Source organism: Sphingopyxis sp. LC81, from assembly GCF_000756375.1.
Taxonomy (GTDB): domain Bacteria; phylum Pseudomonadota; class Alphaproteobacteria; order Sphingomonadales; family Sphingomonadaceae; genus Sphingopyxis.
In genome coordinates this window covers 113,264-169,527 of record NZ_JNFD01000009.1, presented here as the reverse complement: position 1 = coordinate 169,527, position 56,264 = coordinate 113,264, and the positions used below count along the sequence as shown (strand labels likewise).

Below are 56,264 nucleotides of genomic sequence, written 5' to 3'. Positions count from 1 at the left end.
TTACCTGCAATCGCGCGGCCTGCCGCCCGGCGAGGCGAAGAAGCTGATGCTGCAGGCGTTCGTCGCGGGCGTGTTCGATGGTGCTGAAGACGAAGTGCAGTTGCAGGAGCTGGCGCTGGCGAAGCTGGGGGAATTGGTGTGAGCACCACAACCGCCCTTCGCACTTTCCCCGACGTCCGTGCCGACTTCCCCGGCCTCACCCCCGGCTGGCACTATCTCGACACCGCCGCGACCGCGCAGAAGCCGCAGGCGGTGATCGACGCGACCGTCGCCGCGATGGGCCGCGATTATGCGACCGTGCACCGCGGCGTCTATGCGCGCTCGGCCGACATGACGCTCGCCTATGAGGCGGCGCGGCGGCGGATCGCGGCGTTTATCGGCGCGCGCGAGAATGAGATCGCCTTTGTGCGCGGCGCGACCGAGGCGATCAATCTTGTCGCTTATTCGCATCCGAAGAAGGGCCGCGTGCTGCTCTCGACGCTGGAGCATCACAGTAATATCGTGCCCTGGCAGCTTGCAGGCTGGCAGGTGGACGTCTGCCCGCTGACCGAAGACGGGCGCATCGATCTCGATGCCGCCGAAAAACTGCTCACCCCCGAACACACGATGGTCGCCTTCGCGCATGTCTCAAACGTGCTCGGTAGCCCGCTCGACGTTGCGCGCGCGGCGGACCTCGCGCACCGCGTCGGTGCCGAGCTGCTGATCGACGGCTGCCAGGCCGTGCCGCGCCTGCCGGTCGATGTCGCGGCGCTCGGCTGCGACTATTATGTCTTCTCGGGGCACAAGCTTTACGGCCCCACTGGCGTCGGCGTGCTGTGGAGCGACAAGCTCGACGCGCTGCCGCCGTGGCAGGGCGGCGGGTCGATGATCGATCGAGTGACCTTTGCGAAGACAACCTATGCCCCTGCTCCCACGCGCTTCGAGGCGGGCACCCCCGCGATTATCGAGGCGATCGGGCTCGCGGCGGCGGTCGATTATGTCGAAACAATCGGCATCGACGCGATCCACGCGCATGAATGCGCGCTGGTCGGCAGCTTGCGCGAAGCGCTCGCGCGCAAGAACAGCATCACGCTGTTCGGCCCTGAAAACAGCGCCGGAATCGTGAGTTTTGCGATGGCGGGGGTTCATCCGCACGACATCGGCACTATCTTGGACGAAAGCGGGGTCGCGATCCGCGCCGGGCACCATTGCGCACAGCCGCTGATGGAGCATCTGGGGGTCGCCGCGACCGCGCGCGCGAGTTTTGGCGTTTACAGCAATGACGACGATGTGGCGGCGCTGATTGATGGCCTCGCCCGCGTCGAGAGGATTTTCGGATGAGCGAGGACCGGATGATCAAGGTCGAGGAAGTGGAAAGCGTCGAAGCACCGCCAAAAGCGCGCGTCGCGGATGTCGAGACCGCGCCCGAGAAATTGGAACGCAAGCGCGACTATCTGGAAGGATTCCTCGCGGCCAAGCCTACGGCGGTCGATCCGCATGCGGTCGGCGGCGACCTTTACGAAGCCGTGATCAATGCGCTGAAGGACATTTACGATCCGGAAATCCCGGTGAATATCTATGATCTTGGCCTGATCTACAATGTCGAGATCGACGACGGCCATGCGCTCGTCACGATGACGCTGACGACGCCGCATTGCCCGGTCGCGGAATCGATGCCAGCCGAGGTCGAACTGCGCGTCGGCGCGGTCCCCGGCGTCGGCGATGCCGAAGTCAATCTTGTCTGGGATCCGCCGTGGTCGCCGCAGAATATGAGCGACGAAGCGCGGCTCGAACTGGGGATGCTGTGATGACCGAGACCAAGACCCGCGCACGCCCCGCCGCCGTCGCCCTGACCGCCGGCGCCGAAGCGCGTATCGCGAAGCTGATGGCGGCCGCGCCCGAAGGCGCGATCGGTGTGCGCCTGTCGACGCCGCGCCGCGGCTGTTCGGGGCTTGCCTACTCGGTCGATTATGTCACCGAAGAGGTGAAGTTCGACGAGAAGATCGAGACCCCCGGCGGCGTCTTCTACATCGACGGCGCGTCGGTGCTGTACCTGATCGGCAGCACGATGGACTGGGTCGAGGATGATTTCGCCGCGGGCTTCGTGTTCGAAAATCCGAACGCCAAGGGCGCGTGCGGCTGCGGCGAAAGCTTCACGGTCTAAAGCGCGATTTTCCGCGCAAAATCTGCTATAATGCCCCCTCTGAAGCAGGGGCAGCGCAATGGTTCGTGCCTTCTATCTGGCCTATGCGGCCATATGCTACGCGATATTCTTCGCGACATTCCTGTATCTTATCGCGTTCGTCGGCAATCTTCCCGTCGTCCAGCCGACGGTCGATTTCGCACGCGCGGCGGAGCCCGCGACGGCGGTCGCGATCGACATCGCGCTGATCGCGCTGTTCGGCATCCAGCATAGCGTGATGGCGCGGCCCACGTTCAAGGCAGCGTGGACACGCATCGTCCCTGCGCCGATCGAGCGCAGCACCTATGTGCTGTTCGCCAGCCTCGCGCTGATCATACTGATGCTGTTCTGGCACCAACTGACCGCCCCGGTCTGGACCGTCACCAATCCCCTGCGCGCCGCGATCCTGTGGGCGTTGTTCGGGCTCGGCTGGCTGATCGTCCTCGCCAGCACCTTCCTGATCAATCATTTCGAGCTGTTCGGGCTGCAGCAGGCGTGGTTCGCGCTGCGCGAAAAGGCGGCGGCACCGCCGGTGCTGCGTCAGCCGCTCTTCTACAAATTCGTCCGCCATCCGCTCTACGCGGGCTTCTTCCTCGCCTTTTGGGCGACGCCCGCGATGACCGCGGGGCATCTGCTGCTCGCCGTGGGCCTGTCGATCTATATGCTGATCGCGATCCGGCTGGAGGAGCGCAACCTGATCGACACCTTCGGCGCCGACTATGTCGCGTATCGCGAGACGACGCCGATGCTTGTGCCGGGCACCGGCGGGCGGCGGCGCGCCTAGCGGCAGACGGTCCAGCCCGCCGTCCGCGCCGCCATGTCGATATGGAAATGGTCGGCGTGCGCGCGATTATAGTCGGGCGACAGGATCGTGCTGAACAGCCCGCAGCTCTCATTGCGAACCTCGTGCAGAAACTCGCTGCGCTTGTCGCCAGGGGTCCAGTCGTTGATCAGCGAAATGCGCGTGCCGTCGGCGAGGACAAAGGCCGAAATGTCGATCGCATTGGCGGTCGAATGCTGGCTCTGGTTTGGCTGCCCCGCGATCTTGCGGCAATTATAGCTGCCAAGATTTTCGAGTTCGACGACCTTTTGCCCGAAATGCTTGCGCGCGAGCGGCTGAACGACGTCGCGGTTCCACAGCGCCATCGCCGCGGTCACCGCGCAGCCCGGCGCGACATTCGCGGGGCGCATCGTCGGCACGAAACGGTCGCCGGTCAGGATCATGCGCTGGCTCGCGCGGCACGCGCCGGTGCCGATCGCCGGCCGCCGGAGATAGCCCGCTTCCGCGCGGTCGAAGGCAGCGAAGCAGGCGCTGTCGTCACCCGCGAGCGCCACCAGCTTTCGGTTCGTCGCCCAGCCCTGTGGGTGCGACAGTTCGAAGGGCGTGCCGGGGATATGCTCGGGATGATCGCGCACCCACTGCATGCCGAGGATCGCGCCGATGGTCAGCAGCACCGCAACGGCGAACCAGATCAGATAGGGGCGGAGAGTCTTCATCGTGTCCGTTGTGCGTGCCGCAAATTACCGCTTGTTGAAAGCGCTTTGCGGCTCGATAGCGTTCCGGGTGGCAAAACGCTCGATCCTGATCGTCGGCGGCGGCACCGCGGGATGGCTCACCGCCGCCTATCTCGCGCGCTTTTTCGATCTGCCGCGCAATCCGCGGCTGTCGATCACCTTGCTGGCGTCGGACGAGATCGGCAGCATTGGGGTCGGCGAAGGCGCCTTTCCGACGATCCGCAATACGCTGCAATTCATCGGCATCGACGAAAGCGCGTTCGTGCGGGCGACCTCGGCGACGTTCAAGCAGGGCATCCGCTTCGACGACTGGGTGCGCACGCCCGCAGATGGCCGGTCGAGCCATTATCTGCACCCGTTCGAGGCGCCCTATCATGGAGACGGCTACAGCCTCGTCTCCTATTGGCTGCTCCAGAATGAGGCGACGCGGCGGCCGTTCGCCGAGGCGATGACGATCCAGAACCGCGTCGCCGAGGCGCAGCGCGCGCCGAAGCGCCCCGGCGAGGGCGAATTCACCGGCCCGCTGAACTATGCCTATCATTTCGACGCCGCGAGGCTCGCGGAGGTATTGTCGGCAGAGGCGCGCGCGATGGGCGTTACGCACCTCAGCGGCACGCTGACCGGGGTCGGGCTCGATGCAACGAGCGGCGCGATCGACCATGTCGTGACGGCCGAGCATGGGACGCTGGCCGCCGACCTCTATATCGACTGTTCGGGTTTCCGCGCCGAGCTGATCGGCGGCGCGTTGCAATCGCCGTTCAAGGGCGTGAAGCATCAGCTGTTCACCGACCGCGCGCTTGCGTGCAAGCTGCCCTATGAGCGCCCCGACGTGCCGATCGAAAGCTATACGATCGCGGCGGCGCACGAAGCGGGGTGGACGTGGGACATCGGGCTGGCCGGTGCGCGCGGCATCGGCTGCGTCTATTCGAGCGACCATATGGGCGACGACCGCGCCGCCGAAATCCTCGCCGCCTATACCGGCGGGCGGAGCCATGACGTCAATGTCCGCTCGATCCCGTTCGAGGCGGGCTATCGCCCCGCGTCATGGGTGAAGAATTGCGTCGCGGTAGGACTGTCGGGCGGCTTCCTCGAACCGCTCGAATCGACCGGCCTCGTGATGATCGAGACCGCGGCGGCGATGATCGCCGAGATGTTCCCGCTGGCCGGCCCCGTCGGCGCGCCCGCGCGGCGCTTCAACGATCTGATGGCGGCGCGCTACGACAACACGATCAATTTCCTGAAGCTTCATTATTGCCTGAGCCAGCGGAAGGAAGCCTTTTGGCGCGACAATGGCGACCCGGCGTCGATCCCCGACCGGTTGAAGGAATTGCTCGAGGAATGGCGCTATCGCCCGCCGGGGCGCTTCGACTTCATCCTCGACCTCGAAAGCTTCGCCTTCTTCAATTACCAGTATATCCTCTATGGCATGGAATATCGCACCGACCTGTCGCCGGTGCGCGAGGAATTTCCCGACACCGCCGAGGCCGAGCGCATCTTTGCGCGGATCAAAAGCTTTGGCGACCGCGCCGCGAGCGAGCTGCCCGCGCACCGCGCGATGATCGACCAGATCAACGCGGGTGCGGCCTACGCCTGACCTCAGACAGGCTTGGCGGCCAGCCGTTCGACAGGCTGCGCCCCGTCCGGCTCGTCGGTGCCGAGCTGGCCGAGTTCGCCCGTCTCGCGCGCCTTGCGGCCATAGACGAATTCGAACAAAGGCCCCGCCATCACCGTGGTGATGATCGCCATCAGCACCATCATCGAAAAGAGCGTCGGCCCGATGATGCCCTTCTGAAGCCCGATGTTGATGATGATCAGCTCCATCAGCCCGCGCGCATTCATCAGCGCGCCGATGCCGAGCGCGGTGCGATTGTCCTCACCCGCGAGCCGCGCCGCGAGCCAGCACGCGCCGAACTTCGCCGCGATCGAGACGAGCAATATGCCGAGCGCGAGCGCGAGCAGGGTCAGGCTGTTCACCGTGTCGAGCCGTGTGTTGAGCCCCGAATAGGTGAAGAAGACCGGGACGAGCAGGATGGTGATCGGGCTGATCTTGCGCTTGATCTCCTCGGTCAGCTTGCCGCGCGGCATGCAGACGCCGAGGATGAAGCCGCCGAACACCGCATGGATGCCCGCGGCGTCCATGACGAAGGCGCAGAGCGCGAAGAGCATCAGGACGACCGACAGCATTGTGTCGCTCATCTCGCCGCGTTCCTCGACGATGCGGCCGAGCGGGACGAGCAATTTGCGCCCGATGAAGAACATGAACAGCGCGAAGCTGAGCCCGCCGATAATCGCGATCAGCGCCACGCCGGGACCACCGCCGAAGGTCGCGAGCACGATCGCGAGCACGCACCACGACACCGCATCGTCGAACGCGCCCGCGGTGAGCGTGAGCGTGCCGAGCGCGGTGTTCGCGAGGCCGCGTTCGTTGATGATGCGCGCGAGCATCGGGAAGGCGGTCAGCGCGATGCACGCGCCCATGAACAAGGTCGCGCTGCCCTGGCTCAGCCCTTCGGTGAAGAGGCCCGGGACATCGAGCAGGAACGGCGTGATGAGCGCAGCGAACAGGAAGGGCGCGACGATGCCCGCCGCCGACACGCCCATCGCGCTCTTCGCCTTCGACTGGAAATGGTCGAGGCGGAGCGTGGTGCCGACGAGGAACATGTACAGGCCCACCCCGACCTGCGCGCAGACGTAGAGGATGCTCCGCGTTTCCTTGGGGAAGAGCGCCGCCTGAAATTCGGGGAAGAAGAGGCCGAACAGCGAGGGGCCGAGGAGGACGCCGGCGATCATTTCGCCAACGACCTGCGGCTGCCCCATGAATTTCTTCGCGGCCCAGCCGACGGCGCGGCAGACGATCAGGATCACCGCGATCTGGAGGAAGAAATGAATGCTGAAATCGGTCGGCGTATAGCTCGCCGCGGAATTGACCGCGGGGCCGTGCGCGCCGAGCACGTCGCCGACCGCGCGGAGCAGTTCATCGAACATATTGGATACCAATTTCCCTCTCCCACCGTGGCGCCCGCGATCTGTATGCCGCCGCGATCCGCCTGTTCCGGGCATCAGGAGACATGAAAGCGCAGCGCGCGCAATGCCGGCCCGCCATTGGGCGCGCCCGCCCCTGTCGATTTCCGGCGCGGAGATCATTTTTGTTGCGGGCCGGTCACAGTGTAGTAACATACCTACATGTGAACGATCACAATCTGCCATGATTTTGCATCAGCGAGGGGTGGTCATGAAGCGCGTCACGAGCCGCGAACTCAATCAGGATGTCAGCCGCGCGAAGCGATTCGCGCTTGTCGAACCGGTGTTCGTCACCGACCGTGGGCGGCCCACGCACGTGCTGATCAGCATCGACGCCTGGCGCCAACTCAGCGGCGAGCGCGAGAATATGGCGCAGTTGCTCGCCGCCCCGCCCGGTGACATCGCGCTTGATCGCGCGCTCCTGCGCAAGGCGCTGGACGGGCGCGGCTGATGTTCCTGCTCGACGCCGAAATATTGTTCGACCTGCGCCACGCCCGCGCCGACGGCGACGGCGCCGCGCTCGCCGGATGGGCGCAGCGCACCTCGCGGCAATCGATGTTCGTGTCGGCGCTCTCGCTCGTCGAGCTGGAAAATGCCGCCGCGCTCGCGGCGAAGCAAAGCAAGGCGGCGGGCGCCGCATGGCGCGACTGGATCGACGGGCAAGTGCTGCCCGCGTTCGAGGGCCGCGTCCTGCCGGTCGACGTGACCATCGCGCGCCGCCGCGCCGCACTCGCGCTTGACAGCGACCGCGACGCGCTCCTCGCCGCGACCGCGCTCGAACATGGGCTGGCCTTCGTCACCTATCGCGGCGCGGCGTTTCGCGGCGCACGGCTGAAGCTGCTCGACCCCAGCCGCATCGCCGCCGATGCGGGCGAAGATGGCGACTGGCGCGAAGCGACGCGCGCACGGTCGCCGTGGATCCGGAGCCTGTTTATTCGGGGGTGAGCGTCAGGGAGTGGCGGCTAACGACCAGTTGCAGACGTTTGCAGATAATTATGCTTGGGGTGGAGGGCTCCGCCGGAGCTCAGTCTGTCTGCAAGTTTTGACATATGCATCAAGCGTATCGCTGCCGAGTATTTCCCATATCGCAGGAACGTCGGAAGCTTCGAGCGCGGCGTCGATTCGCTTGCTCGGCACGTTTGAGAGCGTCTTCACGCCGCAAGTGACATAGTCTTCACGCCGTTCTTTGGAGACACCCGCCCCGCCTTCGTTTGCTAACCTGATCGCCAGCGTGGTCACGGCATCGCTATTTGACGAACAAGCGGTCAGGTAGGCCAGCATTGTTATCGTGAAATACCTGGTCATCATCGATCCCCGCCATGCATATCTAAAATACATGTAGGGGATGGGGTGTCCGCTCACTACCCCTAAGCTGACAAACACCGCCCCGTTACAACGGGACAAAGCTCACCGTCAGCCCGTCCTTCGGCCGCGGGATCGGCAGCACCTGCCATTCGGGCGCATAGCCGTCGGCGACGGTGATCCGGTGCGTCGTGATGACGTGGTGGAAGAAGATCTTCGCCTGCATGTACGCGAAGTGCAGCCCGAGGCACATATGCGCGCCGCCGCCGAAGGGCACCCACGCATATTTGTGCCGCTCGCGCGCGACTTCGGGCGAAAAGCGCATCGGGTCGAACTTTTGGGGCTCGGGCCAATGCTCCTCCATCATATGCGTGAAGGCGGGGCTGACGCCGACCGAGGTGCCCGCGGGAATGCGGTAGCCGCCATATTCGAAATCCTTGAGCGCGCGGCGCGGGAAGCTTGGCACCGGGGGCACGAGGCGGAGGGCTTCCTTGAACGCCCATTCGGTCATTTCGAGCTGGCCGAGGCTGTTGTGCCCGACGCCCTCGCCCGCCGGCGCGACCGCGAGCATTTCCTCGCGCAATTTGTCCTGCCATTCGGGGTTGCGCGCGAGTTCCCAGACGAGCGTCGTGATCGAGCTGGTGATCGTGTCGTGCGCCGCCATCATCAGGAAGTTCATATGGTCGACGATCGCCTCGACCGACATATATTCATCGTCGTCGTCGCGCGTGCGGCAGATCTGGCTGAACATGTCCTCGCCCGTGCCCTCGCGCCGTTCGGGCACCATCTTGCCGAAATAATCGACCAGATAGGCGCGCCCTTTCGCGCCGCGGCCCATCGCGGTGAAGGGCAAGGGCACGCGCACGACGCCGATCGACGCCTGCACCATGTCGACGAACGCCTTGTTGACCTTGTCGGCCTCGGGACCCCAGGGGATGCCGAGGAAGCTGGTCGCGGCGAGGTCGAGCGTCAGTTCCTTGATCGCCGGATAGAATTTGAAGGTCTTGCCGCTCCACTGGCCGATGCGATCGCGGATCCCTTCGTTCAGCGAATCGGCATAATGGCGCATCGGTTCGGGCTTGAAGGCGACCGACAATATCTTGCGGTCGGCGCGATGCTTTTCGAAATCCATCAGCATCAGCCCGCGCGGGAACAGCAGGTTGAGCACCGGTCCCCAGCCCTGTTCGGACGAGAAGATTTTCTCGCGATCGAACATCACGAGTTCGTTCGCCTCGGGCCCGTGGAGCGCGACGCTGCGCCCGCCGAAGCTGTTGTTGCGATAGACGCGGCCATATTTGGCGACCATGCGGCGGGTGAAGGCGGGATAATCGCCGAGCTGTTCGAGCGTGTTGCCGATGATCGGCATGCCGTCCTCGCCCGGAATATGATCGATCGCGCTGTCGGGATTGCGCGGCAGCCAGTGCCGCGTCTCGGGGCCGAAGCGCTTTTCGGACCAGTTTTTCGTCTGCTGAATATTCGCGGGCGCGTTCATCGGGTCGATCCTCGTCCATTCTGCTTTGTCCCGATGCGTAACGGACTACTGACACTGATGCAAGTAACGCTTTGGCGGGTGCGGGACAGCATTCACCGCAAATTCAACTCGACTCGTGCAATCCAGCGCCCAAGGTGACGGGTCGCAACCGTTGGACCCAAAGGACAAAGCTATGGCGAAGAGTTTGAAGCGCCCCCTCTCCATCGCGCTCGGCGTTCTCGCGACGACGACGCTTGGTGGTTGCTATTATGGCGATGTCTATGGAGCGAGCTATGCGTCGGGCGGCGATTGCTCGTCGCGCTATGGCAACGCCTATTATGATTATGACGGCTATGCCTATGACGATGGCTATGGTTACGACTGCTACGATGGCGCCGATTATGGCAGCGGCTTCGCGCAGATCGGCTTCGGCGGCGGCTGGTACGACGATTATTATTACCCCGGCTATGGCATGTGGATGTTCGACAATTACCGCAACCGCTACCCGCTGCGCGACCGCTATCTGAACTATTGGGGCGGGCGCCGCGCCTGGTGGAAGCATCATGGCGGGCGCGGTGACGGAAAGCCCGGCCGCCCAGGCTGGAATCGCGGCGATCACGACGGACGTCCGGGCGATGGTCGCCCGGGCCGACCCGGCGGCTGGAACCGGGGCGACCGTGACCATGACGGTCCGCGCGGCACGCGCCCGGGCCGAGGTCGCGGCGATGGCAACCCCGGCACGCCTCCCGGAGCCGACAATCCCGGACGCCCCGACTGGGGTGCAGGCCGCCCGCGCCCGCCGCGGAGCGAAGGAACCGCCGGTCGTCCGCGTCCGGTCCGCAACCTGCCCGCGACCGAGCCCGGCGAGATGTTTTCGACGCCGCGCGGCGATCGGGGGGGCGGACGCCCGCAACGGATGCGGCCCGCACCGTCGGCGATGCCCGACCGCGCCCCGCGCGCCGAACGGCCCGCGCCCGCCTATCGCCCGCCCGAGCCGCAGTCGGCCCCGGTGGTTCGCAGCGCACCCGAACCGAGACCTGCTCCGGCGGCGGGGCGCGCACGCAGCGACCGCGGCAACGACGCGCGGCCCGACTGACGCATCAGGCTGGCGGCGCGGCCTGCGTCGCCGGTCCGTCCTTCACCCCCGCCGACACCACCGTCGCGGCAACAAGATCGCCGATGACGTTCAGCGTCGTGCGGCACATATCGAGGAAGCGGTCGACGCCAAGGATCAGCCCGATGCCTTCGGGCGGCACCCCGACCGAGGCGAGGATCAGCGCGATCACGGGGAGCGATCCCGCGGGGACGCCCGCGGTGCCGATGCCGCCCAATATGCACACGAGCATTACGACGATCTGCTGCTGAAGCGTCAGGTCGATGCCGAAAAATTGCGCGAGGAAGATCACCGTCACACCCTCGAACATCGCGGTGCCATTCTGGTTCGCGGTGGCACCGATGGTGAGCACGAAGCGCGCGACCTTGTCGGGCAGGCGGAGCTGGTCGCGCGCGACGCGAAGCGCCGTCGGCAATGTCGCGTTCGACGAGGCGGTCGCGAACGCCATCACGAAGGCTTCCTGCGTCTGGTGGAAAAAGGCGACGGGTGATTTCCCCGCCAGCGTCTTCAACAGGATAGGGAAGACGATGAACATCTGGAGCGCGAGCGCGAGCAGCACGACGCCGACATAGGCCGACAGGCGGATGATGAGATCCCAGCCGAACTGCGCGGCGAGGTTGAACATGAAACAGAAGACCGCGATCGGCGCGAGCTGGATGACGAGTCCGATCAGCTTCATCACCACCTCGAACACCCCCTCGATCGCGGTCTTCAGCGCCTCGGTCCGCGGGGTGCGGACGAGCATCAGCCCGATGCCGAAGAAGAGCGCGAAGAACATCACCGCGAGCACGTCATTCTGGCCCATCGCGGCGAACAGATTGTCGGGGACGATCGCGACGACCGCGTCCATCCCGGTTTTCGCCTCGCCCGCGCGGTCGGCGATGGCCTTGGCGCCCTCCGCCCCCTCGGCGATCAGCGAGCGCGCGAGCGCGGGATCGACCCCCGCGCCGGGCTGGATCAGATTGACGACGGCAAGGCTGACGACGACCGCAATCGTCGACACCGCGATCGTATAGACGAGCGTGCGCACGCCGACCGATTTCAGCGCGCGCATCTCGCCCATTTCGGCGACCCCGACGATCAACGCCGATACGAGCAGCGGGATGACGAGCATGAACAGCAGGCGCAGGAAGATCTGCCCCAGCGGGCCGGTCACATAGGTTGTGACCGTCTCCACCCACGCCGCGTCCGGCGCGCCATAGTGGACCGCCAGCCCGATGATGAGGCCCGCGAGGAAGCCGACGAGCATGCGCCAGCGCAGCCGCCGGGCGCGGGCATCGTCGCGCTCCGCTCGGTCGATCGCCGCTGCTTCGGCCATGGCTCAGCTCCTTGCTCGCCCCGCGGGGAGCGGCCCGAAGCGCGCGGGTTACGCGTTATCGGCCGCTGGCTTGTTTTCACCCTCCGCTATGTCATCACGAAGATCGAGCCCGCGGGTTCCATGATGCGGCGTATGAGCCGGAGCATGCGGCCGTTCGAGATCGGCCGGTTCGGGCACTTCGAGCATGCCCTCCCACTTGGTGATCACGCTCGTCGCCACCGCGTTGCCGACGACATTGGTCGCGGTGCGGCCCATGTCGAGGAACTGGTCGATCGCGAAAATCAGCGCGACGCCCTCGACCGGCAGGTCGAACATCGCAAGCGTCGCGGTGATCACGACGAGGCTGGCGCGCGGCACCGCGGCGATCCCCTTCGACGACACCATCAAGGTCAGCAGGATCAGGATCTGCTGCGTAATCGACAGCTCGATCCCGTAAGCCTGCGCGATGAAGAGCGTCGCGAAGCTCGCATACATCATCGATCCGTCCAGATTGAAGCTGTAGCCCAGCGGCAGCACGAAGCCCGAGATGCGGCGCGGCACGCCGAACCGATCGAGCTGTTCGAACAGCTTGGGCATCGCGGCCTCGGACGAAGCCGTCGAGAAAGCGATCAGCAGCGGCTGGCGGATATAGCGGATCAGCGAGAAGATCCGGCGGCCGAGGAAGATCGCGCCCGCGCCGAGCAGGAGGACCCACAGCACGACGAGCGACAGATAGAATTCGGTGACGAGCTCGGCATAGGTGCCGAGGATACCGAGGCCATATTTCGCAACCACGCCCGCGAGCGCACCAAACACCGCGATCGGTGCGAGGCGCATCACATAGCCGGTGATCTGGAGCATCAGTTCGGCGAGCGCCTCGGCGCCGCGGACCAGCGGCTTGCCCTTGTCGCCGATGGCCGTGAGGCCGACGCCCGCGAACAGCGCGAAGACGAGGATCTGGAGGACATTGTTGTCCGCCATCGCCTGGAAGATATTCTTCGGGAAGACATGCTCGATAAACTCGAACAGGTCGAGCTTCTTGACCTCGCCCACCTCGGCGATCGAATGCGCCCCGACGGTCAGATTGAGCCCCGCGCCGGGTTCGAAGAAATTGACCATGATCAGACCGAGGCTGATCGAAATCAGGCTGGCGAGGATGAACCACGCGATCGCGCGGGTGCCGATGCGGCCGAGCGCCGAGCTGTCGCCCATATGCGCGATCCCCGCAACGAGCGTGCCGAGAATCAGCGGCGCGACGACCAGCTTGATCAGGTTGAGGAAGATCGTCGACAGCGTGCTGAAACTGCGTAGCCAATAGGTGAAGGCTTCGCTGTCGGCAGGGACATAGACCCGCACCAGATAGCCGGTGATGACCCCCAGGATCATACCGATCAGAATATAAAACGTCAGGCGATGCCCCATAAATTACTCCCTGTTCCGCCCTGGGCGGATCTTTATGCGAGCGGAGGTAACAGGGTGATGCGCCGCGGGCAATCGCTGGCGGGCCTATCGCGCGGTCAGGGTGTCCAAAAGGCGAGCGCGGCACAGCCCGCCACGCCGGTGAGGATGTTGAGTGGGACGCCGATGCGCACGAAATCCATGAAACGATAGTCACCCGCGGCATAGACGAGCGTGTTCGTCTGGTAACCCACCGGGGTCGCGAAACAGGCCGAGGCGCCGAGCATCAGCGCGATCAGCAGCGGCTGCGGCGCGACGCCCGTCGCCTCGGCGATGCCGATCACCAGCGGCCCCATCAGCGCCGCGACCGCATTGTTGCTGAGCAGTTCGGACAGCAATAGCGCGGAGAAATAGACGATCGCGATCACTGCCCATTGCGGTGCGCCCGCCAGGATCGGGTCGAGCGCGCCGACCATCAGCGCGACCGACCCCGATTGTTCGAGCGCCGCGCCGACGGCGAGCATCGCGAAGATCAGGATCAGCACATCGCCGTCGATGCTGCCCCACGCCTCCGACGCGTCGATGCAGCGGGTCAGCAGCACGATGGCGACGCCGATGAAGGCGGCGATGCCAATCGACATCACGTCGGTCGCCGAGAGCAGGACCGCGCTGGCCATCACGAGGATCGCGATCCACGCGCGACGGCGGCGGAAGGCGGTGACCGACGCCATCGCGAGGCCGATCAGATTGGGATTGTCGCGCAGCTGCGCGATATTCGCCTCGTCGGCGTCGATCAGCAGGCGGTCGGCGGCGCGAATGCGGTTTTCGGACAGCGTCGGCCCCGGAAGGTGGCGAAAGCGGGTGACGCCGAGGATGCGGACGCGCTGCCGCTGGAGAAAGGGGATTTCGGCGAGCGGCCGGTCGATCGAGCGGTGGCTTGGCGAAACCGTCACCTCGACCACGGTGGATTCGCGCTCGGGACTATCGCCGATGCCGATCGCGAAGCGCCCCTCGCTGCGGAGTGTCATCAGCGCCGCGCCGTCGAGCCGCGCAACGATCCGGTTGCCGGCCGCGAGCCGGTGATGCTGGGCATCGCCGCCGGTGATCAGCCGCCCGTTCGCGACGACGCCGACGATCTGCGCCGGCGCTATGCCAAGACTGGCGGCGTCGAGGGCCATGTCGATGGCGGTATCATCGTCCCGAAGGCCGAGTTCGGTCAGGTAAAGCTGCTCCGCCCCATCGGCCTTTTCAGCGATCCGCGGATAGTCCGACGGCAGGAAGCGCGCCATCAAAAGCAGACCCACGACCCCCGCCGCGGCGACGGCGAGCCCATAAGGGGTGATGTCGAACAGACCGAAGGGTTCGAGCCCTGCCTGTTCGGCGATGCCCGACACGACGAGGTTCGTCGAGGTGCCGATCAAGGTCAGGCAGCCGCCGAGCACCGCGATCACCGACAGCGGCATCAGCAATTTCTTGGGCGAGACCCCGAGTGCCTCGGCGAGCCGGAAGCAGACCGGCATCATCACGACGACGAAGGGCGTGCTGTTGATGAAGCCCGATACGAGCAGCCCGCCGCCGAACACTTCGACCACCGCGAGGCGCGGGTGCCGCTTGGCGCGGTCGACGACATAATTGCCGACCTTGTCGATCACTCCGGTGCGGATCAGCGCGCCCGACAGGATGAACATCGCCCCGACGGTGAGCGGCGCACTGTTCGAGAAAACGCCATACGCGCCCTTTTCGTCGAGCAGTCCGAGCGCGAGCATCGTGCCTGCCCCCGCGACCGCGACGACCGAGGGCGAGAAGCGTTCCCAGACAAAGGCCCCGAACATGCCCGCGAGCACGAACAGACCGATAACCGCCTTTTGCTCCGCGATGAAAGCGGCGACGGTTTCCATCAGGCCATCAGCCGTTTTGTGCCCTGTGCAGCAGCTTGTGATCGGCGAGGACGAGCGCCATCATCGCCTCGACCACCGGCGCGCCGCGGATGCCGACGCACGGGTCGTGGCGGCCCTTGGTGACGATATCGGTCGCCTCGCCCGCCTTGTTGATCGTCGGCACGGGAGTGAGGATCGAGCTGGTCGGCTTGAACGCGACCCGCACGACGACGGGCTGGCCGGTCGAAATGCCGCCCGCGATGCCGCCGGCGTTGTTCGAGAGGAAATCGGGGCGGTTGCTGCCGTCGGTCGCGGGGCGCATCGGGTCGGCATTTTCCTCGCCGCGCAGGCGGGCGGCGTGGAAGCCGGCACCGATCTCGACGCCCTTCACCGCGTTGATGCCCATCATCGCGGCGGCAAGGTCGCTGTCGAGCTTGGCGTAGATCGGCGCGCCCCAGCCTGCGGGAACGCCGCTGGCGGCGCATTCGATCACGGCGCCGAGCGAGCTGCCCGATTTGCGCGCGGCGTCCATCAACCCTTCCCAGCGCTGCGCCGCAGCGGGGTCGGGACAGAAAAAGGGATTGCGGCCGATTTCCTCAAGGTCGAAGTTCGCGGGGTCGATCGCGTCGCCGCCGATCTCGGCGACCCACGCATGGATCTGCACCTCGGGAATCACGAGGCGCCCAACGCCGCCCGCAGCGACGCGTGCCGCGGTCTCGCGCGCGCTCGACCGGCCGCCGCCGCGATAATCGCGGATGCCGTACTTGGCGTCATAGGCGTAGTCGGCGTGGCCGGGGCGATAGGCCTGCGCGATCTCGCCATAATCCTTCGATCGCTGGTCGACATTCTCGATCATCAGGCTGATCGGCGTGCCTGTGGTCTTGCCCTCGAACGTGCCCGAGAGGATGCGCACCTGATCGGGTTCCTGCCGCTGCGTCGTGTGGCGCGACTGCCCGGGACGGCGCTTGTCGAGGAAGGGCTGGATGTCGGCTTCGGACAGCGACAGGCGCGGCGGGCAGCCGTCGACGACGGCACCGAGCGCGGGGCCGTGGCTTTCGCCCCAGGTCGTGAAGCGAAGGATGCGTCCGAAGCTGTTGAAACTCATTGCCCTATCCCATCCGGCCGAATGCGGGTGCGTAATCCGCCCGTCCGCCTAGCGGCCAAGCCGCGTCCGAGTCCAGCATCATCGCCATGAAATGCGGCCCCGCAAAGGGCGACGCAAAGCGCGCGGCGAGGTCGGGCGAATAGCCGAAGCGCGGGTAATAGCTTTCGTGCCCGAGGACGAAGCTGATCGCCACGCCCTGCTCGCGCAGCGCGTCGAGTCCGGCGCGGATCAGCGCATCGCCGATGCCCTGCCCTTGGCTGCCGGGTACGACCGACACGGGCGCAAGGCCCGCACCCGGAAGCGCGGCGCCGTCGGCCTCGACGTCCATCCGACTGAACAGCACATGCCCGACGATCGCGCCGCCCTGTTCGGCGACGAGCGACACCAGCGTGTCGCCGTCCGCATCGATCATCCGCACCAGTTCGGCCTCGCCCTGATGACCGAAGTCGGTCCCGGCAAAGGCAGCGCGGATAATCGTATCGACCGCCTCGGCATCCGCCGCCGTCGCGGCCCGGATGCCGACCTTGTCAGACAAGCGAGATGTCCGGCGCATCTTCCTGTTTCATGCCGACGGTGTGGTAACCCGCATCGACATGATGCGTTTCGCCGGTCACGCCGCTCGACAGATCGCTGAGCAGGTAGAGCGCCGAGCCGCCGACATCGTCGATCGAGACGTTGCGGCGCAGCGGCGCGTTATGCTCGTTCCATTTGAGGATCAGACGGAAATCGCCGATGCCCGACGCGGCCAGCGTCTTGATCGGGCCCGCCGAAATCGCATTCACGCGCACGCCCTGCGGGCCATAATCGTTGGCGAGATATTTGACGCTGGTTTCGAGCGCCGACTTCGCAACGCCCATGACGTTGTAGTGCGGGATGACCTTTTCAGCGCCATAATAGCTCAGGGTCAGCAGCGAGCCGCCGCCGTTGCCCGTTTCGGGGTCGAACGGCGTCATCATCGATGCCGCGCGCTTGGCGACCGCGGTGAAGCTGTAGACGCTGATGTTCATCGTCATCAGGAAGTCGTCGAGCGTCACATCTGCATAAAGACCGCGCAGCGCTTCCTTGTTGGTATAGCCGATCGCATGGACGACGAAGTCGATCGTCGGCCAGCGCGCGGAGAGCGCCCCGAACGCCGCGTCGAGATTGTCCATGTCGGACACGTCGCAATCGATCAGGAAATCGCAGCCGAGCTCGTCGGCGAGCGGCTTCACCCGCTTCAGCATCACGTCGCCCTGGTACGAGATCGCCAGCTCGGCGCCCGCGCCGTGCAACGCCTTGGCGATACCCCACGCAAGCGACTTGTCGTTCGCGAGGCCCATGATCAGCCCGCGTTTGCCCTTCATCAGACCCGTCATTTTTCTACTCCAGCCCTAGGCCCTAAATCTGTCCTTTGCGCCTTCGAGGCGCCCAAATGGTGAAGATATCGGAACAAGCGGGCTGCCGCAGGTAGTGGTTCTACCCGCGAAGCCCGCTTGTTCCGAGATCGATGCCATTTGGGCGTCCCTGCGGGATTTGACCGATTTTGTCCATTGTCGCGTCGGCAAGCTTTGGAATATTGATATATACCAGCACCTTGCCTCCTAACACTGAACAAAATCGCTTCAAACCTCGAAGGCGCAAAGGACAGATTTAGGGCCTTTCGGCTTCAATAATCACATCGTCGACGCGCCCAATAGCGTCGTGGCCCAAATCCTCAACCTCTACCAACGCGGCATTGAGTTCGGCGCCCATCACCATACCCAATCCGACGAGGTAGAAGAAGAAGAGCGCGACCATCACACCCGCGAGGCTGCCGTAGGTTGCGTCATAGCTGAGCAGGCTGGCGAGCAGCGGCGGCAGCGCGAGGGTGACGCCGATCCACCAGAGCGTCGTGAACAGCGCGCCCGGCCATTTGGGGAATTGTTTGCGCCGGTATTTCGATGGCGTAAGGCTATAAAAGAGCATGTAAATTGCAAGGAACAGGCCGAAGCCCGACACGCCGCGCGAGATCGCGACGACACCGACCGACTGATATTGTTCGGGCAGCACGCGCGTCACGAACTGTTCGATCCCCACGATCAGCACCTGCATGCTGAACGACAGCAGCATCAGCACGACCGCGCCGGTGATGATGCCGATCGACAGCAGGCGATAGTGGAAGAAGCCCTTGGAAAAATGCGTGCCATAGGCACGGCGCAGGATGTCGCGCACCGTCTCGATCAGGCTGCCGACGGTCCACAGCGCGACGAGCGCGCCGAGCCACAGAAAGATGCCGGTACGCGCGGTCATCACTTCGCGGATCGGGCCCGACAGCGCCTTGGCGACCGTCGGCGGCATCGTCGAGAACACCGCCTCGATCGCCCGTTCGCCGCCGACGCTGCCGCCGAAGATCGAGAGCGCGGCGGCGAGCAGGATGAAGAAGGGGAAAAGCGCGATCAGCGCGAGATAAGCGAGATTGCCCGCATGGATGAAGCCGTCGGTATAGGTGCCCACGACGACTCGGCGCGCGATGCGATAGGCGCGCGTGCCCGGTCCGAGCTGCTCGCGGCCGCGGTCGAGAACACCTTGCGCCCGCGCGCGCAGCTTGATGCGCTTGGCGCGTTCGGCGCGCGCCTCGGGCGAATGCGGCGAATGGCCCTCGGCCAGAAATTCCTTGCCGACCTCGTCGGCTACCTCGCGCTCGAGCGCGGCGACGATCTTTTTCTCGCTGGCGTCAGCCACGCATCACACGCCGAGCTCCGCCCGCACGTCGCGCGGATCGGTCCATTCGGTGAGCAGCTTGATCAGCGCCTCGTCGTCGGCGGGCAGATCGACCATCAACCGCACGAGCTGGTCGCCGCGGCCGCCGCTCTTCTGGCTGAACCCCTTGCCCTTGAGACGCATCACCTTGCCCGACGACGAGCCCGCGGGAATCGACAGCATCACCGGGCCGTCGACCGTCGGCACCTTGATCTTCGCGCCCTTGACCGCCTCGTTCAGCGTCACCGGCAGGTCGAGGCGGATGTTCGCACCCTCGCGTTCGTAAAAGGGATGGTCCTTGACCGTGATCGTCACGATGCCGTCGCCGGTGCCGCCCGGTCCCGCCTGCCCCTTGCCGGCAAGCCGCATCTGCGTGCCGGTTTCGACGCCGGCGGGCAGTTTCAGATCGATCGTCGCGCCGTCGGCGAGCGCGATGCGCTGCGGCGCCTGCGTCGCGGCGTCGATGAAGCTGACCGACAGGCGATAGGCGACGTTGGCGCCCTTTTGCGGCGGCGCGCTGCGCCCGCCGAAGCCGCCGAACGGCCCGCCACCCGAACCGCCACCGCCGCGACCGAACAGGCCTTCGAAAATATCGCCGAAATCGGAACTCTCGTTGCCGAAGCCGCTGAAACCGCCGGGGCCGGTGCGCTGATCGCCGCGAAAACCACCACCGCCGCCATAGCCGAAGGGCATCGCGGGATTGCCCTCGCCGTCGATCTCGCCGCGGTCGAATTGCGCGCGCTTGGTCTTGTCGGACAAGATGTCATACGCCTTGGTGACGTCGGAGAATTTCTCCGACGCCTTCGGGTTGTCCTTGTTCTTGTCGGGGTGCAATTCCTTGGCGAGCTTGCGGTACGCGGACTTGATTTCCGCTTCGCTTGCACTCTTCGCAACGCCCAGGGTGGAATAGGGATCGGCCATTTTGCTCCTGTAGCCCGATAAGTGACTGGGCGTGAAGCCCGATTGCGCGTCGATGTGGTAATGTCCCGCCGAAGGTCAAGTTCCCGCCATATCGCGCTCGACCCTGCCCGCGCGGCGCATTATGACCGCGCGGATGAGCGACGATCCCTTTGCCCTGTTCGACAGCTGGTTCACCGAAGCGCGCGCCAGCGAACCCAATGACGCCAACGCCATGGCGCTCGCGACGACGACGCCCGACGGGCGTCCGTCGCTGCGCATGGTCTTGCTCAAGGGGCATGGGCCGGACGGCTTTGTTTTTTATACCAATCTCGACAGCCGCAAGGGCAGCGAGCTGGCGGCGAACCCGCATGTCGCGCTGCTTTTTCACTGGAAATCGCTGCGCCGGCAGATTCGCATCGAAGGCGCGGTGACGCCCGTCGACGACAGCGTCGCCGACGCCTATTTCGCGACGCGCAGCCGCGACAGCCAGCTTGGCGCCTGGGCGAGCGACCAGTCGCGGCCGCTCGACAGCCGCGAGACGTTCGAGGCGCGCTTCGAAGAGATGCAGGCGCGGTTCGAGGGGCAGGACGTGCCGCGCCCGCCGCGCTGGTCGGGCTGGCGCGTTAATCCTTCGGCGATCGAGTTCTGGCAGGATCGCGCCCACCGCCTCCACGAGCGCACCGCCTTCACCCGCACCGGCACCGGCTGGTCCACAGGATTGCTTTATCCATGAGCGCACCCCGCCGCCTGCCGATCACCCAGGTCGATGCCTTTGCCGACCGCCCCTTTACGGGCAATCCCGCCGCGGTGATGCCGCTCGAGGAATGGCTCGACGACGCGACGCTGCAGGCGATCGCGGCCGAGAACAACCTCGCCGAAACCGCCTTTCTGGTGCCCGACGAAAGCGACGAAGCCGATTATGAGCTGCGCTGGTTCACCCCGGGGGTGGAGGTGGCTTTGTGCGGCCACGCGACGCTGGCGAGCGGGCATGTCCTGCTGACCGCGGCGCAGTGGCGGAGCGACATGACGTTCCGCACGCGCAAGGCCGGCATTCTGCGCGTCGCGCGAAACGGCGAGGACGACGGCTATAAGATGGCGCTGCCCGCTTATACCCCCGCACCGAAGGCGATGCCCGACATCGTCCGCGCGCTCGGCGGCGATCCGGTCGAGACGATGTGGCACGACGGCGGCTATGCGCTGATCGCCTACCGCGACGCGGCGAGCGTCCGCGCGCTGACGCCCGACCTGCGCGCACTGAAAGAAGGCGGCGACATCCTTTACATCGCGACCGCGCCGGGCGCCGGCGATCCGTCGGGCGCCGACGTCGTCAGCCGCGCCTTCGCGCCCGGAGCCGGGATCGACGAGGATCCGGTGACCGGATCGGCGCACAGCGTGCTGACCCCCTATTGGACGGTGCGGCTGGGGCGCGACAGCTTCGCGGCCTATCAGGCGAGCGCGCGGGGGGGACATGTCGGCTGCCGCCTCGACGGCGACATGGTCGAACTGACCGGCACCTGCGTCACGACGCTGGTCGGGGATTTCCTGCTATAACGCTGCGGTCAGGTCGGCGAGATGCCGGCGCAGTTCGGGAAACTGATCGTCGCTGGTGACGCCGAGCCGGACAATGGTCAGCCGCTGCGACGGCGAGACGATGATATATTGCCCCTGATGACCGATGCAGGCGAACAGGTCGTTCGGGCCGCGGTCGGGCCATAGCGCCGGGGTGACGCCAGCGGGGCGCCGGCGGTTGAGCCAGATATGCCCGCCATAACCCGCGTCATTCGCCGAGGGGGTCAGCATGAAACGCATCCAGGTTTCGGGCAGCAGCCGCTGGCCGTTGACGACGCCATGGTTGCGCAGGAATTCGCCGAACTTCGCATAGTCGCGCGCGGTCGCGTGCATGATCGATCCGCCGATCATCGTGCCCTTCGCATCATATTCGGGGGTCAGGCTGGTCATGCCGAGCGGCTCGACCAGCCGCCCGCCGATGAAATCGCGCATCGCATCGCGCCGTGCGTCGGGGTTTTGCGACGGGGTCAGCGTGTCGGCGAGGATGTCCGACAGGATGACGCTGGTCGCCGAGCTGTAGTTGAACACCTCATCGGGCTGCGCCGCCGCGGGCTTCGCCTCGGCGAAGCCCGCCATGTCGCCCGCCCCGCCGCCGAACAGCATCGCGACCGTATCGCCCTGCCACACCGGATCGCCATTTTCGACATGCTCGAGCCCCGAGGACATGTGGAGCAGGCTCCGCAGCGTGATCGCGCCGCGCGGATCGCCGCTGCGCTGCCACGCCTCCACCGGCGCCGGCCCGTCGAGCGACAATTGCCCGTCGGCGACGAGGAAACCGGTGAGCACCGCGGTGATGCTTTTCGCCATCGACCAGCTGATCAGCTTCGATTCGGGGCCGAAGCCCGCGGCATAGCGTTCATAGATCGGCTCGCCGTCGCGCAGCACGAGCAGCGCGCGCGTCTGCCCGACATCGTCGACATCGGCGAACAGCGCGTCGGCGCGCGCGCGGATCGCGGCGGGGAGTGCGGGCAGCGGCTGCGGCGTCTCGACCGCCGCGACGCCATCGAGCGACGCGCCGAATTTCGGCGCGGGCGATGCGGGTGCCAAATTGCCCTGCCCCGCCGCCTGCGCCAGCGACCAGACGCCGAGCACCCCGAGGGCGGCACTTGCCAGCAGCCGTTTTTTCGTGATCATGGATCAAGTGAATAACATCAATCCGACCGGGCCGACAACGGGCGAGACGCCGCCCCCTGTACCAGCCTCTGGGCCGCCGCCCGCTAATCCCCCGCATCCTGCGAAAAAACCGAGCCGCTCGGGCGGTTGCCTGCCCTGGGCGATCGGGCTTGCGGTGCTGCTCGCGATCTTCGCGATCTGGAAATTCCCGTCGTTCAAGGCGCAGGCCGAGCTCGGTTCGGCCTATGCCGCGCGCGTCGGCTGTTCGTGCCGCTATGTGCAGGGACGCAGCCTCGAAAGCTGCCAGAGCGATTTCGAGCCGGGCATGGAGATGGTATCGCTGAGCGAAGACCCGGCGACCCGGACGGTAACGGGAAGCGTGCCGCTACTCGCCTCGCGCAGCGCGCGCTATGCGGGGGCCAGCGGCTGTTTGCTGCGGCCCGATAACTAACGCCAGAAGCGGCGCACTAATAGCGCCAGCGCCGCGGGCATGCCGAAGACGACCAGCGCGATCCCCGCCTCCTCGGCCCAGCCGTAACCGGCATGGAGCACGCCGACGAGCAGATTGCCGATCGCGACAAGCAACCACAGGATGAGGAACAGCCGCGTCGCCCACGCCGCGTCGCGGATCGTCAGGCGCAGCAGGATCAGCAGGACGAGCCCGGCCAGCAGCATGATGGTCGTGTGCGACATCGCTATTCCTCCCCTTCATCCGGCAGAATATCCGATCGGTGCCGGCGCCGCCATTCGCCCGGCGACATGCCGATCTTGCGGCGAAAGATCGCGCACAGATGCGCATGGCTCGAAAAGCCGGTCGCGAAGGCGATCTCGGCGATCGACAGCGGACGGTTCATCAGGAACCAGCAGGCGTGGCGCAGCCGCTGGTGCAGCACATATTGTGCCGGGGTGCGGCCAGTCGCGCGCGCGAAATGGACGATCAGGCTGTTGACCGACATCCCCGCCGCGGCCGCCATGTCCTCGACCGTCAGCGACACTTCAAGCTGGGTCTGGATGAAGGCCATCAGATCGTTGATGCGCTGGGCGATGGCGGGCGATTCGGGACGCCCGGCCATGGACTGAAGCGTCTTGGCGAGGATCGTGACGAGCGGATCGGCGGCGGCGGCATCGTTCGCGAGCAAGGCCCGGACAAGCGCGGCCAGCGCAAGGTCGTGATGCGCCGCGAGCGCACGTGTATCGGGGGCGACGGTCAGAAGCGTTACCGGAATCTCGACCTCGATCATGCGAACCGCGCCGCCCTTTGCCGTGCCGCGATATGTCTGACCGGCGGGTATCAACCACATTTCGCCGGGCAACGGATCGCCTAGCGACGTCCGCTGATCGTCCAGCCATGTTTCGAGCCAATGATAGCTTCCCGCCTCATACAGGATCAGCACATGGACATCGCGCTCGATCGTCCAGTTCGACGGGCCATCGATCCGGTCAACGATCGAGGCGACCCTGAGTCCACCCACTTCCATCGCATGAATATGGCAAGAATGGGAAAATGTGAAAGCCTGCCATATTACGCAATAATATGGTTAAATCGCCCTACCCAAAGTCCTCGGCCCTAGTCGCAGCCGAGACAAAAGAGGCGTGGGCCAGGCTAATACGCGTGCCCCAGACACGCATGAACAGACCCCCCCGACGGCGGGCGGCGCAATCGCCGCCCGCCACTTTTTTTCCGAACGAAACGATAGCCTTGATTATTTTGGGGCGAGGAATTCATCCATCGCGCGATTGACCGCATCGGGTGCCTCCCACGGCACGAAATGCCCGCAGTCGGGTACCTGAACGATCGTCACATCGGGGACGAGTTCCTCCATCCCGTCGAGATTACATGGCGGCAACGCGACATCGTCGAGCGCCCAGATCACCAATGTTGGAATATTGAGTTTCGGGAACGGTATCGCGGGCGGCTCGGCATAAGGTTCGTCCATCGCGGGCACGTTGATCGTCGAGCCACGATACCAGTTGATCATCGCGCGGCAGGCGTCGCGATCCTCCCAGTCCTTCAGCAACCGGCCGATCTCGTCGGCGGGCTGCAACCCGCCGCTCGGCACGCGCCCGGCAAAAGCATGGGCAAGGATACCCGCGATGCCATGTTCCTCGATGATCGCGTCGCTCGCGGGGTCGCGGAAGGTGCGGATATATTGGCTCGCCGCGCGCTGATCTTCGTTGACCGCGAGCAGACGCTGAAAAATAGCGGGATGCGGTGCGTTGGCGATCACCGCACGCGTGACCCGCCCCGCCCAAGCCGGATGGAGCCCGCCCGGCTGGCCGCCGAGCGCGACGCCCCAGGCGATCGCCCCGCCCCAATCGTGACCGACGATCGTGAATTCACCGACGCCGAGCGCATCGGCGAGCGCGAAAATGTCGGCGATCAGCTTGTCGGGGGTATAGGATTCGGCGTCCTGCGGTTTCGACGAGCCGCGATAGCCGCGCTGGTCGGGTGCGATGCAGCGAAAGCGGCCCGCGAAATGCGGCAGCTGATAGCGCCAGGTGCGGTGCGATTCGGGAAAGCCGTGGAGGAAGATGAGGACCGGCGCGTCGCGCGGCCCGATGTCGACGACGTCGAGCTCGACTCCCGTCGAAAGTTTCACGCGCTGTTGTTCGAAATCGCCGATCATCGACACCGCTCCTTTAGTTTCGTTTCAAAACCAATCTGGCGCGGATCGGGGCTGGTGGCAAGCGGTCATCAACGGCGCTGCTACCGATAAGCCACTTCGCAAGCGTATAAAGTCGCCGAGCCATTAGAGCCCTTTACACTGGCAGTACGCCAGTCCGGCGAAAAGGACATCTCCGCTTTCGCAGGAGGAGACGATACCCAAACATTGTGCGAGCCATCGGGCGCGTCCCACAATTGGGTGATCCTGCCCGTTCCCCACGAAGACGAGTAGCGCTTCTTCGAGAAATTGAAGCTTATGACAAATTTGCTGGAAACGCTGTCAGCTATGCACGCGCCATCTGGTGCGCAGCCTAGAGCTCCGCTCATACCGCAACGGACAGAAACGACCTGCTGACTGGCGGTCGCTGCGCTCGATGTTGCGCATAGGGCCATCAACAAGGCAGCGCGAATGGCTCTCATGGCCGGCTCCTATCACGGAACAAAATGGCCGCTACCGACCGATACCTGACCTTCACGGATAACTCACCGTCTTGGGCACTTCGGGAATCGGGATGAACTCCTCGCTGTCGCCGGGGACGAGCGGGAATTTGCGGTCCTTCCAGTCGTGCTTCGCCTGGTTGATGCGGTCGCGGCTGGAACTCACGAAATTCCAGAAGACATGGCGCGGCGTCTTGAACGCCTCGCCGCCGAGCAGCATCACGCGCGCATCACTTGTCGCGCGCAGCGTCATCGCCTGTCCGGGCTTGAGGATATAGAGGCTGTAACGGTCGAGCGCTTCGCCATCGAGGCTCGCGTCGCCGAGCGCGACCAGTACCGCGCGCTCGTCGGCCTCGGCATCGATCGGGATCGTCGCGCCGGCGTTCATCAAGATGTCGGCATAGATCGTCGCGGCATGCTGGGTGATCGGCGAGGTCGCGCCCCACAGGCTGCCCATGATGACGCGCGCCGAAACGCCATTGTCCTCGATCAGCGGCAGGTCGTCCTTTGCGACATGCTCGAACGCCGCATCGATCTCTTCCTTGCCGTCGGGCAAAGCGAGCCAGGTCTGCATTCCCGAAATCGCCGATCCGGTCGCGCGTTCGGGCGCGGGGGTGCGCTCCGAGTGGACGATGCCGCGGCCCGCGGTCATCAGGTTGCACGCGCCGGGGCGGATCGTCGCGAAGGTGCCGAGGCTGTCGCGATGGTCGATCGCGCCCTCGAACAGGTAAGTGACCGTCGCGAGGTTGATGTGCGGGTGCGGGCGCACGTCCATGCCGCGGCCGATGTCGAAATGCGCCGGGCCGAACTGGTCGACGAAAATGAAGGGACCGACCATCGTCCGCGCCTTGTTCGGCAGCGTGCGGCGCACTTCAAAGGCGCCGAGGTCATGGGTCGAGGGGGTGATGATGTCGAACATCAATCGAGCCTTTCCAATGTTTTGCGCGTCTTTTCGGTTTCGACATTGCCGGTGTTGCGCGTCGTACCGGGTTCGAGCAGGACGACATGGCATTCGCCGTCCAGCGCCTCGGGACAATGTTCGACGCCGTGCGGAACGATGATGAACTCGCCGGGCTCGACGATCACGTCGCGGTCGCGAAACGCCATCTTCATCCGGCCGGCGACGACGAGGAAGAGTTCGTCCTCCTGGTCATGATGATGCCAGTCGAACTTGCCGTCGAGCTTGACCAGCTTGACCTGAAAATCATTGATGTCGCCCGCGACGCGCGGGTTCCACGCGTCGGGAATTTTCGCAAAGGCGTCGGCGAGGTTCACCTTGTCCGGCATCGTCATTCTCCCGGCGCGGTCGCCTTGATCGCGAGCGCGTGGACGCGCTGTCCCGGCAGGTCGCCGAGCGCCTTGTTCACCGCGCGCTGGCGCGCGACGCGATTCTGCCCGGCAAAGCCCGCCCATTCGATGGTCAGGCTGAAATGCGACTCGCCGCTGCCGTCGTCGCCCATATGGCCGTGGTGGCTGGCACTGTCGTTGCTCAGGATGAAATTGGCGTCGGGAAAGGCTGCGCTGAGCAGGCTTTCCATCTCTTGCTGTACGGGGCCTTTGCTGCTCATGGGGTTGACCATAAGCGCTTCGTCGCCAAATTATAAGACCTCCAACACCCATCGAAAGTCTGTTGTGCCTTCTTCTGCACGCCCGTCCCGTTTTCATGGCCGCGTCCCGCGCGAAGAGGCCTGCGCCGCGCCCGGATGCCGCGAACCCGGCGAGTTTCGCGCGCCGATGGCGTGGACGCGCTCGCCCGACGGCCCGCCGCAATATCGCTGGCTGTGCCTCGACCATGTGCGCGAATTCAACGCGGGCTATAATTTCTTCGACGGCATGACCGCCGACCAGATCATGGAGGCGCAGTCGCCGACCGCCGGCTGGGAAACCGAAAGCCGCACCTTTCGCCCCGCGGGCAGCGCCGACCTGCCGCCGCGCTGGGCCGATTTCAGGGACCCGATCGACGCGCTGGGTGCGCGCTTTCGCCAGCGGATGGACGAGGCGCGGCGCGAGGCGAAGAATCCCGGCCTGTCGCGCGAGGAGCATGCCGCGATGCAGTTGCTCGCGCTGCCTGCCGACGCCGACCGCGCGGCGCTGCGGCGGCGCTACAGCGAGCTTGTCCGCAAATATCATCCCGACCGGAATGGCGGCGATCGCAGTTTCGAAGCGAGACTGGGTGAGGTAGTCCAGGCGTATCAGTTGCTGAGGAAGACGAAGGCTTTCGCATAGGGAGACGCACGATGACCGACCTTAACGAAGCACGGATCGAAGTGGTGCGCCGCCATATGGCGCTCGAGATCACGCACGATTGGGACGGCGTCCTCGCGACCTTCGACCACCCGCGATACGAATTGATGGGCCCCGGCACGATCTTCGACGGCGAAGCGGCGGTGCGGTCCTATTTCGCCACGTCGCGCGAGCCCTTTCCCGATCAGGCGAACGAGGTGATCGCGATCGCCGCCGAGGACGCGACGAATACGGTGCTTGTCGAATTCTGGCTGACGGGCACACACACCGGCCCGCTGAAGCTTGGCGTGCGAACGATCGAACCGACCGGCAAGGCGTTCCGCATTCGTATGGCCGCCAGCTTCGAATTCGCGCCCGGCGGCGACAAGATCGTTTGCGAACGCCCCTATTACGACCAGTCCGCGGTGATGAAGGCGCTCGGTTTGCTCTGAAAAGGCGTTGCAAGCCGCAACCCATGACGATACCGCGACGGCGAATACGCGACTCTCCCCTCTCCCCCTGCGGGAGAGGGTTGTGGAGACTTGGCAGCTTTGCTGCCTAGTCGAAGCTGGGAGAGGGGTAGGCGAGCCGCAGGCTCGCGCGAAGCTTCGCTTCGCCCACCCTCTTCCAACTCCGCCTAGCCGGCATGCCGGCAAGGCTGCGTATCCTTCTCCCGTCAAGGGAGAAGGGATCGATAGAATGTAAAGGCAACGACATGACCGATATCCCGAACAGCCTTCCCGATCACCACGGCTCGACGCTGCTTGCGGCGCCCGACACCGAGGTCGATGCGCGCGAGGTTTTCGGGGTCGATATCGATATGAAGGTGCCGGCGTTCAGCGAGGCCGACGAACGCGTCCCCGACCTCGACCCCGCTTACGTCTTCGACGGGGACACGACGCTCGCGATCCTTGCGGGCTTCAAATATAACCGCCGCGTGATGGTGCAGGGCTATCACGGCACCGGCAAGTCGACGCATATCGAACAGGTCGCGGCGCGCCTCAAATGGCCATGCATCCGCGTCAACCTCGACGCGCATATCAGCCGTATCGACCTCGTCGGCCGCGACGCGATCGTGCTGCGCGACGGCCAGCAGGTCACCGAATTTCGCGAAGGCCTGCTCCCCTGGGCGCTGCAGACGCCGACCGCGCTCGTCTTCGACGAATATGACGCGGGCCGCCCCGACGTGATGTTCGTGATCCAGCGCGTGCTCGAGACCGAGGGCAAGCTGACCCTGCTCGACCAGAACCGCGTGATCCGCCCGAACCCGCATTTCCGCCTCTTCTCGACCGCGAACACCGTCGGGCTCGGCGACACGAGCGGGCTGTATCATGGCACACAGCAGATCAACCAGGGCCAGATGGACCGCTGGAACATCGTCGTCACGCTGAACTATCTGCCCGCCGCGACCGAAAGCGCGATCATCCTTGCGAAGGTGCCGAACACCGACGAGACGACCGTCGCGAACATGGTGAAGGTCGCCGACCTGACGCGCCAGGGCTTCATCAACGGCGATATTTCGACCGTGATGTCGCCGCGTACGGTGATCAGCTGGGCGCAGAATACCGCGATCTTCAACAATATCGGCTTCGCCTTCCGCCTCTCGTTCCTCAACAAATGCGACGAGGCCGAGCGGATGATCGTCGCCGAATATTATCAGCGCGTGTTCGGCGAAGACCTGCCCGAAAGCGTGGTCGGCAAGTAAGCGACCTGGGCGCCAGCACGTCCGCCGGATCGATTTCTCGCTTCCAAAGCCCGCCATCCTCTGCCAGCGTCGGCGAATGTGTCAGGCTTTTCAAAGATGAACCCGCGGTGCGAATGACGCGCCTGCTGGCCGCGCTTGCCCTTGTCCCGTTATCGGGGTGCAGCATCGCGGCGGTCGATTATGGCAAGGTCCGCCATGCCGAATATGTCGCCGATCCGCGCTGCACCGCGCAGCCGGGCGCCGCCGTCGACGGCGAGGCGCTGCCCTATTTCTTCGCGACGAGCCGCCTGCCCGACTGCCGTAATCCCGATATCGAACTGCTCCATCACCGCGGCGACCAGATGCGCTACGGCCGCTTCAACGCGCCGCGCGAGGTCGAGGTCGGCAAGAAGAAAAAGCTGCTCGCGCCGATCGCCTTCCAAACCTCGGCCGACTGGTGGCGCGCGCTGCAGGCCGAGACCGACCGCAAGCAGGGGCGCGTGCTGCTCTATGTCCACGGCTATCGCGAGAATTTCTCGACGACGTCGAAGGACGCGGCGCAGATCGCACGCATGACGGGCTTCGACGGTCCGATCATCGAATATAGCTGGCCGTCGCAGGGCAAAGTCCTGAGCTATGTCGTCGACGAGACGAACATGTATCACGACGTCCGCAATTTCCGCGACTTCCTGAAGTCGCTGGCCGAACAGAGCTGGGTGAAGGAGGTCGTCATCGTCTCGCACTCGCTTGGCGCGCGGCTCGTGGTCCCCGCCATTTCCTATGTCGATCGCACGTCGAGCAGCGCCGACAGCAGCAATATCTCGAACGTCATTCTCGCCTCGCCCGACATCGACCGCGAAACGTTCGAGCGCGATATCGAGGAGGAAGTGCTGTCGGCGCGGCGCGTCGCCAATAATCGCCGGATCACCGTCTATACGTCGCGCGCCGACAAGGCGCTTGCCGCTTCGCGCGCGATCCACGGCTATCCGCGGCTCGGCTCGCCCTATTGCTTCAATCCGTTCGAGGCGGCCGACCTGAAAGCCCAGGGACTGCCCGAGCGCTGCTATCCCGCGTCGCGCCCCGGCCTCACCGTGATCGACACGACCGACGTGTCGCGCGGGTCGACGGGGCACAGCAATTTCCTGCGCAGCGCGGTTGCGTGCTGGGATTTCATCGACGTCGTCGCTAACAAGCGCACGCGGCCCGAGCGCACCGCGACGAGATGGGCGCATGTGTTCCGGTTACTCCCCGACCCTGCGGTGCCGAAAGATGGCGACGATGCGATCTGTCACCGCACGCCCGAGATCGAAGAGCCGCAGTGAGCGGCTAAAAGCCGCACATGATCGCGAAATTGGTGAGCCATACGACCGGCCCCTCGCCGGTCCACAGCCACAGCCCGCCCGCCGCGATCAGGACAAACAGCGCAAGCGCGATCCAGTCCTGCCGCGCGAGCTTCACGCCGGTTCCAGCCGTTTGACCGGCGCGTCGGCGATCGGCAGGTGGACGAGCCCCGCGAACAGGCCAAGCGCGATCGAGAAGCCCCACGCGATATTATAGCTGCCCGTCGCGTCGAAGATCAGCCCCGCCATCCACGCGCCGAAAAAGCTGCCGAGCTGGTGGCTCAAGAACACGATGCCATAGAGCATCGACAGGTGGCGGATGCCGAAGATGCGCCCGACGATCCCACTGGTCAGCGGCACGGTGCCGAGCCAGAGGAAGCCCATCGCGCCCGCGAAGACGAGCGCGCTCGCATGGCTGAGCGGCAGAAACAGGAAGAGCGCAATCACCGCCGAGCGCGCGGTGTAGAGCGCCGACAGCACATATTTCTGGCGCAGCAAATCGCCCGCGCGGCCGAAAACGTATGAGCCGAGGATGTTGAAAAGCCCGACGAGCGCGAGCACCTGCGCACCGATCTCGATCCCGAGCCCCTTGTCGTCGAGATAGGCGGGAAGATGCGTCGCGATGAAGGCGATGTGGAAACCGCAGACGAAGAAGCCCGCGTTGAGCAACCAATAGCCGCGATGGACGGCGGCCTCGCGCAGCGCTTCGCGCGCCGTCTGTTCTTCAGTGACGAGCGCTCCCGGCGTATCGGTGCGCCCGGAAACGCCGATCGCGAGCAGGCCGCACAGCGCGACAAGGCCCGCCATGATCCACAAGGTCTGGTGATAGCCGATGTCGCCGAGCAGCATCGACGCGAGCGGCACGACGAGGAACTGCCCGAGCGAGCCGCCCGCGGTGACGATACCGAACGCGCTGCTGCGCTTTTCGGGGCTGACGACGCGGCCGACCGCGCCGAGCACGACGACGAAGGTCGTCGCCGACTGCGCCATGCCGATGAGCAGGCCGAAGCTGATGTGCAGCCCGATCGCGTTGGTCGCGAACGCCGCGCCGATCAGCCCGAGCGCATAGAGCAGCGCCCCGCCCAGCACCACACGCCCCGCGCCATGCTTGTCGGCGAGCGCGCCGACGAACGGCTGGACGAGGCCGAAGAGCAGGTTCTGAAGCGCCATCGCGAGCCCGAAGTCGGAGCGGCTGATGCCGATATCGACGCTCATCTGCGGCAGGAACAGACCGAACGACTGGCGCACGCCCATCGCCAGCGTGACGATGAACGCCGCGCAGACGATGACGACCCAGGGCTTTTTCATGGGGGAGAGTCTGGGGGAGGACATAAGGCGCGGATGCGCCTGCCCCGGCGTGAGGTCAAGCGAGCTTAGCTACAGCCCCGCCTACTCCCTCTTCGTCACCCCGGACTTGATCCGGGGTCCACGGCTTCACCGGCGGAATGGACCCCGGATCAAGTCCGGGGTGACGATGAAAGGGATTTCCTTCGACACCCAAAGCTGGTTAGAGCCGACTCGAAATGTCCACCCAATCTCCCCTCGACGATTTCAAGGCCGCGCTGTCGAGCGTCGCGCGCGCGGTCACCCGCGACGCTGAGGTCGAGGTCGGCTTTACCGCCGACGCGCCCGCGCAGATCGGCAAGGCGATCAAGGTGCCGACGCCGTCGCGCACGCTGCCCGCCGATCAGGTCGCCGAGGCACGCGGTTTTGCCGATGCCTATGCCTTGCGGATGAAGCACCATAGCGAGAAACTGCACGCCGCGGCCCGCCCCGCCGATCCGATCGCCGCCGCCGCGTTCGACGCGATGGAGCGCGCGCGGGTCGAAGCGCTCGGCGCGCGCCATATGAACGGGATGCGCAGCAATCTGTCGGCGAGCCTCGCGATGCGGATGCGCAGCGACCCGATCAGCCGCGCGCAGGGCCGCGAGGATGTCCCGATTTCGAGCGCGCTCGAGCTGATGCTGCGCGAGGCGCTGACAGGCGAGCAGGCGCCGCAGGGCACCGAGACGGGCCTGTCGCTGGTGCGCGAATGGATCACCAACGAGGCGGGCGGCGATTTGACCGCATTGTCGATGCTCCTCGACGATCAGGCCGCCTTTGCCGAGACCGCGAAGCTCGCGCTCCGCCACCTCGACCTCATCCAGAGCGACGAGCCGCTGGAGGAAGGCGCCGAGGATGGCGGCGAGCAGGACGAGACCGAAGCCGAGGAAAGCCAGGAAGAACAGGAAAGCGAAGACGGCGGCGCCGGTGAGAGCCAGGTCGACGCGCGCGCCGAAATGGCGGGCGATCAGGCCGACGACGGCGACAGCGACCCCGACGCGCAGGAAATGGAAGCCGACGGCGAGCCCGAAATGGGCGGCGAAGGCGACGAGGGCATGCTGCCCGTGCGTCCCAACCGCCTGCCGAGCGACATTCCCGATTTCAACTATCTGCGCTTCACCGAAAAGCATGACGAGATCATCCTCGCGACCGAGCTGTGCGATGCCGACGAACTGACGCGGCTGCGCGCCTATCTCGACCAGCAGATGACGCATTTGCAGGGCGCGGTGACCAAGCTCGCCAACCGGCTCCAGCGCCGCCTGATGGCGCAGCAGAACCGCGCGTGGGATTTCGATCAGGAGGAAGGCCAGCTCGACGCCGCCCGCCTCGCGCGCGTCATCGTCTCGCCAGGCCAGTCGCTGTCGTACAAGATCGAGCGCGATACCGATTTCCGCGACACCGTCGTGACCTTGCTGATCGACAACAGCGGATCGATGCGCGGACGACCGATCAGCATCGCGGCGATCAGCGCCGACATTCTCGCGCGCACGCTCGAACGCTGCGGCGTCAAGACCGAGATTCTGGGCTTCACGACGCGGACGTGGAAGGGCGGGCAGAGCCGCGAGGACTGGCTCGCCGCGGGACGCCCCGCGCACCCCGGCCGCCTCAACGACCTGCGCCACATCATCTACAAGCCCGCCGACGAGCCCTATCGCCGCGCGCGCAAGTCGCTCGGGCTGATGATGCGCGAAGGGCTGCTCAAGGAAAATATTGACGGCGAGGCGCTGACATGGGCGCACAGCCGCATCATCGGCCGCCCCGAAGAACGCAAGATATTGATGGTGATTTCGGACGGCGCGCCGGTCGACGACAGCACATTGTCGGTCAACCACGGCGCCTATCTCGACCAGCATCTGCGCCAGGTGATCGACTGGATCGAGAACCGCTCACCGGTCGAGCTCTGCGCGATCGGCATCGGGCACGATGTGACGCGCTATTACAGCCGCGCGGTGACGATCATGGACGCCGAGCAGCTTGGCGGGACGATGGTCGAGCAGCTCGCGGGGCTGTTCGACATCGACTAGCTCGCGGGCGCCGCCGCTCCGCCGGGGCCGGCGATATGACGCGCCAAGGCATCGGCCAGATAGGCAAAAACATGGTCGAAGCGGCTTAACGAACGCAGGTCGGGGTGCATGAGCAACCACATCTCGACCTCGGGCGCGAAATCGGCGGGAAGCAGGCGCACCAGCCCGCCCGACAGCGGCGCGTGGCAGACCCCGATACCGCACCCCGCGCGGATCGCGGCGAGTTGCGCCATGTCGCTGTCGGACCGCAGCGCGAAGTCGTCGCGCGCGATACGCTTCCCCGCGACGCGAAAAATATCGGTGTAGGCGAACGGGCGGTCGAACCCGATCAGCCGGTGCCCTCGCAGGTCTTCGGCCCGCTCCACCGCCGGCCGGCCGCGCAAATAGGCGGGGTGGGAATAGAGGCCGAGCTCGAAGCCGCCGATCCGCGCCGCGACCAGCGCGTCCTGCCGCGGGGCTGCCATGCGCACCGCAATGTCGGCCGCCCGCCGCATCACATCCTCGTCGCTGTTCGACACCGCGAGCTCGATCACGAGCCCCGGCCACCGGTCCATCATGCCGCGCACGATCGGTGGCAATATCTCGGCCGCGGTCACTTCGCTGGCGGCGATCCGGATGCTCCCTTCCATCGCGTCGCGACCGCCCGACGCCGCACGCGTCAGCGCCCCGGCGGCATCGGCCAGCGCCTCTGCATGCGGCATCAGCGCGAGCGCCGCATCGGTCGGGGACAGCCCGTCGGGCGTGCGGAGAAAAAGGCTCTGGCCGAGCGCCGCTTCGAGCGTCCTGATATGACGGCCCATCGTCGGCTGGCTGATCCGCAACCGCCGGCCGGCGGCGGACAGCGACCCCGCCTCCATCACCGCGAGAAAGCTTCGGTAAAGCGACCAATCCACATCCCTGATCATTCATATATGAATGGCAGATATGTGGATTTATGCAATATCGTTGGCACCTGTGGCCGCCTAGGGCGAGCCATCAGGAGAAAATCATGCCCCCACGATCGATCAATATCTTCACCCAGGCTTGCAGCCCGCTTCCCGAACCGATCCGCGCGTCCGGCCCTGCGGCCGAACGCTATGCCGTCGACGTCGCCATGGCGGGGGCGCTGCTCGGAATGGAGCGGCTCGGCTGCAACATCTTCGTTGTGCCGCCCGGGAAACGCGCCTTCCCCTTTCACAACCATCATGCGACCGAAGAGCTTTTCGTGATCCTCGAAGGCACCGGGTCGTTCCGGCAAGGGAAGGATTCCGTCCCGGTCGGGCCGGGGGACATGCTGGCCTGCCCCGCCGGCGGGGCCGAGAGCGCGCACCAGATCGTCAACGACGGAACGCAGCCGCTGCGCTATCTGGCGATAAGCACTCGCCCCGAGCTCGACGTCATCGAATATCCCGACAGCGGCAAGACCCGGGTGATTGCCGGCGGCACGGGCTTCGACCTGCTGGTCGGCCGCGATACCGCGACGCCGGGCTATTGGGACGGCGAATAGCGACGGGACCGTTCGGCCATCGATCGAACGAAAAAAGAGGAACGGCAACGCCGCTCCCCTTCCCTCTTTCGTGTAGCCATCCAGCCTGCGCCGGAAGCCTCTTATTTCTTCTTGCCGGTCCACGCCTCGGGGTCGAAACCTTCGAGCGTGTCGCCCTTTGCCCCGGCGGCGATCTCCTCCGCGGTCAGGAACTTGATCGCGACGCCGCCGGCCTTGGTGCTGCCCCAGCTCATCGCGGTGATCCGGCTGTCACCATATTTTGCGCCGATCACGGCATCGGCGCCCAGCTTTTCGCCGCGTTCCCAAATCTCGTTGTAGATTTTCTGCTGCGATGCTTCCTTGCTGAAAATCGTCGCCTTGCGGACCCCCGCAGTCACCACGCCGATGATCTTGTATGGTTTGTCGGTGATGTCATAAGGGAAAACGGGCACACCCATTTCCTCGTTGACCATCACATAGGCGACATCCTTTTTCTTCGCCATTGCGGGTGTCGAAACCGCCATTGCGGCGATGCTTACCGCCGCCAGAATCCTTGCATATTTCATCGTCTGCTCCCCCCTGGTTAGCCCGCAACAATTCTCTCTCCTTTTCAACCGGGTCAACAAGATTCTGGCTTGGCAACTTCGCCTATTCATGGCCTATCTGACGCGGGGTTGCAGGGGGCAGAGAATGGCATTGATATTTGGCGCGGCAGTGGCCGTTTTACTTGCGGCATCGGCGCAGTCCGCCGCCGTCGAAACGAACCAGCCAACAGAGTCCGCCCCGGCGATCGCCGCCGAGCCCGCCATCGCCCCGCTGGTCCTGAAACGCGATACGCCGATTCACTTCATGGTGGTGTCGGAGGTGACGACGAAGACCCACACGCAAGGACATCGGTTCAGGTTGCGCGTCGACAAGCCGGTGCTCGTCGACGGCGCCCTCGCGCTGCCCGTCGGCACGACGGCGTGGGGCGAAGTGCTCGCCGCGAAGAAGAGCGGCAGTGCTGGCAAATCCGGGTCGCTCGAGGCGCGGCTCCTTTATGTCGATGTCGAGGGATACCGGGTGCCGATCAGCGGCAGCAATACCGCCAAGGGGGCCGGCGGCGGCGCCGAGACCGCGCTGGGTGTCATCGCGCTGGGGCCGCTCGGCCTGCTCGCCAGAGGCAATAATGCGAAGATCAAGGCCGGCGAGCTGATGACCGGCTTTGTCGAGCAGGACACCGCGATCCCGCACCCGAAACCGGCGGCGCCGTGACAACGGCCCGCGCCCTGCTGATCGCGATCGGACTGGCACTGGCGTGTCCTGCCGCAGCAGAAGCCCCCGCGACCGCCGCGGCCGTACCGGCGCGCCTGCTGGTGCCGTCGGGCACGCTGATCGACCTCGTCACCCGCGATGCCGTTTCGACCAAGAAGAATGAAAAGGGCGACCTTCTCTACCTGAAAGTCGCGGTCCCCGTGATCGTCGACGGGGTGATCGCGATACCCGCCGACACCGTCGTCGTCGCCCAGTTGACGCGCGCCGAAAAGCGCGGGGCGTTCGGGCGGTCGGGCAAGCTCGACGTGCAGCTGCTCTACGCCGAATTGCCCGGCGGCCCGCTCCGGGTCAGCGGCACGCTGGAGGCGCGCGGCGAGAAGGATGGCGGCGACGACGCAGCGACCGCCGCCGCTTTTCTGCTCCTGCCCTTTCTTTCCACCGGCCGCAGCGCCGAAATCCCCGCCGGTTCGGCGGCTTCGGCGCGCCTCGACCGCGACATATGGGTCGATCGGCGCTGATCGGACACAGCGTGAAACGCGAGCCGCGCGCAGGGTGACAACGGCTTTTGCCCTCGTTACAACTGCTTCCCGGTGCAGCAGGGACTCGCGGCCTGACGACGAGAGCCACTGTATCAACATATGTGCTGAGGGGTCGCCGGCATGACTTGGGGCCGCATCGTCTTGATGCGTGGCTGAGGGGGCGACTGACACATGAAAAAAGCATCCGACCTGTTCATCGAATGCCTGGAAGAAGAAGGCGTCGAATATATTTTCGGCGTTCCGGGCGAAGAGAATCTCGATTTCCTCGACAGCCTGTCGCGCTCGAAGAAGATCAAGCTGATCCTGACGCGGCACGAACAGGGCGCGGGCTTCATGGCCGCGACTTACGGGCGCCACACGGGCAAGACCGGCGTCTGTCTCGCGACATTGGGGCCGGGCGCGACGAACTTCGTCACCGCCGCTGCCTATGCGCAATTGGGCGGGATGCCGATGATGATGATCACCGGGCAAAAGCCGATCAAGAAATCGAAGCAGGGCCGCTTCCAGATCCTCGACGTCGTCGCGATGATGGGGCCGATCACCAAATATACGCACCAGATGGCCTCGTCGGACAATATCCCGAGCCGCGTGCGCGAAGCCTTCCGCCTCGCCGAAGAGGAAAAGCCCGGTGCGGTGCATATCGAACTGCCCGAGGATATTGCCGACGAGCATACCGACAGCCTGCCGCTGAAGCGCAGCCATTCGCGCCGGCCCAACGCGGACGTGAAGTCGATCCGCGAGGCGGTGAAGGCGCTCGAAAAGGCGACCTCGCCCGTGCTTGTCATCGGCGCTGGCGCGAACCGGACGATGACCGGGCGCATGCTGCTGCAGTTTATCGAAAAGACCGGGATCCCCTTCCTGACGACGCAGCTAGGCAAGGGCGTGATCGACGAGCGGCATCCGAAATTTCTGGGCTGCGCCGCGCTGTCATCGGGCGATTTCGTCCACCGCGCGGTTGAGGCATCGGACTGTATCGTCAACCTCGGCCATGACGTGATCGAAAAGCCGCCCTTCTTCATGCAGCGCGGCGGCCCGACGGTGATCCATGTGTCGAGCAAGACCGCCGAGGTCGATCCGGTCTATTTCCCGAACATCGAGGTGATCGGCGATATCGCCAATGCGGTGTGGCAGATGAAGGAGGACATCGTCCCCAACGGCGGGTGGAAATTCGACCATCTGCTCGCCTATCGCAAGGCCGAGGTCGACCATACGACGCCGCTGGCGAAGGACGAGCGCTTCCCGATCTTTCCGCCGCATCTGGTGCAGTCGATCCGCGACGCGATGCCCGACGACGGGATCATCTGCCTCGACAATGGCGTGTACAAGATCTGGTTCGCGCGCGGCTATACCGCGTGCAAGCCGAATACCGTGCTGCTCGACAATGCGCTCGCCACAATGGGCGCGGGTCTGCCGAGCGCGATGATGTCGGCGATGGTCTATCCGGGGCGCAAGGTCATGGCGATCTGCGGCGACGGCGGCTTCATGATGAACAGCCAGGAGATGGAGACCGCGGTGCGCCTCGGGCTCAACATCACCGTGCTGATTTTGAACGACAACAGCTATGGCATGATCCGCTGGAAACAGGCGAATATGGGCTTCAAGGATTGGGGGCTGACCTATGGCAACCCCGATTTCGTCAAATATGCCGAAAGCTATGGCGCGCATGGGCACCGGGTTGAGAGCGCGGCGCATTTGAAGGAACTGCTCGCGCATACGCGCGATACGCCGGGGGTGCATTTGATCGATTGTCCGGTCGATTATTCGGAGAATGACCAGATTTTGAACAACGACATCAAAAGGTTGTCGAAGGAGCTTTGAGATCCCGCCGCCGGTTGTTTCTTGTCATCCCCGCGAAAGCGGGGACCCAGGAGCGAAATGGACCAGACCTATCATGTTTACATTCTTGCGAGCGGACGGAACGGCACACTTTATACCGGCGTGACCGAAGATTTGGCCCAGCGTTTCTGGCAACATCGCAACGGCCAAGGCGGGGATTTTACGAGACGCTATGGCGTTCATCGCTTGCCGCCCCTGGGTCCCCGCTTTCGCGGGGATGACAGCGTTGGTGTGTTTTGGAGAAGCTGAATGAAACTCAAAACCGTCTATCCGCTCTACCTCAACAACAAGGCGGCGCAGCCTAACACCGACCTCGAGGTGATCGACAAGTTCACCGGCGAGGTCGCGTTTCGCACCGCGCTCGCGACCCCCGACGTGATCGACGAGGCGATCGCCGGCGCCGTGCGCGCCGCCGAGCCGATGGCGCGGCTCGCGAGTTTCGAGAAGCGCGACGTGCTCACCCATTGCGTCACGCGGTTTCAGGAGCGGTTCGACGAACTCGCCTATGCGCTCTGCGTCGAGGCGGGCAAGCCGATCGCCGACAGCGAGGGCGAGGTCACGCGCCTGATCGACACCTTCCGCATCGCCGCCGAGGAAGCGACGCGCAATTACGGCGAGGTCCAGCCGCTCGACATTTCGGCGCGCGCCAAGGGCTATATGGGGATGTGGAAGCGCGTGCCGATCGGGCCGTGCAGCTTCATCTCGCCGTTCAACTTCCCGCTCAACCTCGCGGCGCACAAGATCGCGCCGGCGATTGCGATCGGCTGCCCGTTCGTGATGAAACCCGCGTCGCTGACGCCGCTCGGCGCGATCATCATGGGCGAGGTGCTCGCCGAGTGCGATATATTGCCCGAGGGCGCGTTCAGCATATTGCCCGCGACGCGCGCCGGTGCCGACCTGTTCACCACCGACGAGCGGCTGAAATTGCTGAGCTTCACGGGCTCGCCCGGCGTCGGCTGGGATTTGAAAGCCAAGGCGGGCAAGAAGAAGGTCGTGCTCGAACTCGGCGGCAATGCCGCGGTCGTCGTCGACAAGGATGCCGACCTCGACCATGCGCTCGCACGGATCATTTTCGGTGGATACTATCAGTCGGGGCAAAGCTGCATCCATGTGCAGCGCGTGATCATCCACGAAGAAATCTACGACACATTCCGCGACATGCTGACCGCGAAGGTCAAGACGCTGAAATCGGGCGATCCGAAGCTACGCGACACCTTCATCGGCCCGATGATTTCGGTCAAGGAAGCGCGGCGGTTGAAGGGCTGGATCGACGATGCGGTCGCTGCGGGCGCGACCTTGCTCGCGGGCGGCGGGTGCGAGGGCAATATGCTGGAGGCCGCGCTGCTCGAAAATGTCCCCGCCGATACCGATGTTGTGCGCGAGGAAGCCTTCGGCCCCGTCGTCATCCTGTCGAAATTCACCGACTGGGAAGCCGCGCTCGCCGAGGTCAACGACAGCAAGTTCGGGCTGCAGGCCGGGCTGTTCACGCGCGACATCCACAAGGTGCTCGATGCGTGGGATCATCTCGACGTCGGCGGCATCGTCGTCAACGACGTATCCTCCTACCGCGTCGACAATATGCCCTATGGCGGGGTGAAGGACAGCGGATTGGGGCGCGAGGGCGTGCGCTTTGCCATGGAAGATATGAGCGAAATCAGGAACCTGGTCATTCGGCGAACCTGATTGGATCATGGTTAACCGGATATGTGTCAAATAGGCAACGTCACACAAGTGACGCCGAACCGTCCCTGAATTGTCGCGACTTTGAATCGCAGGGTGTAACAAAACTCCTGTCTAGGCCGTGGGCAGCCAGAGGCTGCTTACGGAGTGTGACATGGCATCGATTTCGACCCTGCCGATCCCCGCCCGCTTTCCCGACCCCTTCACCACCGATCCACATGTGCCCGAACGGCTGATCGGCGAGCGGCGGAGCTATCGCACGGTGTGGGTCAGCGACATTCACCTCGGCACGCGCGGCTGCAACGCCGCGATGCTGATCGACTTTTTCGACCATGTCGATTGCGAGACGCTGTACCTCGTCGGCGACATCATCGACGGCTGGCGGCTCAAAAAGCGGCATTTCTGGCCGCCCGAACATAATGACGTCGTCTGGCGCGTGCTCAAGCGCGCGAAGCGCGGCACGCGCGTCGTCTATGTTCCCGGCAACCATGACGAGATGTGCAAGCCGTTCGACGGCTTCGATTTCGGCGGGGTCGAGATTCGCCGCGAGGCGATCCATGAAACCGCCGACGGCCGCAAATTGCTCGTCGTCCATGGCGACGAATTCGACGCGGTGATGCTGGCGCACCGCTGGCTCGCGTTCGTCGGCGACGCCGCCTACACCGCGCTGATGAAGTGCAATGTGGTCGTGAACCGCATCCGCAGCGCGTTCGGCCTGCCCTATTGGTCGCTGTCGATGGTCGCCAAGCACAAGGTCAAGAACGCCGTCCAGTTCATCGGACGTTACGAGGAAGTCGTCGCGCACGCCGCGCGCTCGCGCGGGGTCGATGGCGTCGTGTGCGGGCATATCCACAGCGCCGAGATGCGCGAGATCGAGGGCACCGAATATTATAACGACGGCGACTGGGTCGAAGGCTGCACCGCGCTGGTCGAACATCATGACGGCACGATGGAAATCCTGCACTGGGCCGAAGAGGTCGCGAGCCGTACCGCGCCGACGCCGCTGAAACTGCCCGCTCCGGCGCGTGCTGCATGAGGATCCTGATCGTCACCGACGCGTGGGAGCCGCAGGTCAACGGCGTCGTCCGCACGCTGCAGGCGACGATCGGCGAACTGCGCAGGGCGGGGCATGAGGTCGGGGTCGTTTCGCCCGACCTGTTCCGCTCGCTCCCCTGCCCCTCTTATCCCGAAATTCGCCTTGCCTTTGCCGGCTGGCGCAAGGTGGGGCGGCACATCCGAACCTTTGGCCCGCAGGCGATCCATATCTCGACCGAAGGTCCGCTCGGCATGGCGGCACGGCGCTGGTGCATCCGCAACAAATTCCCCTTCACCACCGCCTATCACACGCGCTTTCCCGAATATGTCGCGGCGCGGTTGCCCGTCTCACCCGCCTTTGTGTGGCGCTTCATCCGCTGGTTCCACCGTCCGGCGCGGCACATCATGGTCGCGACGCGCAGCCTGGCGCGCGAACTCGCCGAGCAGGGCCTCACGCAGACGATGATGTGGGAGCGCGGGGTCGATCACGAGCTGTTCCGTCCCGATCGCGCACCGCATCCCGCCTATGCGGACCTCGCGCGTCCGATCCAGCTTTATGTCGGCCGCGTGGCGGTCGAGAAGAATATCGGTGCCTTCCTCGCGACCGACCGGCCGGGTACGAAAGTCATCGTCGGCGAAGGCCCCGCGCTCGCCGAGCTGAAGGCGTTGCATCCGGAAGCCCTGTTCCTCGGCAAGCTGGGCGGCGAGGCGCTGGCCTCGGCCTATTCGGGCGCGGACGTCTTCGTCTTTCCCAGCCGCACCGACACTTTCGGGCTCGTCATCATCGAGGCCATGAGCTGCGGAACGCCGGTGGCCGCCTATCCGGTGCCGGGCCCCGGCGACATCGTGACGGGGCGCGCCGGCGCGCTCGACGAGGATCTGGGCCGCGCGATCGACATCGCGCTCGCGTGCGACCGCGCCGACGCCGAAGCGCTCGGCGCGCGGTACAGCTGGGCAAGCTGCACCGCGCAGTTCGCGAAGGCGCTGACCTTCGTGCCCTCGGAGCCGCCGCGCGACGCCATCGCCGGCGCGCGGGTCGCGGCCTAGAAGGTCTTGCGCCACTCCAGCTCGATATAGCGGCCCAAGGGGTCGATATAGCCCGGCTGGTAATTGAGCGGCACGCGGCCGTTCGCGTCGGTGATCTTGCGCTGCGCATCGAAGATATTGTCGACGGCAAGACGCAGGCGCGATCCCTTGAGGAAGGGCAGCTTTTCGGTCAGCTTCGCCTTCTGGTTCAGGTCGACAAAAAAGCGCAGATTGAAGGTCGCGAGGTCGCCGAATTTCAGGTCGCCCGCGGTGCCGCCGGTGACCGTGCTGCCGCTGTCATATTTGGCGCTGAGCCGCACGCCGAGCCCCTTGTTGAACAAGCCGCCGTCGAGCTCGAACAGATGGCGGTTGCTGCCGCCGCCGCTGCCTGTTGCCGACCCGTTTAAAAGGTCGAGTTCGGGCACGCCCGGACGGATCAGCACTTTGTCGGTCAGCTTGATCGTGTGGTAGAGCGAAACCTGCCAGCGCCCGCCCTGCGGCCCGCCGAACATGCCGCCGGGGCCGCCCGGACCGCGCATGCCCATCCGCGGGCCACCGCCGCCCCCGCCGCCACGCCGACGCCCCTCTCCGGCGCCGGATCCGCCGCCCTCGCGAGCGCCCGCACCTTCGGGACGTGCGCCACCAGGGCCGCCCGCACCGGGACCGCGCTGTTGCTGCTGGCCAAAGCTCTTGCCGAAATTGAGTCCCCAGCGGATTTGCGAATTTTCGGACCGGTCGAAATTGACCGGGCGCTGATCGAGCGCGAGCAAAACGCCGTTCGCGTCGCGCGTCACGCGGTCTGGGAAAGCCGCTTCGATCTCGGGCGTCAGCAACGGAAAGCTGTTCGTGGTGTCATAGCTTTTGTTGCTGTTGTAATTGACGGAGACGTTCAGCCCTTCGAGCATCGGCGGCGACCAGTTGAGCCCGAGCTTCAAATCGCGGCGCTGTTCGGCGAGCAGGAACGGATTGCCGCCCGTCGTCGTCGTGATCTGCACCGTCTGGCCGGTCGCAAAGTCGTAATAGGTGACCGCGGGGGTCACCAGCGGCGCGGCGCCGAGTTGCTGGATGCCGGGCGCGGCCTCGTCCTGGTTGAAGCTAGCGATCAGCGAGAGATTGTCGGTGACGCCCCAGTTGACGTTCGCGCCCCAGCTCTTGAGCGCGTCGAAGTCGCTCGGATTCTGAACCTGCCCGCTCAGCGTCAGCGAGACGCGGCCGATATTGCCGACCTCATATTCGGGATCGAGCAGCGGCACGGTCAGCGAGCCGAACACGCCCGGCAGGTCGCGCGCGAGGTCGGTCGTCGTGATGCCACCCGCATTGTCCGAGCGGCTGTCGAACCGCAGCCCCGAATAGCTGCCCGTCATCGACAGGCGGATCGGCCCCGCCCAGCCGTCGGTCACCGTGCCCGACAGATTGGCGTTGCCGCCGAACGTCTGCTGGCTGCTTTCGAACCGATCGCGGGTTCCGCTGATGCGGTCGGTAAAGGTCAGTTGATCGGCGTCGGCATAATTGCTCGACAGCGACCAGCGCCAGTCGCCGAGCATGCCGTTGACGCTGGCGGTGGTGGTGAGGTTGCGTGCGCGGCTATCGCGTTCGAGCGGGTCGTCGATGCCGCCGACGCCGGGGCCGAGCAGCGACAGGCTATCGGTCTGGTCGAACCGCACATTGACCGACGCGTCGGTCGTCTTGTTGAGACTGCGCTGGATCGTCGCGTCGATCGAATATTCGTCCGACGCACCGAGCAGGCTGCGCGCGGGGGCCTCCGCGGCTTGCGCCGGATCGTCATAATCGAGATCCCGCTCGCTTTCGAGCAGCATCGACTTATGTTCCCAGCCGGCGTTGACATTGAGGCGGCCATTTTCGCCGATCGCGAGGAAGCTCGGCTGGATCTCGCTCTGGAAACGGCCGCCCTGCGTCGGGATGCCGCCTTCGCCCTCGACCGCAATCTGGCGAAAATTGGGCTTGAGCACCATGTTGACGACGCGCTCGTCGGCCGAATAGCCATATTGCAGCGCGACTTCCTCAGGGAACACTTCGACCTTCGCGATCGCTTCGGGGGGCAGGTTGCGCACTTCGCCGAAACCGCCGATGCGGCGGCCGTTGATAAGGATGATCGGCCGCCCGCTGCCGCGACCGCGGCCCGAGCGCGTCTGCGGCGCGAGCGCGTCGAGCAGTTCGGAGACGTTCGACACGCCATAGCTCGCGATCGCCGCTTCATCGAGTTCGGTCTCGGCCTTGATGTCGGTGTCGAGTTGCCCCGCGAGGCGCGGCGCGGTGACGACGATCTCGTCCTCGCTGTAATCGTCATAGGCATCCTCGACCGTTTCGGGCGCGGCGGGCGCGGCCTCGGCCGGCTGCTCGGCAATCGCGGCGGCGGCAGGCGGGCCGATCGGCGCCTCCGCCATCGCGGGCAGCGCGAACGAGGCGCCTGCGGCGAGCAGGGCGGCGCGTGCGGAAATGGTCAGGCGGATGTTATTCATGGGGGAGAGCCTTTGTTTCTTTTCTGTCTTCGTTTTTTCTTGGGCTGACAGCGCTTAACGCCCGCTGACGCCGTTCTTTGTTCGGCGTTCATTTATGTCGCAATTGTCGCAACAATGTGTCGGGGCCATGCGGCTTCGACGGATGGTCCATATCGACCGCTGGACAGCATGGGCCTTCGCCCTTATCGGCCACCCATGCCGACTCCAGACACATCCACTCCGCCCGAATCCATCCTGATCGTCGATTTCGGCAGCCAGGTAACCCAGCTCATCGCCCGCCGCGTCCGCGAGGCCGGCGTGTATAGCGAGATCGTCCCGTTCAGCGCCGCCGAAGCCGCGCTCGAACGAATGAAGCCGAAGGGCGTGATCCTGTCGGGCTCGCCCGCATCGGTCCCCGCGGCGGGCAGCCCGCGCGCGCCGCAATCGATCTTCGACAGCGGCCTTCCCATCCTCGGTATCTGCTACGGTCAGCAGGTGATGAGCCAGCAGCTTGGCGGACAGGTCGAACCCGGCGGCGCCGATGGCGAACGCGACGGCGAATTCGGCCGCGCCTTCCTGACCGTCACCGAGCCCTGCGTGTTGTTCGACGGCCTGTGGGAAGTCGGCGAGCGCCATCAGGTTTGGATGAGCCACGGCGACCGCGTCACCAAATTCGCACCGGGCTTCCGCATCGTCGCGATCAGCGACGGCGCCCCCTTCGCGCTGATCGCCGACGACGAGCGCCGCTATTATGGCACGCAATTTCACCCCGAGGTCGTCCACACGCCCGACGGCGCCAAGCTGATCGCGAACTTCGTCCGCCACGTCTGCGGCTGCAGCGGCGAATGGACGATGGCCGAATTCCGCGCCACCAAGATCGCCGAAATCCGCGCACAGGTCGGCGACCAGCGCGTGCTGTGCGGCCTGTCGGGCGGCGTCGACAGCGCGGTCGCCGCGGTGCTGATCCACGAGGCGATCGGCGAGCAGCTCACCTGCGTCTTCGTCGACCACGGCCTGCTGCGCATGAACGAGCGCGAGCAGGTCGAGCGCCTGTTCCGCGACCACTACAACATCCCGCTTGTCGTGGTGGACGCCGAGGAACGCTTCATGGCAGGCCTCGCCGGGGTCACCGACCCCGAAAAGAAGCGCAAGTTCATCGGCGGCGAATTCATCAACGTCTTCGAGGAAGAAGCGAAGAAGATCGGCGGCGCCGATTTCCTCGCGCAGGGCACGCTTTATCCCGACGTCATCGAATCGGTTTCGTTCACCGGCGGCCCGAGCGTCACGATCAAGAGCCACCACAATGTCGGCGGCCTTCCCGAGCGCATGAACATGAAGCTCGTCGAACCCTTGCGCGAACTGTTCAAGGACGAGGTCCGCCTGCTCGGCAAGGAACTCGGCCTCCCCGACATTTTCGTCGGCCGCCATCCCTTCCCCGGCCCCGGCCTCGCGATCCGCATCCCCGGCGAAGTGTCGAAGGACCGTTGCGACATCCTGCGCAAAGCCGACGCGGTCTATCTCGACGAGATCCGCAATGCGGGCCTTTATGACGCGATCTGGCAGGCGTTCGCCGTGCTGCTGCCCGTCAAGACGGTCGGCGTGATGGGCGATGGGCGCACTTACGACCATGTCTGCGCGCTGCGCGCCGTAACCTCGACCGACGGCATGACGGCGGACATCTATCCATTCGATGCGAGCTTCCTCAGCCGCTGCGCGACGCGCATCATCAACGAGGTCCAGGGCATCAACCGCGTGGTGTACGACTATACGTCGAAACCGCCGGGCACGATCGAGTGGGAATGACCGATCCAGATCGGTCTATTTTCTCAGTTTTTACAACCACTTATAAAAGGCGCTTCACGCATTGCGCGATCGGCCAGCTTAAGAACAGAAAATATTGAAATTAATAGATTTTTCTTTGGACATTGAAGGGTCGCAAATTATTTTGACTGTACCAACGGCGAGACTTGCTCTTTCCTTGTCAAGCGAGCCTAGGCGCCACTGAGCCGTTGCACGATCATGGCTGCCCCCACACCCATAGCCCCCGTCAAGACGACCATTCCATAACGCCCGTTGCAGGCATCGAGGGCGTCGAGCAGCGCCGACGTCAGAATCGCGCCGCTGGCGCCCATCGGATGACCCTTCGCCAGATGTCCGCCGCCGACATTGACGCACGACGGATCGGCGTCGCGATCGCGGAGGAATTTGGCGATGGTGACGGCAAAGGCCTCCATGAATTCGATCCGGTCGAGATCCGCAAGGGTGAGGCCGGCGCGCACGAGCACCTTGTCCATCGCCGCGAAGCCGGCGGTCAGCGAGGCGGCCGGATCGCCGCCGCTTTCGGCAAAGGCGATCACGCGGGCGCGCGGGGCGATGCCGAGCCCATCGGCGCCAACGAGCGCGAGACCCGCGCCGTCGCAGATCGGCGGCGCGTGCGCGATGCTGTGGAGCGGCTCGAACGTCGCGCCGTCGAGCGCGCCGCCATATTGCTGCTGCAAGTCGCCGAAGGCAGGCGGCGCGGCGGCTAGCGATTCGGCCGTGGTTTGCGGCCGGATGCATTCTTCGCCGGTCAGCGCGCCGGTCACGATGCGCGAATGCTGCAAGAACGGGTCGGCGTCGCCCGCCGCGGCCTTTTGCTGCGAGGCGAGAGCAACCGCGTCGAGCTCGGCGCGGGTGATGCCTTCGGCGTTGGCGAGCCGGTCGGCGGCGAGCACCGGCGGGACAAAGCGCGCGCGGGCCGGCAGGCTGTCGTCGTCATAATAGGCCGCGCGGTCGCCCAGAAATGGGCTCCGGCTCATCGATTCGACCCCGCCCGCGAGGATGCTCGTGACTTCGCCGCTCGCGATCTTTGCGACCGCCTGACCGATCGCAGACAGCCCTGATGCACAATAATTGTTGATGCTGTGCGCCGTGGTGGTGTCGGGGAGGCCCGCATGGAGCTTCGACACCAGCGCGATATGCCCGCCCTGCGCGCCGCTTTGCGTAACGCAGCCGAGGAGCAGCGCATCGGGATTGGCCGCAACATCGCCACAGCGCGCCGCGAGCGCCGCCGCCTGCTGACGCACCAGTTCCTGCGGGCTCAGCGCGGCGAGCCCGCCATCGGGCCGCGCCTTGCCGCGCGGTGTCCGAACCGCGTCATAGAGATAGACGTCGGTCAAAATCAGACGCCGACGACGAAGCTGACCGCGGTCGTAGCGCTGCCACCGACATTGAACGTCGCGAAATTGCGCGCGCCCTCGACCTGATAATCGCCCGCGTTTCCGGTCACCTGTCGCCAGCTGTCGAGCAGCATCCGAACTCCCGTCGCGCCGACCGGATGACCGAGCCCGATCAGCCCGCCCGACGGATTGACGGGCAGCTTCCCGCCCAATGCAATCGTGCCATCCTCGACCGCGCGCCAACTTTCGCCCGGCGGCGTGATGCCGAAATGGTCGATCGCCATATATTCGGTGATCGAGAAACAATCATGCACTTCGACCCCGTCGCACGCATAAACGTCGGGCATCTCGGCGCGCTTCAGCGCATCCATCATCGCCTTGCGCACGCTGGGGAAAACATAAGGCGCGCCGCGGCTGTCCGCGACCTTGGTGGCGTAGAGCAAAGGCGCGGTCGAATGACCCCAGCCCTTGATGCGCGGAATGGAGTCGACAGAAATGCCCCGCCGTTTCGCATAGGCTTCGGCGACTTCGCGCGAGGCGAGGAAGATCGCCGCAGCGCCGTCGGTGACCTGGCCGCAATCAGACTTGCGCAGACTTCCCTCGATCAGCGGATTGACCTCGTCATTCTCGGCCAGATGATCGTGGGTGATCGCCCAGCCGCGTGTCTGCGAGTTCGGGTTCTTCTTCGCATTGGCGAAATTATTCGCCGAAATGCCGCGCAGATGCGCGTGGTCGAGCCCGAAGCGTTCGTCATATTCCTCGGCGACGCGCGCGAACATATATGGCCAGAGGTAACGCGCTTCCTGCGCTTCGCGTCCCGCCCACGCCGCGGCGCCCAGATATTCGGCGGCGCGCTGGCCCGGCACGTTGCGCATCAGCTCGATGCCGAGCACGAGCGCGAGGCCGTAACGCTCGGCCTCGATCTCGGCGGCGGCGGCGAGGATCGCGATGCTGCCCGACGCGCACGCGGCTTCGTGGCGCGCCGCAGGAATGCCCGCGAGGTCGGGGTGGACATGGCCGAAGAAGCCGCCGAGCTGGCCCTGTCCCGCAAACAGTTCGCCGACGAAATTGCCGACATGCGCGGTCTCGACTTCCTTGGATTCGATCCCCGTCGCGACGAACGCCGCCTCGGCGACTTCGCGGAACAGCTCGAACAGCCCGCCGCCCTCGCGTTCGAGGTTGCGCGCAAAGTCGGTCTGCGCGCCGCCGAGGATGAAGACGTCTTTCGCCATGTCAGGCTTCCTTTTCGAGAGTGGCGAGCGCCATGTCGCGCACTTCGCTGCGCATCACCTTGTTGGTGACGTTGCGCGGCAGGGCGTCGAAGCGGAACAGACGCTCGGGCAGTTTGAACACCGCGAGATCGTGGCCGCGGAGATAGTCGGCGACCTCGCCGATCCCCACATCGTCGGCGCCGCGCGGGACGTAGGCAAGGCCGATGCGCTCACCCATCGTCGGGTCAGGGAGCGAGAATGTGCAGGCCTCGGCGAGCAACGGATGACCGCCGAGCAGCTGGTCGATCTCCTCGGGCGAGATGTTGACCCCACCGCGGATGATCAGATCCTTGCAGCGCCCGACGAAGCGATAGAAATCGCCACCCTCGGCGATCTCGAACAGGTCGCCGGTGCGGAACCAGCCGTCGCCGGTGAAGGCGGCGGCCGTCTGCTCAGGGGCATTGTGATAACCTTCGAACAAGGTCGGGCCGCGGATCTGGAGTTCGCCCGCCGCGCCGTCCTGCTCGATCGGATCGCCGCCGCCGGGAGGCACCAACCGGCTTTCGATATTATGCGCCCGCCCTTGGCCATAGGGCGGCGGATAGGTGCCGCGCCGCGGGAACAGGCTCGCGCGCTTGTCGGGATCTGGCATGTCGCCCTCGCCGGTGATAAAGCTCATCCCCTCGTTCGACCCGAAGACGTTGACGATAATGATGCCGAGCTTTTCCTGAAAACCGCGCACCATCGCGGGCGCGAGCGGCGCCGAGCCCGAGGCGATGACGCGCAGGCTGGAGAGGTCGACCGATGCGAGCAGGGCCTCATTTTGGAGCAGCATGTTGAGCACTGCGGGCGGCGCGATCGTCAGGCTCGGCCGCTCGGTCGCGATCTGCTTGAGGTAGACGCCGGGGTCGAAGGGATGATGGAGCACCATCGTTCCCGCGCTCGTCAGCCAGCACATGGTGATGCCGCCGATGCTCGCCATATTGATGAGCGGAAACGGGTTGAGCAGCACGTCGCCCGGCCCGACCTTCATCGCCTCGTACCCCGCGCCGGCAACCGCGATCCAGTGATTGTGGCTGCGCGGTACGCCTTTCGGAACGCCGGTGGTGCCCGAGGTCCAGCAGATAGTGAAGATGTCGTCGGCGTCGACCGGGTTCGCCGCGACATGCGCCGCGAGCGCGGCTTCATTGCCCCTGACGGTCGAGAGGTCCAACGCACCGGCGGGCGGATTCGGGCCAAACGTCATAAGCTGAATGCCGTCCAGCAAGGGCTGTGCGACGCCGACATGGTCGCAGCCTTTGACCTGCGTCGCACAGACGAACGCTTTGGGCGCAACGATGCCGATCATGCCTTTCACCTCGTGGCTGCGATATTGCACCGCCGCCGGGCTGACGATCGCGCCGATCTGCGCGGCGGCGAAATAGAGCGCGACGAACTCGCTGATGTTCGGAAGCTGGACGAGCAGCACATCGTCCTTGCCGACCCCTGCGACGACCAGCGCGCCCGCGATCCGGTCGATCTCGGCCTCAAGCCCGGCGTAGGTCAGCCGCTGCGGCTCGCCGAACGCAAAGTCCGCGCGGTTGGGTGCATCGACCAGCGCCAGCCGGTCGGGATGCGCCACCGCGTTGGCGAAAAACAGGTCGGCGAAGGTCTTGTCGCCCCACCAGCCGCTTTCGCGATGCTGTCGCCGTTTGTCCTCTCCCGCGGCGATCATGTCAGGCGGCCAGCACGCTGTTGTCGCCCATGCCGATATCGTCGCCGGACGCCCAGACGGTGTGCGTTCCCGAACAGATGCGCTCGGGCAGGATGATCCGGCACACCGGCCCCGCCGCGACATTCTTGGCGTCGATCAGCACGCATTCGGATTTGTCGGTTTCGAGGTCGGCTATGAACGAAACGAGGTAGCCGTCATCCTCATCCTTCGCATCGATGCGCGGCGCGAAGGGCGCCTCGCTGCCGAAGCGGCCGGGGCCGAATTCATAGGATTCGCTCGTCCGTGCATTCAGGTCATGCTTGACCAGTCCGCGGAACAGGAACCAGCCGGGCTCGGGGATCGCGCTATACGCGTAACGATAGGGCTTGCCCGCATAGCGGTGGTTGAACATGCCGAATTCAAGGTCGCGGTCGTCGAGCCGCTCTTCGACCGTCTCGCCGGTCTTGAGGTTGAAGCGCCAGCGATGGAGGCGCGGCTTGAGCAGCCCCTGATCGAGATAGGCCATCATCCGCTCGAGCCCTTCGGGCGCGTTCGGATAGGATTTCGGCATCGGCTCTTCCTGATAATAGCCGTCGAGGATGATTTCGTCGCCTTCCTCCCACGCGTTCAGCCAGTGGAGCGTGTAGGTCGGCTCGGCCGTGAACCAGCGGATGTCCTCGGGCTGGCCGTGGCGCGGGATGATCGCAAAGCGCGTCTTTTCGTCGGGGTGGAATTGCACGACGTGCAAATTTCGTTCGAGCAACTCCTCGTTCCAATAGAGCGGCATGTCGTTGAGGATCGTGTAGTTTTTGGTGAACGCCATGTCGTGCGGCAGGCGCGGCCCGGCGAGCGGGATCGGGATATAATGCTTGAGCTTATTGTCCGCCCCGACGACGCCATAATGCATGTAGGGCGCGTGCTTCGAATAGTTGAAGAACATCAGCTCGCCGGTCGCGAGGTCCACCTTGCAATGCGCCGAAATGCCGTCGAGCGGCACCCAGCTTTCGGTGCCGAACTGTTCGAGCGTGAAGGGGTCGAGCCGATAGGCTTCGCCGCACTGATAGAAGGTCGAGATGATCTTCCCCGCGTGGATCGCGACGTCGGTCGACGACGAATCCTTCAGCCACTCCTGCGCGCCCCAGCCGTGGCGCGTCGACTTGTGCGGCGGCTCCATCAGCCCCGCCCACAGCGAGCGGCCGGCTTCCTTCTCCGCCTCGAACCCCTTGGTGCGTACAAAGCGGCTGCGATAGCTGGCGCGCCCGTCCTTGAACGAGATCGAATGGATGAAGCCGTCGCCGTCGAAGGGATGATAGCGGCCGATAGGCTCGTGAATCTGGTTTTCGCCGGTGCGCACGTAAACGCCGTCTATGTCGGTCGGGATATTGCCGATCACCTCGGCATCGCCATTGGCGAAGATCGCGTTCCATTCATTGTAAGTCGGGCGCCACGCGCCCTTCATATAGGGGTGGTCGTTCGGCTGGATCGTCGATGCGATCGTCTCGACAAGCTCTGCGGTCATGCGATGACTCCTTCGGCGGGGGCAAATCGCGGCCTTGCGGCGGCGGCATCATATTCGGAAACGAGGCGATCGACGATAGTCGTGACGGGTTCGACACCGCGCACCGCGCCGACCCCTTGCCCCGCGGACCAGACATTCTTCCACGCCTTGGCATCGTCCTGCGCGTCGGAGAAGTTGGGGCGCTTGTCCTCGGGCATGTTCGCGGGGTCGTATCCCGCGGCGATCAGGCTCGATTTCAGCCAGTTGGCGGTGACCCCGGTGATCCCCTTCGACGGCACGATGTCCTCGGCGCCCGCGGCGACGACCATATCCTTATACCCCGGCACCGCCATGCTCTCGGCGCAGGCGATCAGCGACGTGCCGAGATAGGCGAAATCGGCGCCCAATATTTCGGCGGCACGGACGGCATGCCCCGTCGAAATCGCTCCGCCGAGCACGAGCGGCCCATCCCAGAACTGCCGGACCTCCTCGACAAAGGCGAAGCCCGCGGTCGCACCAGTATGTCCGCCGGCGCCCGCGGCGACGAGCACCAGCCCGTCGACCCCGGCGGCGGCGGCCTTGCGCGCGAAGCCGACCGAATTGACGTCGGCGAAGACGAGCCCGCCGTATGAATGGATTTCCTCGACCACCCGCGCCGGGCTGCCCAGCGCGGTGATGACGAGCGGCACCTTGTGCCGCACGACGCAGGCGAGATCGTCGGGAAGGCGGCTGTTCGACGGATGGACGACCAGGTTGACCGCCCACGGCGCCGCCTCGGGATCGTTCGACAGCGCCGCATCGATCCGGCTCACCCAATCCTCCAGGTCGGCAGAGGTGCGCGCATTGGGCGCAGGGAAGCTGCCGATCACGCCGGCCCGCGATGATGCGATCACCATCTCGGGTCCCGACACGAGGAACATCGGCGCCGCGATCGCGGGCAGGCGCAAATTGCGCGTTAGCGCTGGTGGAAGGCCGTGTCCCGGCAAGGTCAATCCTCTCTCAAATTATCTAACTTGCATAGTGATACTTAAAGCCCTTATGAGTCGCAAGGCAAGAAAAACATCGCGGCGGTGGTCGCCAAGACGATGGTGCGTGGGAGGACCCTATGAAGAGCTATTTTGTCGCGCTGCTTACCGCATCTGCACTCGCCAGCCCTGGCATCGCTTTCGCTCAGGACACAGCGCCTGCCCCCGAATCCACCGAGGATCAGGGCGGGCTCGAGGAAATCATCGTCACCGCGCAAAAGCGCGCCGAGGGACTTTCCGACGTGCCGATCTCGATCTCGGCGGTCAGCGGAAAGCAGGTCGAAAGCTATGGCCAGACCAACCTCGAACAGATCAGCTCGTCGGTCCCGAACCTCAAGATCACCCAGACCGCGATCGCCAACCGCATCGCGATCCGCGGCATCGCCTCGGGCGACAACAAGGGGTTCGAACAGTCGGTCGCGATGTTCGTCGACGGCGTCTATTACGGCCGCGACCAGCTCTCGCGCCTGCCGTTGATCGACATGGAGCGCGTCGAGGTGCTGCGCGGGCCGCAGCCGACCCTGTTCGGCAAGAATGCGATCGCCGGCGCGGTGAACATCACGACGCGCAGCCCGACCGACGAGTTCGAGGGCTCGGTGACCGGCCTCTATGAATTCAATCACAAGGAATTCCAGCTCAACGGCGTGCTGTCGGGCCCGCTGAGCGACGGCGTCGAAGCGCGTGTCGTTGGCTATTACCGGACGATGGACGGCTATTTCTATAACCAGAAGCTGGACCGCGACGAGCCGAGCGTCGACGAGAAATATGTCCGCGGCAAGATCGAGTTCGACAAGGGTGGGCCGTTCGCCGCCGAGCTCAAGCTCGAATATGCCGATTTCGAGGCGAAGGGGCAGCCGCGCGACGTGTTCGGCGCGGTGGGCAATTACAACACGGTGTTCCAGGGGCCTTTCTTCGTCAGCACGAACCCCGATTATGTCCGCGAGGACAATGGCTATGAAAGCCGCAACAAGGTGTTCGGCGCGACCCTGAACGCCGACCTCGAAGTCGGCGAGCATACGCTGACCTCGGTCTCGTCGCTGCTCGACTACAAGACGCGCGAAATCGTCGACGTCGATTTTTCGGGGATCAGCTTCCTCGACGGCACGAACCTGCGCGAGGATTATCGCCAATATTCGCAGGAACTCCGCCTCGCCTCACCCGGCGGCGAAACGTTCAACTATATCGGCGGCGTCTATTATCAGCATGCGAAGCTCGACGTGCAGGACTTCACGCGGTTCAACCCGACCTTCCTCGCGCTCGGCGCGCCGTTCAGCGCGCTCGGCGACACGCGCAACGACCGCGACTATACCCAGAAATCGGACCTGATCTCGGCCTTTGCGCAGGGCGAACTATCGGTGACCGACCAGCTTCGCATCACCGCTGGCGCGCGCTTCAACCATGAGAAGAAGAGCGGGCGCCGCACGCTCGCGATCGTCAAGGGACCGCTCAGCACCGCGCCGTTGCCGGTCGTCACCGCCGTGTTCCGCGCGCTCAATATCGAGGCGCACAGCGTCTCTGGCAAATTGAGCGAGGACAGCTTCAACCCGATGGTCAACGTCCAGTATGACGCCACCGACGATTTGATGCTCTATGCGTCCTTTGCCCGCGGCACCAAGGCGGGCGGCTTTGACATCCGTTCGAACTCGTTGCCGGGATCGACGACGGTGGCGAAGCCCGGCGCGTTCATGTTCGAGGATGAAAGCGCCGACAATTTCGAAGCGGGGCTGAAATACAAGGGACGCAATATCGCGTTCAACCTGTCGCTCTATCGCACCAAGTACAAGGATCTGCAGGTCAACATCTTCGACGGCACGCTCAATTTCAACGTCCGCAACGCTGCCGCCGCGACGACACAGGGGGTCGAGGCCGATTTTCGCGCCGCGATCGCCGACGGGCTGACGATCAGCGGCGCGGTCGCCTATCTCGACTTCAAATTCACCAACTTCACCGACGGCCAGTGCTATTATTTGCAGGTGCCGGGGCCGAACGGCTTCTGCGACTATTCGGGGAAGCGCAACGCGCTCAGCCCCAAATGGTCGGGCAACCTCAATCTCGACTATACGACGCCGGTGACGAGCGATTTGAAGGTCGCGTTCAACGTCAACGCCGACTTCTCCTCCTCCTATA

Annotated in this window: 56 protein-coding genes (2 of these 56 running past the window's edge); 27 read left to right on the top strand and 29 right to left on the bottom strand. The window is 65.0% G+C overall.

Annotated elements, in window-relative coordinates; genetic code table 11:
* The 5 genes in view from FG91_RS06010 to mddA are tightly spaced (at most 58 nt apart) and all read left to right on the top strand, a layout consistent with a single transcriptional unit that may run on beyond the window.
* Positions 1-142, top strand: the 3' portion of a protein-coding gene (locus FG91_RS06010; RefSeq protein WP_037513225.1) for a SufD family Fe-S cluster assembly protein. The gene continues 590 nt to the left of window position 1, outside the view; the window shows 142 of its 732 coding nt (coding positions 591-732); its start codon lies beyond the left edge, outside the window; it ends in the stop codon at positions 140-142.
* Complete coding sequence (locus FG91_RS06005) at positions 139-1,320, top strand: aminotransferase class V-fold PLP-dependent enzyme (protein WP_037513222.1); 1,182 nt, start codon at positions 139-141, stop codon at positions 1,318-1,320. The genes FG91_RS06010 and FG91_RS06005 overlap by 4 nt, the downstream gene beginning before the upstream one ends.
* Positions 1,317-1,787, top strand: a complete 471-nt coding sequence (locus FG91_RS06000) for an SUF system Fe-S cluster assembly protein (RefSeq protein WP_037513220.1) — start codon at positions 1,317-1,319, stop codon at positions 1,785-1,787. Before FG91_RS06005 ends, FG91_RS06000 begins: the two co-directional genes overlap by 4 nt.
* On the top strand, positions 1,787-2,143 hold the full coding sequence (locus tag FG91_RS05995) for a HesB/IscA family protein (protein ID WP_037513324.1): 357 nt from the start codon (positions 1,787-1,789) through the stop codon (positions 2,141-2,143). Before FG91_RS06000 ends, FG91_RS05995 begins: the two co-directional genes overlap by 1 nt.
* Positions 2,144-2,201: 58 nt before the next feature.
* Positions 2,202-2,945: a methanethiol S-methyltransferase gene (mddA, locus tag FG91_RS05990; protein ID WP_037513218.1), complete on the top strand. Its 744-nt coding sequence runs from the start codon at positions 2,202-2,204 to the stop codon at positions 2,943-2,945.
* Here the strand turns inward: mddA and FG91_RS05985 are convergent.
* Positions 2,942-3,658, bottom strand: a complete 717-nt coding sequence (locus tag FG91_RS05985) for an extensin-like domain-containing protein (protein WP_037513217.1) — start codon at positions 3,656-3,658, stop codon at positions 2,942-2,944. The genes mddA and FG91_RS05985 overlap by 4 nt on opposite strands.
* 67 nt (positions 3,659-3,725) lie before the next feature.
* Between FG91_RS05985 and FG91_RS05980 the strand changes: the two genes are divergently transcribed.
* Positions 3,726-5,270, top strand: a complete 1,545-nt coding sequence (locus tag FG91_RS05980; protein ID WP_037513215.1) for a tryptophan halogenase family protein — start codon at positions 3,726-3,728, stop codon at positions 5,268-5,270.
* A 2-nt stretch (positions 5,271-5,272) separates the two neighbouring features.
* On the opposite strand, the gene FG91_RS05975 is transcribed toward FG91_RS05980, so the two are convergent.
* On the bottom strand, positions 5,273-6,661 hold the full coding sequence (locus tag FG91_RS05975) for a cation:proton antiporter (protein ID WP_052187346.1): 1,389 nt from the start codon (positions 6,659-6,661) through the stop codon (positions 5,273-5,275).
* A gap of 247 nt (positions 6,662-6,908) precedes the next feature.
* On the opposite strand from FG91_RS05975, the gene FG91_RS05970 reads away from it, so the two are divergent.
* The gene (locus FG91_RS05970; protein ID WP_037513213.1) at positions 6,909-7,148 is read left to right on the top strand and encodes a type II toxin-antitoxin system prevent-host-death family antitoxin; all 240 of its coding nucleotides are present in this window, start codon (positions 6,909-6,911) and stop codon (positions 7,146-7,148) included.
* Complete coding sequence (locus FG91_RS05965) at positions 7,148-7,642, top strand: PIN domain-containing protein (RefSeq protein ID WP_037513211.1); 495 nt, start codon at positions 7,148-7,150, stop codon at positions 7,640-7,642. Before FG91_RS05970 ends, FG91_RS05965 begins: the two co-directional genes overlap by 1 nt.
* A gap of 48 nt (positions 7,643-7,690) precedes the next feature.
* Here the strand turns inward: FG91_RS05965 and FG91_RS21675 are convergent, their stop codons facing one another.
* Together FG91_RS21675 and FG91_RS05960 are read right to left on the bottom strand one after the other, a co-directional pair.
* On the bottom strand, positions 7,691-8,005 hold the full coding sequence (locus FG91_RS21675) for a hypothetical protein (RefSeq protein ID WP_152568009.1): 315 nt from the start codon (positions 8,003-8,005) through the stop codon (positions 7,691-7,693).
* An 82-nt stretch (positions 8,006-8,087) separates the two neighbouring features.
* Positions 8,088-9,491 (bottom strand): cytochrome P450, encoded by a 1,404-nt coding sequence (locus tag FG91_RS05960; RefSeq protein ID WP_037513210.1) that lies wholly within the window; start codon positions 9,489-9,491, stop codon positions 8,088-8,090.
* Between the two features lie 172 nt (positions 9,492-9,663).
* Here FG91_RS05960 and FG91_RS05955 point away from each other — a divergent pair, with 172 nt between their 5' ends.
* Positions 9,664-10,566: a peptidase gene (locus FG91_RS05955; RefSeq protein WP_200878408.1), complete on the top strand. Its 903-nt coding sequence runs from the start codon at positions 9,664-9,666 to the stop codon at positions 10,564-10,566.
* Positions 10,567-10,570: 4 nt separating this feature from the next.
* On the opposite strand, the gene FG91_RS05950 is transcribed toward FG91_RS05955, so the two are convergent.
* From FG91_RS05950 to FG91_RS05915, 8 genes are all read right to left on the bottom strand, one after another.
* Positions 10,571-11,902, bottom strand: coding sequence for a dicarboxylate/amino acid:cation symporter (locus tag FG91_RS05950; protein ID WP_037513209.1), 1,332 nt, complete (start codon positions 11,900-11,902; stop codon positions 10,571-10,573).
* Positions 11,903-11,950: 48 nt separating this feature from the next.
* Entirely contained in the window at positions 11,951-13,303 is a 1,353-nt protein-coding gene (locus FG91_RS05945; RefSeq protein ID WP_037513208.1) for a dicarboxylate/amino acid:cation symporter, read from the bottom strand.
* A gap of 95 nt (positions 13,304-13,398) precedes the next feature.
* Positions 13,399-15,177: an SLC13 family permease gene (locus tag FG91_RS05940; protein WP_037513207.1), complete on the bottom strand. Its 1,779-nt coding sequence runs from the start codon at positions 15,175-15,177 to the stop codon at positions 13,399-13,401.
* Positions 15,178-15,184: 7 nt separating this feature from the next.
* On the bottom strand, positions 15,185-16,261 hold the full coding sequence (aroC, locus tag FG91_RS05935) for a chorismate synthase (protein WP_037513204.1): 1,077 nt from the start codon (positions 16,259-16,261) through the stop codon (positions 15,185-15,187).
* A gap of 4 nt (positions 16,262-16,265) precedes the next feature.
* Positions 16,266-16,796, bottom strand: a complete 531-nt coding sequence (locus FG91_RS05930; RefSeq protein ID WP_052187344.1) for a GNAT family N-acetyltransferase — start codon at positions 16,794-16,796, stop codon at positions 16,266-16,268.
* Entirely contained in the window at positions 16,789-17,616 is an 828-nt protein-coding gene (locus FG91_RS05925; protein ID WP_037513202.1) for an SDR family oxidoreductase, read from the bottom strand. The genes FG91_RS05930 and FG91_RS05925 overlap by 8 nt, the downstream gene beginning before the upstream one ends.
* Positions 17,617-17,890: 274 nt before the next feature.
* Complete coding sequence (locus FG91_RS05920; RefSeq protein ID WP_081940433.1) at positions 17,891-18,961, bottom strand: YihY/virulence factor BrkB family protein; 1,071 nt, start codon at positions 18,959-18,961, stop codon at positions 17,891-17,893.
* A gap of 3 nt (positions 18,962-18,964) precedes the next feature.
* The gene (locus FG91_RS05915; RefSeq protein ID WP_037513200.1) at positions 18,965-19,900 is read right to left on the bottom strand and encodes a DnaJ C-terminal domain-containing protein; all 936 of its coding nucleotides are present in this window, start codon (positions 19,898-19,900) and stop codon (positions 18,965-18,967) included.
* A gap of 133 nt (positions 19,901-20,033) precedes the next feature.
* Between FG91_RS05915 and pdxH the strand changes: the two genes are divergently transcribed.
* The gene (pdxH, locus tag FG91_RS05910; protein ID WP_037513309.1) at positions 20,034-20,612 is read left to right on the top strand and encodes a pyridoxamine 5'-phosphate oxidase; all 579 of its coding nucleotides are present in this window, start codon (positions 20,034-20,036) and stop codon (positions 20,610-20,612) included.
* Complete coding sequence (locus tag FG91_RS05905; protein WP_037513196.1) at positions 20,609-21,430, top strand: PhzF family phenazine biosynthesis protein; 822 nt, start codon at positions 20,609-20,611, stop codon at positions 21,428-21,430. Before pdxH ends, FG91_RS05905 begins: the two co-directional genes overlap by 4 nt.
* Here FG91_RS05905 and FG91_RS05900 read toward each other — a convergent pair.
* Entirely contained in the window at positions 21,425-22,582 is a 1,158-nt protein-coding gene (locus tag FG91_RS05900; protein WP_037513193.1) for a serine hydrolase domain-containing protein, read from the bottom strand. The two genes, FG91_RS05905 and FG91_RS05900, sit on opposite strands and share 6 nt — an antisense overlap.
* Here FG91_RS05900 and FG91_RS05895 point away from each other — a divergent pair.
* Entirely contained in the window at positions 22,581-23,012 is a 432-nt protein-coding gene (locus FG91_RS05895; protein ID WP_200878412.1) for a hypothetical protein, read from the top strand. The genes FG91_RS05900 and FG91_RS05895 overlap by 2 nt on opposite strands.
* Here FG91_RS05895 and FG91_RS05890 read toward each other — a convergent pair.
* The 6 genes from FG91_RS05890 to FG91_RS05860 form a co-directional block, all read right to left on the bottom strand.
* Positions 23,009-23,254, bottom strand: a complete 246-nt coding sequence (locus tag FG91_RS05890) for a hypothetical protein (RefSeq protein WP_037513190.1) — start codon at positions 23,252-23,254, stop codon at positions 23,009-23,011. The two genes, FG91_RS05895 and FG91_RS05890, sit on opposite strands and share 4 nt — an antisense overlap.
* Positions 23,255-23,256: 2 nt before the next feature.
* Positions 23,257-24,033, bottom strand: a complete 777-nt coding sequence (locus FG91_RS05885) for an AraC family transcriptional regulator (RefSeq protein ID WP_161785627.1) — start codon at positions 24,031-24,033, stop codon at positions 23,257-23,259.
* 231 nt (positions 24,034-24,264) lie between these two features.
* Positions 24,265-25,188, bottom strand: a complete 924-nt coding sequence (locus FG91_RS05875; protein ID WP_037513304.1) for an alpha/beta fold hydrolase — start codon at positions 25,186-25,188, stop codon at positions 24,265-24,267.
* Between the two features lie 510 nt (positions 25,189-25,698).
* Positions 25,699-26,583 (bottom strand): pirin family protein, encoded by an 885-nt coding sequence (locus tag FG91_RS05870; RefSeq protein ID WP_037513181.1) that lies wholly within the window; start codon positions 26,581-26,583, stop codon positions 25,699-25,701.
* On the bottom strand, positions 26,583-26,951 hold the full coding sequence (locus FG91_RS05865; RefSeq protein ID WP_235211958.1) for a cupin domain-containing protein: 369 nt from the start codon (positions 26,949-26,951) through the stop codon (positions 26,583-26,585). Before FG91_RS05865 ends, FG91_RS05870 begins: the two co-directional genes overlap by 1 nt.
* Positions 26,952-26,953: 2 nt before the next feature.
* Entirely contained in the window at positions 26,954-27,202 is a 249-nt protein-coding gene (locus tag FG91_RS05860) for a BolA family protein (RefSeq protein ID WP_443027733.1), read from the bottom strand.
* A gap of 94 nt (positions 27,203-27,296) precedes the next feature.
* Between FG91_RS05860 and FG91_RS05855 the strand changes: the two genes are divergently transcribed.
* From FG91_RS05855 to FG91_RS05840, 4 genes are all read left to right on the top strand, one after another.
* A complete protein-coding gene (locus FG91_RS05855; protein WP_037513172.1) occupies positions 27,297-27,890 on the top strand; it encodes a J domain-containing protein in 594 nt (197 codons plus the stop codon).
* A gap of 11 nt (positions 27,891-27,901) precedes the next feature.
* Positions 27,902-28,339: an ester cyclase gene (locus tag FG91_RS05850; RefSeq protein WP_037513169.1), complete on the top strand. Its 438-nt coding sequence runs from the start codon at positions 27,902-27,904 to the stop codon at positions 28,337-28,339.
* Positions 28,340-28,602: 263 nt separating this feature from the next.
* The gene (cobS, locus tag FG91_RS05845; RefSeq protein WP_037513165.1) at positions 28,603-29,592 is read left to right on the top strand and encodes a cobaltochelatase subunit CobS; all 990 of its coding nucleotides are present in this window, start codon (positions 28,603-28,605) and stop codon (positions 29,590-29,592) included.
* A gap of 113 nt (positions 29,593-29,705) precedes the next feature.
* Positions 29,706-30,893 carry an alpha/beta hydrolase gene (locus tag FG91_RS05840; RefSeq protein WP_037513162.1) on the top strand — a complete coding sequence of 396 codons (1,188 nt, stop codon included), beginning with the start codon at positions 29,706-29,708 and terminating at the stop codon, positions 30,891-30,893.
* A gap of 4 nt (positions 30,894-30,897) precedes the next feature.
* On the opposite strand, the gene FG91_RS22485 is transcribed toward FG91_RS05840, so the two are convergent.
* Positions 30,898-31,029, bottom strand: coding sequence for a hypothetical protein (locus FG91_RS22485; protein ID WP_268746369.1), 132 nt, complete (start codon positions 31,027-31,029; stop codon positions 30,898-30,900).
* Positions 31,026-32,219: an MFS transporter gene (locus FG91_RS05835; protein WP_200878407.1), complete on the bottom strand. Its 1,194-nt coding sequence runs from the start codon at positions 32,217-32,219 to the stop codon at positions 31,026-31,028. The genes FG91_RS22485 and FG91_RS05835 overlap by 4 nt, the downstream gene beginning before the upstream one ends.
* Positions 32,220-32,434: 215 nt before the next feature.
* Here FG91_RS05835 and cobT point away from each other — a divergent pair, with 215 nt between their 5' ends.
* On the top strand, positions 32,435-34,258 hold the full coding sequence (gene cobT, locus FG91_RS05830; RefSeq protein WP_037513159.1) for a cobaltochelatase subunit CobT: 1,824 nt from the start codon (positions 32,435-32,437) through the stop codon (positions 34,256-34,258).
* Here the strand turns inward: cobT and FG91_RS05825 are convergent.
* A complete protein-coding gene (locus tag FG91_RS05825; protein WP_200878406.1) occupies positions 34,255-35,151 on the bottom strand; it encodes a LysR family transcriptional regulator in 897 nt (298 codons plus the stop codon). The two genes, cobT and FG91_RS05825, sit on opposite strands and share 4 nt — an antisense overlap.
* 95 nt (positions 35,152-35,246) lie before the next feature.
* On the opposite strand from FG91_RS05825, the gene FG91_RS05820 reads away from it, so the two are divergent.
* On the top strand, positions 35,247-35,744 hold the full coding sequence (locus FG91_RS05820) for a cupin domain-containing protein (RefSeq protein WP_037513153.1): 498 nt from the start codon (positions 35,247-35,249) through the stop codon (positions 35,742-35,744).
* Positions 35,745-35,845: 101 nt separating this feature from the next.
* Here the strand turns inward: FG91_RS05820 and FG91_RS05815 are convergent, their stop codons facing one another.
* Positions 35,846-36,289 (bottom strand): hypothetical protein, encoded by a 444-nt coding sequence (locus FG91_RS05815; protein ID WP_235211956.1) that lies wholly within the window; start codon positions 36,287-36,289, stop codon positions 35,846-35,848.
* A gap of 124 nt (positions 36,290-36,413) precedes the next feature.
* On the opposite strand from FG91_RS05815, the gene FG91_RS20885 reads away from it, so the two are divergent.
* The 7 genes from FG91_RS20885 (at position 36,414) to FG91_RS05785 (ending at position 43,114) form a co-directional block, all read left to right on the top strand.
* Entirely contained in the window at positions 36,414-36,977 is a 564-nt protein-coding gene (locus FG91_RS20885; protein WP_152568008.1) for a hypothetical protein, read from the top strand.
* The gene (locus FG91_RS05805) at positions 36,974-37,495 is read left to right on the top strand and encodes a hypothetical protein (RefSeq protein ID WP_037513150.1); all 522 of its coding nucleotides are present in this window, start codon (positions 36,974-36,976) and stop codon (positions 37,493-37,495) included. Before FG91_RS20885 ends, FG91_RS05805 begins: the two co-directional genes overlap by 4 nt.
* Positions 37,496-37,687: 192 nt before the next feature.
* The gene (locus FG91_RS05800) at positions 37,688-39,334 is read left to right on the top strand and encodes an acetolactate synthase large subunit (protein WP_037513148.1); all 1,647 of its coding nucleotides are present in this window, start codon (positions 37,688-37,690) and stop codon (positions 39,332-39,334) included.
* Between the two features lie 57 nt (positions 39,335-39,391).
* A complete protein-coding gene (locus FG91_RS21325; RefSeq protein ID WP_081940429.1) occupies positions 39,392-39,601 on the top strand; it encodes a GIY-YIG nuclease family protein in 210 nt (69 codons plus the stop codon).
* Complete coding sequence (locus FG91_RS05795; protein WP_037513146.1) at positions 39,602-41,035, top strand: aldehyde dehydrogenase family protein; 1,434 nt, start codon at positions 39,602-39,604, stop codon at positions 41,033-41,035. It abuts the gene before it with no gap.
* Positions 41,036-41,186: 151 nt separating this feature from the next.
* Positions 41,187-42,068, top strand: a complete 882-nt coding sequence (locus tag FG91_RS05790; RefSeq protein WP_037513143.1) for a UDP-2,3-diacylglucosamine diphosphatase — start codon at positions 41,187-41,189, stop codon at positions 42,066-42,068.
* Positions 42,065-43,114, top strand: a complete 1,050-nt coding sequence (locus FG91_RS05785) for a glycosyltransferase family 4 protein (protein ID WP_037513140.1) — start codon at positions 42,065-42,067, stop codon at positions 43,112-43,114. The genes FG91_RS05790 and FG91_RS05785 overlap by 4 nt, the downstream gene beginning before the upstream one ends.
* Here FG91_RS05785 and FG91_RS05780 read toward each other — a convergent pair.
* Positions 43,111-45,573, bottom strand: coding sequence for a TonB-dependent receptor plug domain-containing protein (locus tag FG91_RS05780; protein WP_037513136.1), 2,463 nt, complete (start codon positions 45,571-45,573; stop codon positions 43,111-43,113). The two genes, FG91_RS05785 and FG91_RS05780, sit on opposite strands and share 4 nt — an antisense overlap.
* 195 nt (positions 45,574-45,768) lie before the next feature.
* On the opposite strand from FG91_RS05780, the gene guaA reads away from it, so the two are divergent.
* Positions 45,769-47,355 (top strand): glutamine-hydrolyzing GMP synthase, encoded by a 1,587-nt coding sequence (gene guaA / locus FG91_RS05775; RefSeq protein ID WP_037513133.1) that lies wholly within the window; start codon positions 45,769-45,771, stop codon positions 47,353-47,355.
* Between the two features lie 188 nt (positions 47,356-47,543).
* On the opposite strand, the gene FG91_RS05770 is transcribed toward guaA, so the two are convergent.
* Genes FG91_RS05770 through FG91_RS05750 form a run of 5 tightly spaced genes read right to left on the bottom strand, consistent with a single transcriptional unit; the run spans position 47,544 to position 54,098 of the window.
* Complete coding sequence (locus FG91_RS05770; protein WP_037513130.1) at positions 47,544-48,710, bottom strand: acetyl-CoA C-acyltransferase; 1,167 nt, start codon at positions 48,708-48,710, stop codon at positions 47,544-47,546.
* Positions 48,711-48,712: 2 nt separating this feature from the next.
* Positions 48,713-49,942 carry an acetyl-CoA acetyltransferase gene (locus tag FG91_RS05765; RefSeq protein ID WP_037513127.1) on the bottom strand — a complete coding sequence of 410 codons (1,230 nt, stop codon included), beginning with the start codon at positions 49,940-49,942 and terminating at the stop codon, positions 48,713-48,715.
* Position 49,943: 1 nt separating this feature from the next.
* On the bottom strand, positions 49,944-51,635 hold the full coding sequence (locus FG91_RS05760; RefSeq protein WP_037513124.1) for a class I adenylate-forming enzyme family protein: 1,692 nt from the start codon (positions 51,633-51,635) through the stop codon (positions 49,944-49,946).
* A gap of 1 nt (position 51,636) precedes the next feature.
* Entirely contained in the window at positions 51,637-53,133 is a 1,497-nt protein-coding gene (locus FG91_RS05755) for a carotenoid oxygenase family protein (RefSeq protein ID WP_037513122.1), read from the bottom strand.
* Positions 53,130-54,098, bottom strand: coding sequence for an NAD(P)H-dependent flavin oxidoreductase (locus FG91_RS05750; RefSeq protein ID WP_037513295.1), 969 nt, complete (start codon positions 54,096-54,098; stop codon positions 53,130-53,132). Before FG91_RS05750 ends, FG91_RS05755 begins: the two co-directional genes overlap by 4 nt.
* A gap of 119 nt (positions 54,099-54,217) precedes the next feature.
* On the opposite strand from FG91_RS05750, the gene FG91_RS05745 reads away from it, so the two are divergent.
* Positions 54,218-56,264, top strand: partial view of a TonB-dependent receptor gene (locus FG91_RS05745; protein WP_037513120.1) — the 5' portion only. 254 nt of this gene lie beyond the right edge of the window; 2,047 of the gene's 2,301 nt are visible here — the first part of the coding sequence; the start codon lies at positions 54,218-54,220; the stop codon falls past the right edge of the window.

Excerpts from the sequence above, each read along its gene's own strand:
- FG91_RS06000 (WP_037513220.1), top strand. The coding sequence starts at position 1,317 with ATGAGCGAGGACCGGATGATCAAGGTCGAGGAAGTGGAAAGCGTCGAA.
- FG91_RS05995 (WP_037513324.1), top strand. The coding sequence starts at position 1,787 with ATGACCGAGACCAAGACCCGCGCACGCCCCGCCGCCGTCGCCCTGACC.
- mddA (WP_037513218.1), top strand. The coding sequence starts at position 2,202 with ATGGTTCGTGCCTTCTATCTGGCCTATGCGGCCATATGCTACGCGATA.
- FG91_RS05985 (WP_037513217.1), bottom strand. The coding sequence starts at position 3,658 with ATGAAGACTCTCCGCCCCTATCTGATCTGGTTCGCCGTTGCGGTGCTG.
- FG91_RS05975 (WP_052187346.1), bottom strand. The coding sequence starts at position 6,661 with ATGTTCGATGAACTGCTCCGCGCGGTCGGCGACGTGCTCGGCGCGCAC.
- FG91_RS05970 (WP_037513213.1), top strand. The coding sequence starts at position 6,909 with ATGAAGCGCGTCACGAGCCGCGAACTCAATCAGGATGTCAGCCGCGCG.
- FG91_RS05965 (WP_037513211.1), top strand. The coding sequence starts at position 7,148 with ATGTTCCTGCTCGACGCCGAAATATTGTTCGACCTGCGCCACGCCCGC.
- FG91_RS21675 (WP_152568009.1), bottom strand. The coding sequence starts at position 8,005 with ATGATGACCAGGTATTTCACGATAACAATGCTGGCCTACCTGACCGCT.
- FG91_RS05960 (WP_037513210.1), bottom strand. The coding sequence starts at position 9,491 with ATGAACGCGCCCGCGAATATTCAGCAGACGAAAAACTGGTCCGAAAAG.
- FG91_RS05955 (WP_200878408.1), top strand. The coding sequence starts at position 9,664 with ATGGCGAAGAGTTTGAAGCGCCCCCTCTCCATCGCGCTCGGCGTTCTC.
- FG91_RS05950 (WP_037513209.1), bottom strand. The coding sequence starts at position 11,902 with ATGGCCGAAGCAGCGGCGATCGACCGAGCGGAGCGCGACGATGCCCGC.
- FG91_RS05945 (WP_037513208.1), bottom strand. The coding sequence starts at position 13,303 with ATGGGGCATCGCCTGACGTTTTATATTCTGATCGGTATGATCCTGGGG.
- FG91_RS05940 (WP_037513207.1), bottom strand. The coding sequence starts at position 15,177 with ATGGAAACCGTCGCCGCTTTCATCGCGGAGCAAAAGGCGGTTATCGGT.
- aroC (WP_037513204.1), bottom strand. The coding sequence starts at position 16,261 with ATGAGTTTCAACAGCTTCGGACGCATCCTTCGCTTCACGACCTGGGGC.
- FG91_RS05925 (WP_037513202.1), bottom strand. The coding sequence starts at position 17,616 with ATGACGGGTCTGATGAAGGGCAAACGCGGGCTGATCATGGGCCTCGCG.
- FG91_RS05915 (WP_037513200.1), bottom strand. The coding sequence starts at position 19,900 with ATGGCCGATCCCTATTCCACCCTGGGCGTTGCGAAGAGTGCAAGCGAA.
- pdxH (WP_037513309.1), top strand. The coding sequence starts at position 20,034 with ATGAGCGACGATCCCTTTGCCCTGTTCGACAGCTGGTTCACCGAAGCG.
- FG91_RS05905 (WP_037513196.1), top strand. The coding sequence starts at position 20,609 with ATGAGCGCACCCCGCCGCCTGCCGATCACCCAGGTCGATGCCTTTGCC.
- FG91_RS05895 (WP_200878412.1), top strand. The coding sequence starts at position 22,581 with ATGGATCAAGTGAATAACATCAATCCGACCGGGCCGACAACGGGCGAG.
- FG91_RS05900 (WP_037513193.1), bottom strand. The coding sequence starts at position 22,582 with ATGATCACGAAAAAACGGCTGCTGGCAAGTGCCGCCCTCGGGGTGCTC.
- FG91_RS05890 (WP_037513190.1), bottom strand. The coding sequence starts at position 23,254 with ATGTCGCACACGACCATCATGCTGCTGGCCGGGCTCGTCCTGCTGATC.
- FG91_RS05875 (WP_037513304.1), bottom strand. The coding sequence starts at position 25,188 with ATGATCGGCGATTTCGAACAACAGCGCGTGAAACTTTCGACGGGAGTC.
- FG91_RS05870 (WP_037513181.1), bottom strand. The coding sequence starts at position 26,583 with ATGTTCGACATCATCACCCCCTCGACCCATGACCTCGGCGCCTTTGAA.
- FG91_RS05865 (WP_235211958.1), bottom strand. The coding sequence starts at position 26,951 with ATGCCGGACAAGGTGAACCTCGCCGACGCCTTTGCGAAAATTCCCGAC.
- FG91_RS05860 (WP_443027733.1), bottom strand. The coding sequence starts at position 27,202 with ATGGAAAGCCTGCTCAGCGCAGCCTTTCCCGACGCCAATTTCATCCTG.
- FG91_RS05850 (WP_037513169.1), top strand. The coding sequence starts at position 27,902 with ATGACCGACCTTAACGAAGCACGGATCGAAGTGGTGCGCCGCCATATG.
- cobS (WP_037513165.1), top strand. The coding sequence starts at position 28,603 with ATGACCGATATCCCGAACAGCCTTCCCGATCACCACGGCTCGACGCTG.
- FG91_RS05840 (WP_037513162.1), top strand. The coding sequence starts at position 29,706 with ATGACGCGCCTGCTGGCCGCGCTTGCCCTTGTCCCGTTATCGGGGTGC.
- FG91_RS05835 (WP_200878407.1), bottom strand. The coding sequence starts at position 32,219 with ATGAAAAAGCCCTGGGTCGTCATCGTCTGCGCGGCGTTCATCGTCACG.
- cobT (WP_037513159.1), top strand. The coding sequence starts at position 32,435 with ATGTCCACCCAATCTCCCCTCGACGATTTCAAGGCCGCGCTGTCGAGC.
- FG91_RS05820 (WP_037513153.1), top strand. The coding sequence starts at position 35,247 with ATGCCCCCACGATCGATCAATATCTTCACCCAGGCTTGCAGCCCGCTT.
- FG91_RS05815 (WP_235211956.1), bottom strand. The coding sequence starts at position 36,289 with ATGAAATATGCAAGGATTCTGGCGGCGGTAAGCATCGCCGCAATGGCG.
- FG91_RS20885 (WP_152568008.1), top strand. The coding sequence starts at position 36,414 with ATGGCATTGATATTTGGCGCGGCAGTGGCCGTTTTACTTGCGGCATCG.
- FG91_RS05800 (WP_037513148.1), top strand. The coding sequence starts at position 37,688 with ATGAAAAAAGCATCCGACCTGTTCATCGAATGCCTGGAAGAAGAAGGC.
- FG91_RS21325 (WP_081940429.1), top strand. The coding sequence starts at position 39,392 with ATGGACCAGACCTATCATGTTTACATTCTTGCGAGCGGACGGAACGGC.
- FG91_RS05795 (WP_037513146.1), top strand. The coding sequence starts at position 39,602 with ATGAAACTCAAAACCGTCTATCCGCTCTACCTCAACAACAAGGCGGCG.
- FG91_RS05790 (WP_037513143.1), top strand. The coding sequence starts at position 41,187 with ATGGCATCGATTTCGACCCTGCCGATCCCCGCCCGCTTTCCCGACCCC.
- FG91_RS05785 (WP_037513140.1), top strand. The coding sequence starts at position 42,065 with ATGAGGATCCTGATCGTCACCGACGCGTGGGAGCCGCAGGTCAACGGC.
- FG91_RS05780 (WP_037513136.1), bottom strand. The coding sequence starts at position 45,573 with ATGAATAACATCCGCCTGACCATTTCCGCACGCGCCGCCCTGCTCGCC.
- guaA (WP_037513133.1), top strand. The coding sequence starts at position 45,769 with ATGCCGACTCCAGACACATCCACTCCGCCCGAATCCATCCTGATCGTC.
- FG91_RS05765 (WP_037513127.1), bottom strand. The coding sequence starts at position 49,942 with ATGGCGAAAGACGTCTTCATCCTCGGCGGCGCGCAGACCGACTTTGCG.
- FG91_RS05760 (WP_037513124.1), bottom strand. The coding sequence starts at position 51,635 with ATGATCGCCGCGGGAGAGGACAAACGGCGACAGCATCGCGAAAGCGGC.
- FG91_RS05755 (WP_037513122.1), bottom strand. The coding sequence starts at position 53,133 with ATGACCGCAGAGCTTGTCGAGACGATCGCATCGACGATCCAGCCGAAC.